Consider the following 57,671-nt stretch of genomic DNA (forward strand, 5'->3'; position numbering starts at 1 on the left):
TTTTCTTTTACCGCAGCTGCCAGTGTCAGGCGGCAATGATTTGACTGAATACCACCAGCTGTAATTAACGTATCTGCACCATTTTCCTGTGCATCTGCAACTAAAAATTCTAATTTTCTCGTCTTATTGCCACCAGCTGTTAAACCAAGTAAATCATCTCGTTTAAAATAAATAGTCGGGCCACCAAGTGCTTCAGAAAAGTTGTTTAACTTTTCAATTGGTGTATATGATTCTGTATATTTTTTTCTCGGGAATTTAGCTAAATTCATTGTAACGCTCCTTTTGTACTTCTTTCACAATATATGTAACGTTACTATTATTACACGTAAAAATGGTGAAGTCACCTTTCTCGGTTAAAAATGTATTAAAATTCGGTACATGAAATTTATATCGGCGGTTTTTCAAATATATCAGCGATTCTCAATTTATATCGGCGATTTTCAAAATATATCAGCGATTCTCAATTTATATCGGCGATTTCTCAAATATATCGACTTACCGACAAAAAGTGACAAAATAAAAAGAGCCCACACATTCAAATGCAGACTCCCTCCAATCACTTATTTACCGAAAAACGAAGTAACTGTGTTAATCCCGGCTCTAAATTCATTTCACCTTTATGGCGTACGTATACGACTTTATCTCCATTAAATTTCGGAGGATTTGCTTTACTATACGTATGCCACTCATTCGTTCCTTCTATAGAATACTCCATATATTCAGTTGCACCGACAATTATATTTTCACTATCATCTGCCGTTACATTTGGTGCCATCTGCGCAATTTTTGAATCACTAATTAATAACTTCTTTATATCCTTATCACGTTTGTAATCGTAAGCTGTCACAATTACATCGTTACCATATGCTTTCACTTGTAACCCTTGTTTAAATGAATAGCCATCTGGAGCAGTTTTCTCTCCTCCATTTGGTCCTGCTGACATCCAGCCTGTTTCAATCCCGCCCGTATTTACAACAGTGAAACCTTTTTCATCTCCACCTTTAATTTTCTTTTTACCAGCCCAGTCAGGTAAGTTTAAATCCCAATGCGTATGACTCGTGAAGAAAACAACTTGCGGATAGTCTTTTAATATATCGTACAATTTATCCACGTTTAAATAATCTTGTAAATATGGTGATTGTCTTGATCCAGATACTGTATCAGGTAAAACGTGATGAGAGAAAATAAAGATTGGTTTATTTTTATCTTTTTGACTATACTCTTCTAAATTTTGTTTTAACCAACCTAATTGCTCATCACTCATATATACTTCGTCCCACATTTTTGAATCGTGGTATTTCATATATTTTTCAGTTCCTAAAAATAAAAGTGGATAGCCATCTAATTCTTTTTTATGATATACCTTTTCTTGTCCACTAAATTGTAAGTAGCGACCAAATAGTGTTTCTTCCGTTACACCATTTGGCCATGTACTTTGAGAGAGTTTCCCATCCGCTGTCCATTTACCAGCATAAAACTCATGATTCCCCACAGTAGACCATACATTTTCCGGATGCTTATTTTTATTTAACACACGCTTTACATCATCATATTGTGACTGTTGTCCAGTCGGCGTTATATCCCCATTCATAATAAGCGCTCTAGAAAGTGGCGTTACTTTATTCATATCTTTTAATACGTGATCAAAATCTCCTAAATCACCTTGAATGTCACTAATAACATTAAAAGTTGTAGCTGATTTTCGAACTTGCTCTTTCCCTTCCGCATGTGCTGAAAATGTCGGTAATAATGCCGCCATAACTGCTAACGAAGCAACTGTCTTTTTCATACAAATTCTCCCCCTAATAATAGAATGTACAAACTGACATATTCTGCTTTCTCTTAGGTGCTTGTCCAATTCACATTATAGGGGGAGATTGTAAAGATTAATGGAATAAAAAATTAAGTGTTTTTTAAGAGATTTTGTCTTTTTTCACACTCCACAATTAGCAATTCGCGCCAATATAGCTTTCTAGTCTTTTACATTACATAAATGTAAATGAATATGATGAATCTCTTAGTTTAATATGTTGTCTTTTTAATCTCTGTTATATAACCGCCACAAAATATGCTATCTTTTCAAGTTCTCTTTCTTTAATAAACGTTACTCCTCTTTTAATTAGCCTTAAAATTGTAAAGTGGCTTAATAATATGTTTAATATCAATTGTTTCTTTTGTATTCTCAATAATTTCATCCATTGGCTTATATACCATTGGTGCTTCATCTAAAGTACTTTCTGCAACAGATGTAGTCCAAACCTCTGTCATTGTATTTTGAAAATCCTCTAAGTTAAGTACTTCTTTCGCCTTCTTGCGACTCATAATACGCCCTGCTCCATGAGGGCCAGAAAAGTTCCAATCTGGATTTCCTTTACCAAATGCAATGATTGAACCATCTCTCATATTGATTGGAATGATTACTCGTTCATCTTTCTGAGCTGAAATAGCACCTTTTCTTAGAATCATATTGTCCATATCGATGTAGTTATGGATTGTAGTGAATTGATCTGTTACTTTCCAATCCATTTTAGTGACGATTTCATCAATCATTGCTTTACGATTTAACTCCGCATATTTTTGTGCAATTTTCATATCATTCATGTAATCTTTAAATCCTTGTCCTTCTAAATAAGCTAATTCTTTACGAATCACCGGTTTCTTAATTTCACGTAAAGCTTCATGTATTTCTTGTTGTCTGCCTTCTTTCGTTAAACGCTCAATCATTTCTTCTTTAATAGATTTAACGTTTATAAGTTGCTCGTAAGCAAAGTTTTGATAGTACTCTGCTACTTGTTTCCCTAAATTACGCGAACCACTATGAATAACAATGTATACATTTCCTTCATCATCCTCATTCAGTTCGACAAAATGATTGCCCCCGCCAAGTGTACCAATACTTTTTTGAGCACGTTGCAATGTAAACGGGGCTCTTACACTATTAAAATCAATCATTTTTGAAAATCTATGTTCCTTATCTCGAATACGAAAACCACTTGGGACAAATTTACGTATCGTTTCGTCTAAGTAATCGAAGTTGATTTCCTCTTTTTTCTTATTAATTATAACAACCTCCATGCCACAACCAATATCGTACTTACCTCCCAGTTTCCTGAAAGTGTGGACTATACCTTCTCTACAGTCATCGAGATATGCAGTCTCTACTGTAGGCTCACCGTATTAATTATTCCTCTTCAACTCAAAATGGATGAAGAATAATTCTGTACCTTAGTCTGCTAACATGGTACAAGTCTCTGAACCATTCGATTATGTCACCATAACCACTGGCTGCTGATTGCCCTCGCCTTTTATCGTTAGGGTTCCCAGTCAATTGAGTGAGTAGTTTAAAGTCTGAGCCGATTAGTTAACCCCGACTAAATTAGGAACAATCTTATCTTGAATTGTCATTGTTGTCCCAATCGTGCAACCTGCACCCGCATGTGTATCTGGCATAATACGAATCTTGCTATCCTTTACGAATTCTTGGTTACAAAGATCAATAATTTGACCTGCTGCCGTTTCTTCTACATTCGTAGTATATACTTTTGCTTCATTGTATTTTCCTCGTAATTTCAACATCTTCTATTTCCCCTTCCCTTTAGTTTCTACAAAACATTAATTTATACATATTTATAATTATATTTTCCACCACTACAGCTCATTTCCTTTTTATAAAAAAAGACACAGAGATTCCTCCCCATGCCTACTAATTTCCTACCTTTTCACCGCATGCACATAATGCACTGTCTCAAAAGCTTTCAAATAATCGTTTCGTCCTTCAAAATATAATTTATTTATGTCTTCTGGCGATAAATGTTCATAAATGAGTAAGCCCGCCTTCTCTAACAGTGCTTCCATTTCGGCATAAGAAAAACATGATTTCATCGGTTCTCCGCCTACCGCAGCCATTTTTACCATATTTTCAACTCGATTGGACAGTCCCTTTTCCGTAAACAAGTTTTCATCGGGATAATCGAAAACGATAGAACTTCCTGCCGGAACCACCTCAAATAAACATTCTATTAAACTAGAAAGTTCCTCTTTCGTTAAATAGTACGTTACACCTAATAGACTAAAGAACGTCTTTTTATTTTCAAATCCTTCATTCCGTAACTGCTCATAGAAAAATCCTTTCGTGAAATCCATCGAAACAAAATGAAGGTTATTTGGAACTTCAAGTTCTACTTCTTTTATTCTTTCCTTCTTAAACGCCTGCGTAGAAGGATGATCCACTTCAAATATTTCTATTTTATTCTCTAACTCTCGGTTTCTAAAACTGAACGTATCTAAGCCTGCACCGAGTATGACGTATTGTTTCGCTCCTAATGTAATTTCATGTAGTAATACTCTTTCACAATATGCGGCACGTGCTAAAGGTGTTGGTGATAACTGAACTTGTGTAATCCATTTTAATATTTCTTTTGGATTGTCTTGAAACTGCTCTGCAATGTCTGTATTGAAAAAGTGAATCCCTTGAACCATGTTCGTTTCAATATTGTTACGTTCTTTTTGTGAAATGAAATCTTTAGCTACATAATCATTAAAGATTTTAGGACTATCAAATTCACTATGATACGCCCTTCCGAATGCTGATACTAACGACGTTACACTTGCTTCACCTTGTTTCACGCACATACACTCTCCTTCATTTTCACAACAAAAATAGGGTTCCCCTGGCCAGGAGAACCCTATTATACACCTTATTTTTATATCGGTAAATTATAGCATAAATAAGTTTTTTTGTCAAGTTTTCAGCCTACTAACGCTCCAATAATTTGTGTAATCTCTAGCAGGAAGATTTCGATCTACACCGAACATTCCAGTTCATAACAATACAAATGGAGGGCGTCATGAAAAGATTAGTCATCATTACAGTTGGAAAAACACACAGTGGAAAAACTACATTTGCAAGAGCATTAGAAAAAGAGTTACCCCACTCTTTCGTTATGGATCAAGATAATCAAGCTGAATTTATTAACACGCATTACGAAAAATTACAGCCGGCTAAAGGCCCTAATACATTTAAGCACGGTCTTTCAAAATTCATTGTTGATTATGCGAAAGAACATTCAAATTTACACCTTATCATTAGTAACTCCAATCGCAGTAAAAATGGAAGGTTATATTTACTAAACGAATTATTTCCACAGAATGAATATGTACGCATACTCGTTCATTTTGACATTCCAGATGATGTACTTTACGAAAGAGTGGCTCGAAGCACGCGAAGTACCAATATTTTTAGAGGTGGATATTCTAGTTTCAAAGAAGTATTTGATCGACAACAAACTGAATCACTTCACGATGATGTGGTAGATCCTATAGAAAATGAGGCTGATTATTTGTTTGTTATTCGCAATAATAAAGATGTAAGCTTTACTATTGAAGAAATTGTTCATCTAGCTAAAGATTTATCCCCTACTCCAAAATAAGAGATTATAAAAATTACATAATCATAGATTATTATGCAAATACTTCCTCTAGACGGCGCAGATGGTATATAATGATGGAAGAATCTACTTCTATATGCTCATTTTTACACAAAACAGTTCATGCATATGAAAGAAAAGAGGTACAAAAATATGAAAACAAAACAAACAATTGCTGCGTCTACACTAGCTTTAGCAATGATTGCTAGCGCGAACTCTGCTCATGCTGAAGTAAATGATGCTACTCCTCAGCAAAGTACGGGAGATCGATTAGCTGAAATTAAGCAACATAAACAAGAGTTAGATGCAAAATTGCAGCAACACAAAGAAAACGTGGATCAAACATTAAATGAACTTAACAAGGTTAAGGAAAATGTTGATACGAAGGTGAATGAACTACATGAACGTAAACAAGTTGCTGATGAAAAAATTAACGAAGTTAAACAGCATAAACAAGAACTAGATGCAAAACTGCAGCAAGACAAACAAATCGCCGAAGATAAAATCGCTGAAATTAAAGAGCATAAAAAACAAGTAGAAGATAAAGTTGCTGAAGTAAAAGAACATAAGCAAAATATCGATAACAAAGTGAATGAGATTAAAGAACATAAACAAACTGTCGATGAAAAAGTGAATGAAATGAAGCAACATAAAGAGAACATTGATCAAAAGGTTAATGAACTTAAGGAAGTTAAAAAACAAGTAGATGAAAAATTAGCTGAGTTAAAGAAAGCGAAACAAACTGCTGAGGACAAACTCGCTGAACTAAAAGAAAACAAGCCGAATACCGGTAACACGTTAGAGGAACTTAAGAAAATTAAAGGCAATTTAGACAGTCTTTCCGCTAACTTAGAATTAGCTAAACAAGATGTAAAAAACAAACTAGCTGTTTTACAAGAAGCTAGACAAGATTTAATTAATAAAATTAACGAAATTAAACAATCGAAACAAACTGTTTCAGATGATTTATCAAAGAAAAAACAAGACTTAGATATTAAAATCAACGACTTTAAGCATACTGAGAAAAAAATTGACGACAAATTAGCTGAGTTACATACAACGAAGCAAAATGTTGATAACAAGATTAATGAAGTATCACAGTCTAAACAAACGCAAGCAGATAATGGTACTAAAAACAATAACGCTAAAGAACTTCCTAACGCTGGTAGCGAGCAATCAAACAATATGGCTCTAGGAATGCTATCTGTATTAGGCGGTGTTTTATTACTTACTCGTAATAAAATTAAAACGTTATTCTCTAAATAAGTCCATAAAAAAAGGAAAACCGCACATACATGTACGGTTTTCCTTTTTTTATATTAACTGTCCATCTCGAAGCGTCAATATACGATCACATACATCAAGCATTCTTTCATCATGTGTAATCATAATTGCTGCTTTTTGGCTCTCTTTCACTTCGCGTTTCATCATTTCAACAACTTCACGTGCGCGTTTTGAGTCTAAGCTTGCCGTTGGCTCATCCGCTAATATTAAATCTGGGTTGTTCATGAACGCACGAGCGATTGCTACCCTTTGTTTTTCCCCGCCAGATAGTTGATTTGGATAATGATTCTTTCTTTCTCCTAATCCAAATGCCGCTAATAAATGATCTGCACGCTTTTCGGATTCTTGTTTACTTTCTTTTTTTAGCTTTGCAATGTAAAGTAACTGTTCTTTCACATTTAAATATGGAACAAGGTTTGCAAACTGGAAAATGAAGCCGATTTTTTTCAAACGAATGTCTGTCATTTCCTTTTCTGATAACTGTGTAATATTTTGCTCACGAATGTAAATATCCCCTTTTGATGGTGATAATAATGCACCCGCGATTGATAATAACGTACTTTTCCCTGATCCAGAAGGACCGACGATTCCGATAAATTCTCCGGCTTTCACATCAAGCGATATCGGATGAAGGGCTGTTACTTCCGTATTCCCTTCTCCGTACACTTTACTTACTTTGTCTAATTTTAATAATGAAGTCATTACATCCCGCCTCCAATTGCTTCTAATGCATCAACTTTTAATACTTGGTATAACGAAATAAGTGTTCCTAAAATACTAATTACGATAAAGATTGCTGCATATTGCGCAATCATCGGTGTTGTTAATAAGAACGGCATACCTGCTGGTAAAATTTGTTCTAACCCTTGTACAAGAACGATACTGATTACCATCGCAACGACTGATAAGAATAACGCCTGCACGACTAAGCTATTTGCTAAATACGAGTTCTTTGTACCGATTGCTTTTAATACACCTAATTGCTGTGTTTTTTGCAGTGTAATAACGTAGAAGAATACACCGATTAATAACGCAGCGATAACAAGTAAGAACGCAATAATCATCGTTAATGTTCCTTGCTCTTCTTTAAATCCTGGAATACTTTGCAGTACTTCTTTTTTATCGATAACATGAGCATTTTTAATCTCTTTATCTGCGTTAAGTGCAATTGCACTATAATCTTTTTGGTTTGGTTGTGAAATGGATCCCCATACGTCTTCATTTACATAAACGACTGGTGTATGGCTAAACATTTGATCTTTCGTAAATCCGACGATTTTAAATTCTTTCTTTGAAACAGGATCGATAATTGTATCTCCAAGATCGATTCCCTTCTCTTTAATCGATTCGTCAGCAACCATCTCGTTGTTTGCTGTACCTAATTTCTCCCCTTTTACAATTTTCGGTTCTAAAAATGAATCCCGTTCACTTGAGAAAATAGCGATATCAACCTTTTTCGAACTATCTTTCTTTTCATATGTTGAAACTTTCACACGAAACGGAACGGCTTCTTTCTCGCCTACTTGATTTACTACGTTATCTACATCGTCTTTCTTAATTTGTGAACGAAGTAATTTATTTTCCGCATCATCTGCTAAAACGAACTTATTCGCCTCCATATTTTGAATCGATGAAGCATTATCATATGATAGTCCATTTGCTAATCCTGAAATAACAAGAACTAAAAATGATAATAACACCATAATCAGTCCGATTAATCCGTATCTTAATTTTGATTGTTTCAATTCACGCAGAGCTAAAAACATTTCGCTCGCTCCTTCCTCTTTCTTTCTATGCACTAATCATAAAAAAGAAATATGAACGGAATATGAACAGAAGATTACAGAGAGTAAGATTTAATTTTCAGAAAGTATTAAAAAAAATTAAAATCCTTGATACAATTCAGTCAAATAATATTGACCGAGTAATTTAATTCAAGGAGTTGATCATGTTGAAGCCCGTATTAACACTAACTACTTATAGTCAACTAAAAGCATTAAGCGATCCACTACGTGCCGAAATGATGATGCGTCTATGCGAACGTCCTTATACAGGACAATTACTATCTGAGAAATTCGGCATTTCAAGGGCGAAAATTCATTATCATTTAAAAGAATTAGAAAAGAATAGTCTTATAGAAATTGTTTATACAGAAGAAAAGAATGGAATCATTCAAAAGTTTTATCAATCTGTCGCTAGAGGCTTTACCCCTGCCGCAGACCTATTACCTCATTTAGAAATATTAAGCAAATCAGGTCGCCAAATCTTTTTAAAAATGATAGAAAGAACAAAAAACCAAATCTTCGCTGCGCCAGAAGAAGCTTTTACATTACGAAATGCAAGTGAAGATCCAGCTGAGTGGAATTACGTTTCATCCTGCTGGGAGTTTGATGCTACGCCAGAACAATTTCAAGTTTGGGTGAAAAAGTTTCATGAATTGATGGCTGAATTAAACGAAATTACAAAAGGTGCAGATAAAGATCCGAATAGTAAACCTTATTATATTTCTACTACTGCACTTCAAATCGCTGAGAGAACAATGCAGCAATTTGTTAAAGAAGAAGAAAAATCGTAATACGATTTTTTTTACCAAGACGGTCAATTTTATTTTACCGAATAAAATTATTATAAAGGAGTAGATAAAGTGGACATATTAAAAAACCGAAATTTCGTCTTATTATTTTTAGGGAGAATTTTTACAAACATAGGAGATAGCTTGTATTATGTAGCAGCGATGTGGCTCGTATATAAGCTAAGTGACAATCCCTTTTATTCTGGATTAGCTGGTTTCCTTACGTTATTACCTTCTGCACTTCAATTTCTTACTGGTCCATTCGTTGATAGATGGTCAATTAAAAACACCCTCGTCATCACACAAGTTTTGCAATGCATTCTTATTTTAATCATTCCTATTACACACTACTTCGACCTATTAACAGTCCAACTACTACTCATCATCATGCCAATCGTAGCCTTTATCGAACAATTCGCCTATCCCGCACAATCGAAAGCTTTACCACTTCTACTGCATAAAACACAATTATTAAAAGGAAATTCACTCTTTTCATTTGCATATCAAGGCATTGATTTAATTTGTACGACGCTTTCTGGAATATTAGTAGCACTACTTGGCGCAATCACTTTATATGTAATCGACTCTTTTACATTCGCGATTACTGCCCTTTTGTTCGTTTCATTGAAAATGCCACAGCAAACGGAATCAGACACAACACTTTCAACTAAACAATATTTCTCTGATTTAAAAGAAGGTTTTTCAATCGTATTTCGTTCATTAATGGGCGTCTTCTTAATCGGTTCCGTTGTCGCTAATTTTTCAATCGGTATGATGATGGCAATACTCCCTTCTTTCACTGATTCCTTAGGCGGGGTGAAATTATACGGTTTCTTTTTAGCCGCTATATCCGCCGGTAGTTTAATTGGAGCACTATTCAGTTCATGGGTTGGTAAACATAGTGTTGGCCGTGTCTCCATTATTAGCTTTGCGACTAGCGCTTTCTTTTGGTTTCTCTCTACGATTGTACCGTTTCAATGGTTATCTATTCTCTTATTTGGCTTAGCTTGGATACCAATTGGGGCGACCAACATATTATTTGCGACAATTGGTCAAATTGTAATTCCAAACCAGTATCTTGGGCGCATCAATTCAGTTACACGAAGTATGGGCACAATTGCTATGCCGTTCGGTTCTTTAATTGGCGGATACACTGCTAATGTATATAGTAGCCAACTTATTTTCGCGCTCGCTAGCATTGGAATTTTATTCATTTCTCTCGTATGGCTGCTTCATCCGAAATTACGGGCTTTGCCGAAAGCAGATGAAATTACGGCGGATACTTTTGAGCTTCAGTTTAAGGAAGAACGGGTAAAAGGTACTGCTTTGTAACAGGAATACAGTACGTGAAATTTATATCAGCGATTTTTCAAATATATCAGCGCAAATAGAATTATATCGGCGATTTTCAAAATATATCGGCGCAACTCAAATTATATCAGCGATTTTCCGATTATATCGACTTACCGACATAAAACGACAAAAAAAGAGGCCGTTCCGAAACAGCCTCTTTCTTTCCATCTATTTCGGAAGCTCCACCCGAACGGTCGTTCCTTCCCCCTTCGTACTATACACCGAAACGTTTCCATGATGCAGTTCAACAATCTTCTGCACAATCGACAACCCTAAACCGCTACCTTCTACGTTTCTCGTCCTTGCTGTATCTACTTTGTAAAAACGGTCAAAAATACGATCCATTTCTTCTTTTTCCATACCGATTCCGTTGTCTGATATAGAAATAATGACACTAGACTCTAACTCTTCGACGAAAAACTCAATCGTTCCACCATCGTTTGAAAACTTAATGCTATTCGTGAAAATGTTACTCCATACTTGGTGAAGTAAGTTTTCATCACCTTTTATAGTGATATCTGGCACATTAAATTCAACGGCGATATCTTTTTCCCGCCATTTCCACTCAAGCATAAAAATGACGTCTTTAATTTGCTTCTGCAGATTGAATTCTCTTATTTGTAGAACCTTTTCCTCTTTATCTAATGAAGCGAGCGTAAGTAACTGTTTACATAAACTAGACATTCGCTTACTTTCACCCTCAATAATTTGTAAGTAATGATTTCTTTCTTCCTCACTCATCTTTTCTGTTTGCAACGTCTTTGAAAAACCTTGTATGGAAGAAAGCGGCGACTGAAATTCATGTGAAACGTTCGAAACGAATTCTTGTCTCATTTCATCTAGTTCTTTTATATTTTTCGTCATCTTTTGGAAGCTTGTAGATAACGTTCCTATTTCATCTTTTCGTTTTACATCTAATTCAATTTCATATTCCCCACTCGCAATTTTTTGCGTAGCCTTCGTAAATTTACGGATTGGGCGAACGATATAACCTGCTGCAATCGCTATAAAAATAATACTTAATAGTACGATAAACCCTAGTAATACCGCTAGAAAAATTCTCATCTCGCCGAATTGTTGTTGAACGTCAGGGCGAATGAATAAAGCGTACTGTTTATCACCGTGTTGTACTGGGACACCGACGCTATTAATTAATTCATTATCGAAAAACCCTGTAATAAAGAGACGCGTTGGATATGTAGAAACACCATTAAACGTTTCTCCTTGCAATACTTTATGAACAGTAGCATCGCTAATAGACGTCTTACGAAACGCATTACCGATACGCTTTCCATTCTTTTGATCATCGACAATATAAATTTCATACCCTAACTTTGCGATAGAATGTAAGTACGCCTCTTGATTTTCTTCACTTTGCTTTTCATATAACGATTTAACTTCTTCAGCATACTTTAAAATCTTTTCACTGTTATACGGTTTTAACTTCACTTGATAATATACGTTCGTTAATAAAAAGCCGATAATACTACTAAGTAGCATAATGCCGACCGTCATAAATACAAATCTAGAATATAGTGATTTCATCTTAGTTCAACTCCAACTTATACCCGAGGCCGCGCACTGTCGTAATTTGAAAATCATCCGTTCGTTTTGAGAAACGATCTCGCAGCCTTTTCACATGAACATCAACTGTTCGTTCATCTCCTTCAAAATCCATTCCCCATACTAATTCAATTAGCTCTTCTCTTGAAAATGTTCTTCCAGGATAACTAGCAAGTTGTGATAATAACTCAAATTCCTTTAAAGGAAGCAAAATTGTTTGACCGTTACACTTTACTTCTACACCTTTTCGATCAATTGTCGTTCCGTGCAACGTAATAATATCTGCACTCAGCATTTGATAACGTCGTAATAAAGCTTTCATACGGAAAATCACTTCAGCTGGTTCAAATGGTTTTACGATATAATCGTCCGTACCAGAAATGAATCCTTTTTCTTTATCAACTAACTGATCTTTCGCCGTTAATAAAATAACCGGTATATCATGATACTTCCGGATTTCTTCACATAACGTATAGCCATCAACGAACGGCATCATAATGTCTACGATCGCAAGATGAATATTTTCCTTCTCTAAAACATCTTGCGCTACCTTTCCATCTTCTGCTTCAAAAACTTTAAACCCCTCTTTTTGTAAATGGTAATGCAACAACTCTCTAATATGCTTATCATCATCAGCTAATAAAATATGTATCATCTTCATTAAACCCTCTCTTGTTCATCCTTCTACATCCTTACCTTAAGAAACAATTGAATTTTTTGCAAGAAAAAGAATCTATTTTGAAAAAAGACTATTCAAAATAGATTCTCACGTTTTAGTATTAAAATTATTTTAATCAAAAACAATTTCTAAGCCTTCGAAATATCAACAAATCCTTCTCCGAACACATCACGAACATCGTGTATAGCGATGAACGCCGCCGGATCCGTAGTTTGAACAATCCGTTTTAGCTTCACTACTTCTTGCTTATTAATAACAACATAAAGAATATCCTTCGGCGTTTTCGTGTAATAGCCATGACCTGAATACACGGTAACCCCTCTCCCCATTAAGGTTGTCACCTTCCCGGCAATTTCATCTGGATTATCAGAAATAATCGTAATAGCCTTCTTCGGATTTAACCCTTCAATTACAAATTCCATCACTTTCGTTGCTACATATAGCATAATAATTGTTATCATCAGTTTTTCTGCACCAATGATGAAATAAGATGAAAACGCAACGATTAAATCGAAGAACAGTAGACCGTAGCTAATACTCCAGCCTAAATACTTATGCGTCATTCTTGCTAAGATCGTAGTACCTGCTGTCGTTCCACCAACGCGAATGATAAGACCAATACCACACCCGATAAATATTCCTCCGAAAATGGCATTTACAAGCATTTCATCCGAAGCAATTGTCCAGCCTTCTGTTAAATGAAGAAATAGCGAGTTAGTCACTACAGCGATAATCGTATAAATTGTTGTAATCTTATTTAAAAATTTATAACCAGCTATTAACAAAATCGCATTTAAAATTAAGTTAACTAAGCCTGGTGACCATTCAAATAAATAGTACGTAATAATCGTGATACCTGTTACCCCACCCTCACCAAACTCGTTCGGGATAACAAACAAATTGACACCTAATGCAAAAAGAAATGCACCAATAATAATAAAAATAATGTCTGTCGTTCTTTTTTTCATACAGTACCTCACTTCTTATGTAAATATTTATTCTGTCATAAACTCTCACCATTATATCGTGGAATATTCAAATCGAACAGTGGTTTGTTTTTATTTTAATATAAGATAAAAAATCAACATTATTTATTATGTACTGCAAATAAAGTTTTGATTTCAACCGTAATTTACTCTTAAAAAGAAATGCTGAACATTGACTTGCGCAAATTTCAAATAAAAAAGTACCCATCTAATTGTCATACGCAATGAGATGGGTACTGCATGATACATTTAGTTTTTACATGTATTGTTTGGAGAAAATTGCAAATAACGACCTATACTCGCCTTATTAAGACCAAATCCATACATCATCATTATTTTCAGCGTTCGTCTTTGCTTCATGAACTTTTTCAATATGATCAACTGTGTTCCAGTTAATAGAAATACCACCCCAGCCTACATACTTCATATCAATTTTCACTTTCTCACCCGCATTAAATACTTGTCCCTTTGTTAAGAAAACATCAATAATAGCTTTCTTTCCATTTAGCGATGGATACTCAACTACAACATATTTAGTAGCACCGTCTCCCTCATCTTCCATCGTTCCTACTTTTGATACTTCTCCAATTACATAATTAGGTGAGCCATCTTCTTTCATGTGCATACCTAACTTGTTTGTTGTATTTTCAACTGCAGTTGCAACCATATATTCTGTAAAATTACGCATCATAGATCCAGTAGCTTTTACTTCATCTCCTACTTTCACATTTGAAAGTGAATCAATATACACACTAACCGGTTCCTCATATTGCTTAGATTTTACAACAATTACACCGTTATCTACTTCTACTACTCGTCCTTCTAACGTCGAGAAATTCGATTCAATAGAAGCTGCACTCGCTTTTGTTACTTCTAGTCCTGGTAAATTTGTTCCTGATAATGCTGCGATCCCTAAAGCACCTGCTAAAATTAATTTTTTCATACCCATTATGAAACATCTCCATTCATGATGATTTTATTTTTTTGATTGGTATCGACCAACCTGTAATCATTATAGTTACAGGTAGTGAAAATAACAACCGTTTTCCTCATGCAATGTTGCATACTGTAATTTTCAAATATAAATCGGTTATTCCTATATTCAACACTAAGACTGAATTCTTGAATCCCAGCAGGTAAACGGATTGATGATGAAGAAACTAATGTCATACATCATGTTTTTCAATGATACAGTTTGTATAATCGTAGTCCATTACATTATGTAGGAGCGGAGTTAGCATGTTAAAAAAACCAAAGAGATTACAGCCAGGAGATACCGTGGCAACAGTAAGTCCTTCGTGGGGAGGAGCAGATAACGATATGACAGGACTCAAATAAATAAAAAACACTCCTATAAGATATGACTGTGAATTGGTACTTTTCAAATGATATGAAGATTACTTATCTAATGATAAAGGGGGATTTACGTGTATGGAAGTAACATTTACAGTAAGTAAATGGGATGAAAAACTAATTGATGATACTAGAAAAGATTTCCCTATTAATATTGCCCATGTTGAATATGATATTGATGGAGAATTAAAAGGAAAAGCTTTTGTTGAATACTTATTATATTATGTAGACTCAAATATAAATGATGGTCACTTGGCTACGGCTAAAATTTCTGGATTTTTACACTTTGAAGGAATTTATAAGGGGCAACAAGGGACATTCACAGCTATAGAGCAAGGAATATTTGATAAAGGAAATTTAGATTCCCCAGGAACAATTATTAAAGCTACCGGTAACTTAGAAAATCTGAGAGGGTCCTATAATTATCAGTTTACAGGTCAAACTAGTAAACTGATTTTAGAGTTTGAATTTTAGCAAAATACCTTACATTTTAGCAGAAAGGACATTTCTTGTAATACTCGGAATGTCCTTTTTGTTGACGAGCTTATTCAACTATTTTCTAATAGTTAAGAAAAGAACAGAATATACGTTATGGGGGAATTAAAACGCTAAGCCTGAGAGGCATGGAGAACCCACTTATTCATTACTTCTCCTATTAAAGAATAATCCCCGAAAAACTTCCCTTCATAACTTCTTTTCCAACTTGATTCACACATGTAAACATCGCAATTATCTTTGTACGTTTTTTTCATCAGGTTCTAATTGTTCAATTGTTACGTCACAACGAATCGTTACTATTAATTGGTGACTTTCGATCAAATGAAAATCGCCTCTTATAGAGAGCAGTTTTACTTATATTTATTCTTATGCAAATTCTGAAGCATATTCTTCGTATGTCTTTAATGTATTAAGCAATCGAGCTGATTCAATCATGATTTCGTTCGAAGAATCAGTTACACAAATGACAATAAATCGATTATCATCTCTATCTCCAAACAATCCTTCTGATTCAAGTTCCATTAACACATTTAACGTTTCTTTCAACAGTGTATTTACTCGTATATTAAAGTCATCTTCGACAATATTATGATATTTCTTAATAATTTTTTTCACTTCATCAAACATTCCAAAATCGTCCCATTCGCTCCACTCAACAGCTCCGTATCTATAATAATTGTATAAAGGGTCCGATTTATTAACTTTGATTAGTCTTTCTTCATTAGCCACTGGTCCAATGCTATTGACACAATCGTCTGTTAATATGGAGTACCCATATATTGTGTCAACACCGCACCTAGTTAAAAGTTCGTTATAATGACAACGAATTGCATTTTTCAATTCAACATAAAAACTTTTTTGAAGATGCATTTTCATCGTATTTCCTCCATTTTTTTGTAGCGACCTGCTGTTACATATTTCAATCTTAACATGAAAATCAACATTAAACGTTAACTGAGCCAAAATAAGAAAAACCGAAACTCAAATCATTTCGGTTTTTCAAAACTATAGAAGTCAATATTTACTTTAAAGAATGAACAAACAACCCACTACGCAGTTTCGGTTCAAACCACGTTGATTTCGGCGGCATGACTTCTCCGGCATCTGCGATTGCTAATAAATCTTCCATAGATGTCGGATATAATGCGAATGCTGCTTTGTATTCGCCGCTGTTCACAAGGCGTTCTAGTTCTTCTAGCCCCCGTATTCCGCCAACAAAATCAATGCGTGAATCAGAACGCGGATCATGTATTTCAAGTACTTGGCTTAATAAATGATCTTGCAGGATAGATACATCTAAACCTCTAACAAGATCATTCGCATCAAATGTTTCTTCTTTCACAGTAAGCTTATACCACTTCTCATTTACATACATTCCAAATGTTTTTGGTTCATTTGGTTTATACGGAGAAACAGGTGCCTCTTCTACATAGAAGTATTGCTTGATTTGTTTTAAAAACTGTTCTTCTGATAAACCGTTTAAATCTTTCACAACTCGGTTATAGTCCCAAATCGATAATTCATCATGAGGGAATAGAACGGATAAGAAGAAGTTAAATTCCTCTTCTCCTGTGTAATTTGGATATTGTTCTCTTCGCATAAGTCCTACTTTTGCAGCTGATGCAGAACGGTGATGCCCATCTGCAATATAAAGATTAGGAATATCTTCAAATGCGTTTACTAAAGTCGTAATTACATCTTCATCTGCAATCTTCCACGCAACATGCTTAACACCGTCTTCTGCTGTAAATGTATAAATTGGCGCATGCTCTTCTTTCCAGCTTCTAATTAAATGCTTTACTTCATCTTTTGTACGGTACGTTAAAAAGATCGGACCTGTATTTGCGTCACACACATCTACGTGGCGAATACGATCTAACTCTTTTTCATGACGTGTTCTTTCATGTTTTTTAATTGTATCATCTTCATACTCATCAATAGATGTACAAACGACAAGGCCTGACTGCGTTCTTCCTTGCATCGTCAGTTCATAAATATATAGCGCTGGCTCTTCATCTTGTATGAACACTTCTTCTCGTATAAATTGCTTTAAATTGTCGCCCGCTTTTTCATACACGCGATCATCATACGGTGACAGTGCAGGGTCTAAATCAATTTCTGCTTTATCAACATGCAAGAAAGAATATGGATTCCCTTTTACAACTTCCCTTGCCTCTTCACTATTTAATACGTCATACGGTAAAGCTGCAACTTGTGCTGCTTTTTCCTCTACTGGACGAATGGCCCGAAACGGTCGGATTTTTGCCACATTCCTCTCTCCTTTACACAATCATTCGAACGGCTACAACACCTGTAATTTTGCTTATATTTTCCACAATATTCTCTTTTATTATATCATCAATTCCGTTATCGATATCAATCATTGTGTATGCCCAAGAATGTTTACTACGATTAATCATATCGGCAATATTAATATGATGTTCCGCTAAGCATCCTGTAATTTGCCCTACCATATTCGGGACGTTTTGATGCATAATTGTAATTCGTTTCTTTCCGATATACGGCAATTCTACGTTTGGATAGTTTACTGAATTACGAATATTTCCTGTCTCTAAATATTCACGTAATTGACGCGCCGCCATTACTGCACAATTTTCTTCCGATTCAGACGTTGATGCGCCAAGGTGAGGCGTCGCTGTTACATTTTTCATCTTTATTACATTTTCATTCGGGAAATCCGTTACGTAATGTGTAATAATATCTTCTTCTAATGCTGTTTGAAGAACCTTTTCATCTACAAGTTCTCCTCTAGAGAAATTAAATAGACGCATCCCTCTTTTCATCTTCTCTACAGCGTGTTCCCCAATGATCCCCTTCGTTTGATTCGTAAGAGGAATATGCAGTGTAATATAATCACACGTTGCAAAAATTTCATCAAGGCTAAATGCTCTTTGCACATGTGTAGAAAGACGCCAAGCTGTTTCAACTGAAATATAAGGATCATATCCGATAACATCCATGCCTAACGCTAACGCATCGTTCGCAACTAAAGCACCGATTGCGCCAAGTCCGATAACACCTAGACGTTTCCCTGCAATTTCTGATCCAACAAATTGTTTTTTTCCTGATTCAACAAGCTGTGGTACTTCTTCACCCTCTAAGTTTTTCGTCCAACTTACACCATTAATAATGTTGCGTGAAGACATAATAAGACTGGCAATAATGAGTTCCTTTACAGCGTTTGCATTTGCCCCCGGCGTGTTAAATACTACAATTCCTTTTTCTGTACATCTCTCGACAGGAATATTATTTACACCAGCGCCAGCTCTTGCAATCGCCTTTAAGTCTTTTGAAAACTCTTCTTGATGTAAAGAGTAGCTACGAAGCAAAATTCCATCTGGATGATTGATTCTATCTCCTACTTCATAACGTTCTTCAGTAAAAACTTGCAAGCCTTTTTCTGCAATTTGATTTAACGTTTGAACACGAAACATATCCCCATCTCCCTATCTATTCTCAAGCTCAAATTCCTTCATATAATCTACTAATCGTTTTACGCCGTGTGCTGGCATCGCATTGTAAATACTGGCACGCATACCGCCAACTGAGCGATGTCCTTTTAACGTAACAAGGCCGCGTTCCTTCGCTTTTTGTAAAAACTCATTGTTAAGTTCTTCTGACGGTGTTGTAAATGGAATGTTCATAAGTGATCGATACGCAGGATCAACTGGTGAAGTAAACAATTTAGATTCATCTAAAAAATGATAAATAAGTGAAGATTTCATTCTATTTTGTTCTTCAATCGCAGATACTCCGCCTTGCTCTTTCAACCACTCTAGTACAAGTTTTGTTACGTAAATACTAAAGGATGGCGGTGTATTATATAAGGAGTTATTTTTACTGTAAGTTTCATAATTTAACATTGTCGGACAAGAGCGATCTGCTCCCCCAATTAAATCTCTTTTTATAATAGCAATCGTTAAGCCCGCTGGTCCTAAATTTTTTTGTGCTCCCGCGTATATAAGACCAAACTTCGAAACATCATATTGTTCTGACAAAATATTTGAAGATATATCCGCAACGAGCGGCACTCTTTCTATATGTGGAATATCCACATATTTTGTCCCCTCAATTGTATTATTCGTTGTAATATGTACATAATCTAGTTTTTCATCGCTTAGTAAACCGTCCAGTTTAGGAATCGTAGTAAACTTCTCTTGCTCGGAAGAAGCAATCACTTGTACTTCCCCAACTTTTTCGGCTTCTTGCAGTGCCTTTTTAGACCATGAGCCAGTTAGTACGTATCCAGCTTTTTTATACGTATTCATTAAGTTCAGTGGTATCATAGAAAATTGTAATGACGCACCGCCTTGTAAAAATAAAACATCATACTCATCAGGGATGCTCATTAATTCACGAAGTAAGTTACTCGCTTCCTCTATAATACTTTGAAAATAAGAAGATCGATGACTCATTTCCATAATAGACATGCCTGTCCCGTTATAATTTACAAGCTCCTTTTGCACTTTCTCTAAAACTGGCAAAGGGAGTATTGATGGTCCTGCTGAAAAATTATAGACTCTCTCCATTACCCTCATAACCTCCCTATTTCTTATTTTTATTAATTTTTAAACTTTCTGAATTATAACCCAAAATATAATACGTGGTCAATTTGTTTTCTATTATTACGGCGCAAGACGCAATGGAATCGCTTGCATGTGCAAACTATTTTTATAAACATACAAAAAAGTGTTAAGTACATAATCGTACTTAACACTCTAGTAATAAAGTATAATTGCTAATTGTCCGTGAAGAACCGATCAAAAATTTGATAAATAGCAGAAAGACCAATGAGCCAATAAATAGTGTCCACAAGCGCCGGCATAGAACCAAACCATTTCTCAACTACATTGTAATCTAACGCTACAAACAACCAATTCAAACCGCCGAGAATCACCAAAATTACTGTAAGGTAAGACAAAAATTTCATTATGATTGCCCCCTAGGTGATAAGATGGTGAAAGGCCTTTCACTAGAAATATATGTAGTAAACTTCAAAACTTACCTATTTTATAAAAATTATTTTCGGTACCAGCCGTTAATAACTGCCTCTGCTTCTTTACTATGTATTTGATACGGATGTGTACTATCATTAGAGCCAATAAACCAAATTGAAAAACCTTTAAAATATGGTTTCGGTTCTAATACATCGCGGTAAGCACGCCATCCATTTAATTGTACATCTTTCGAAAACACATTTGAAACATCTGGATTCCATGGATTTTGTAATCCAAGTTCACGTGCTGGAACGTTAAATCCACCGAAGTAAACTGGCTTTCCTGTTGCATTATGTAATTGTTCCAATTGCTGAACAACATTTTGCCCACGATTATATACTGTCGTCGCAAATAAACTTTGCTTCACTTCTTCATATGACGGATTTCTTTTTCCAGAAACTTCAAACCAACTGTCTATGCTAACAATATCTACCTTCTTTAAATACGGACGGTTTATTTTCTCTATAAACTTCTCTTCATAAGAAGAGTCCCAGCTTGCTGTTAACCACCAGTTCATTTGATACAAAATATTTCCTTTATACTGATTACGAACAAAATCAATTGTATCGCTCCAGTATCCTTCTGCATACTCCATATTCACGAAATTAGAAGCAATCTTTAGTCCATACACATTGTATTTACTTGTAATGGAATTAAAAATATCTTGCAGAATAACCGTCTTCCAATTCCAGAAGAAATCATTAATGTTACTTGGGTTCCATTCTGTCTCTCCAACATTCCCCTGCTGAATATATGGGAACGGTTCCACTATAACTTGAATATTACGCTTTAATAATTCTTGAATTAAAATAATAGCTTGTTGCTTTTGCGCTTGATTAATTACCATGTTAGTAGAAGTCACATTTGGGATATCTACTTGAATCGGTACATTTACTGTATTTAAATTTAAGCGCTCCACATCCGCTAATACTTTCGCTACATTTCCAACTTCCCATACTGTTACGTTTCCTGATTTGATTTTTCCAGATTGAACAGTATTTACATCTGCCTGTACATTTCCTTGAAAACAAAAAGAAAACAACATAATAAACACTCCTAAAAAACTTATTAAACTCTTATTTTTCTTCACAACTTTCCCCCTATAATTTTTGACTTTCTTGATTATTTTATACAACGTTTCACATTTATTCCAGAAAAAAATGAAGTTCCGTTCAACTATATTCATATAAATCTTCTAAAAATAGTAGGAAAAATAAAAAAGGAGCAGATTTCCGCTCCTTTTTATCCTTTTACAATTGAAATTATTGAATCCCTTCTGGTAACTTAATTGGATCAAACTTTTCATATGAATCAATCTTTATACTCACAACTGCATCCAATTTTTCCTTATCTGTACCAGCTTTTTTATCAGAGTTACTTTCACTCACTTTTATAGTTGTTCGCATCTCTTCAAATTTATAATCTTTTGTTATTATATATTCAATGTTAAACGCATCCATATTAAATCCTTCCGTTAATTTTTTCATATCTCCATTAATTTTTTGTAACGTATCTACCGCTTCTTTTCCCTTTAATTCAAGTGTAAGTTTATATGTGTCTCCATCTTTCTTTGCTTTCATTTTCTTAGCCAAAGCTTCCGGTAAATCTAACTCATTAAGTAAATTTTTACTGACCATTACATCATTTACATTAAATTGATCATTAGGTATCGTAACTAACTCTCCTGTATCAGGGTTTTTCACTTGAGCAGCGACCTTTCCATCTACTTCATACGTTACAATATCTGTACCACTTATTTTCATTTCAGCTCTAGAATTCTTCAGTTTCGGCTCCATTTGTATTTTCATTTTAATTTCTTCTGATTGGCCGCTCCCCTTCATTGACATAAGAGATGTCAATGTAAGATATTCCTCTTGTTTTAATCCGTCAGCTGCTTTTTTAAAAATATCTTTCGCTACTAACTCTTTTTCTTTTTTTACAGATACTGTTTTAGGTCCACTTGTTTTTTCACTGCTACAACCAGTTGTTAAACCTACTATTAGCGCCAAACTAGATATTACAACCATTTTCTTCATACTGATTCTCCCCATTTCCCACTTAAAAATATTTTCATCCCATGTATAGTAAATCAATTGAAATAAATAAATAAATAAATAAATATATATACAATAATTATTTAACCTCTAAACGAAACCAGTTATTCAATCCGTATACTAATGTAACTAAAGCTCCTATCACACCAAAAACAACAATATTTACACCAATTGACGAACCAAATAAAACAGCCATCATTGACACCATCAGTAATAGCATAGCAATACTATTTATCTTAATTTCTACTACATCGCCATCCTTTACTTTCTTTTCTTTACTTCCAAAAAAGAATTGTTTTACTTTAATATTCGCTTCATCTAATTCAAAAGGAAGCGTATATTCTTCGTTATTCTCAAGTTTCATTACTACTTCGTTATCTACCTTTACAGCAACTCTTGCTGCTCCTCCCATTACCCCTGTTGCTCTTATTACTTTAATACTCATGCTAAATCTCCTCTCCCCCTATGACTTCTCCATGTCATTCATTTTTGTAATTCTTCTCTTATGAAATCCTTGAATGTAAAACAAAAAATGTATTTGTATGACATCGAAATCTTTTACGCTATACACCCATTTCTCATTAAACAAAATATTCCAACAGAAATTATAACAAGTTCCTGCAAATTTTTTTGTCAAATTTTGTCGCGTTTACAAAAAAAGAGACTCTTACATATAGTAAAAGTCTTTTCTATCATTACCGTGGCTGTAACGTTAACATTTTCCCTTCTATTCCCGCTGTATTCAGTGTAGTCGTATGATACTCTCCATTTACCCAATCATCTATTTGATCATGATACCAATCCCTTCTAAAAGGATAAAAATCCTCTTCCCCCTAATTCGCTTTTATTATGAAAGAACCTTTTGAAACATTGAAAAACCCCCTTCATTTTCCTACCAATGAAGGGGGTTTTCTTATCGTTCGCTACGCCAACTTTCATTATGCCCAAGATTTGAATCTGTCGCTACTTGCACATCATATAACATTTCACTAAAGAAGCGTTTATCTACTTCTTTTGGTACAATGCGTCTTTCATCATCAATCTCATCGTATTCATATGAACCACGATTCACTGTACCTGCTTTATAAAATTGAATGTCAAATACACATACATCTTCTTCATCTTCATAACCAATCGGCGCTCCGCTAAATGACAATTGCACGCCTAATCCGGTACGAGTATCTTCTTTGTAAAATGTATAATATACACCGCCATCTTGAACAGACCCACGGATCCATCCAAGCTTCGTCATCTTACCGAATAACGAACGACCATTTAGTAAAATACCGCCAAATCTCTCAATAGCACTCCCATCATTCTCTTCTACTACAAACACTGGACGCTCAATTTGTAGGAACGGCTGAACAATTCCCGCACTTTCTAATTGCTCTTTCCATAATTCCTTCTCCGCCTCAGGCAATTCTAATGGATGAACGAAACCAATAACAGTGCCAGATGAAAGTTCATAACTCTTCCCGTCAATTGTACAGAACACGCCACCTTCTGCATAACGGAATGCCTTTAGCAACTTCCCTTTCTTATACTCACCCCAAATGAGTGAAATAGAAAATTGCTTCATAATTGGATTATCCATAAATACAGACTTCCATGCATTATGTGACCAATAACGCTTTAATGAAAGTGCCGTTTCCAATCGTTGTTTTTGCATGGAAAGAGTATTTCGGAGTTCCTTCTTTAAAGAGGCTAATTCTTTTTTAGCCTCTTCAGCCTTTTCTACATCATCTTTTGCATTCGGCTTTGGAAGTGACTTCATACGTTTTCCTTCTTCTGTCTCTAATTCAATTTTTAACTCTGTAGTTAAGATAGCAGTAAAACTTCGATTCCCGAAATCAATTATTTTTTCACCATGTATAGTAAAGCCAAGGTCCGGCACCAATTGATCTTCCAGCTCTTCCTCTGTTATACCACGTGTTTTCGCAGCAAGACTTAGCGCTTCTTTTGCTGCATTACGTACTTGCTTATGTTTATATTTAAATGCTATTGCATGAATAGACATAAGTGCAAGCTTAGATGAAGACAAACCTAAAGCACGAACGGCATCCGCTGCTATCTTTCCTCTCATTTGAAGCACCCATTCATCAATTTGCTTTATAAGTATGTCGACCATTTTGTCGTCACTATACATTCCGTATAACGAAAGAATTCCACGTTTCTTCACATCTGCGTCTTGAGAAATCCATATTTGATATATTGTTTGCACATATTCTTTTAAGTCCTCTTCATTTAAAGCTCTACCAATTACTTCTGCTGTTTCTTTCTTCTCAATAACAGCATCTGAAATATACTGTTGTAAATAGGCTAACGGAATTGCAGCATCAGCAATTTCATCAGAGTCACGTAAACGGATTTGTGGCTCATCCCCAATCAATTGCAGAAGTGAATTTCTTGTTTGTTCAGTTAAAATACGTGCACATAGTTCTTCTATCTTTTTTTCCTCCGTTTGAAATAAAAACGAGAATTTTCCTGCGAAAGATTCATTTTTACTTTCTTGCAAAGCTTCCTGTACAAGTTTCGTATATTTTTCAAGCTTATACTCTATAAGTATTTTCATCACATTTTCACGAACAATTTTCTTTTTATTATGAAGTTCAACTGCTACATCTGCTGCAGCTTCTACATCTTTTGAAAGCAGTTTAACTACAGACTCACGCATTTTTTTAGATGAATCTCCTAAGCTTTTAATTAAAATTGGACGCATTTTAATCATGTTATCCTTTGCTAACTCTTCTAAAATATATGCTTTGGCCACAGCAGAATACTCATCAAATCGTTCAATGATGTACGCTTGTTCTTTTACAATTACACAAACAAGCGCTTCCTTCGCCTTATTTCGCTCTTCACTGTAGCATGCAGCTTCTTCAACTGCATAAGCGATAAGCTTTTCCTTACTTAATCCATACGAAAGCAGATCTTCTAATACTTGTTTCGGTTCTACTCCCCTGATAGAACATTCGTAAAGAAGTTCGTATAAATTAACACTATCTTCATCTCCAAACTGTAGTGTAAGTACAGCTTCCCTCTTCGCTACATCATCTATATCCCAAAGAAGCGCAACCTCTAACACCGGCATGCCCCAATACATACTTCTATATTTCGGATTTTTAAGTATTTGCTCCATATCCTCAAGTGACAATTTCCCTAGTAAATAATCACGATATGTATCCCGCACTGTAGACAATTTTATTTGCAAAGCAGCAACAAAAAATTCTTCTCGCATTTTCCCTATATTTAGCTCATATCCTTTTTCAGCTAACGTGCGTGCGATGATGAGATAATTCATTTTACTTACATATTGCAAAGTACATTGAATAAATTCAGGATCTTCCTCCAACATAAAGCATAGCAATTCATATTCATACGTCTTACAAAAATCCTCACTATTCAAATCATGTTGCCTTAGACGATGCGCAAAAAATCGTTCCTTAGAAATCCAAAACTGTGTACAAAAACTTTGAATTTCTTCATATGTTTCTCTATTTACACTACCAGTTTTTTTGTAGTTTTGAGACTGACCGAGAGTGTGACACATATAACGTGTTGCATAGTTTATAAAACCCCAAACATTTTTCTTCGCCAATATTTCAATATATCGCCTCGCAACATTCGAATATTTATGAACACAAAATAATAGCCGCCAAATATGTTCCGGTAAATTCCCACCTATAAATACTTCACTATCATCTTTACCTTTTAAATACCGTTTAACTGCTTCAACCTTTTCCTCTTCCCCTAGCAGTTTCAATATAAATTCTGTATGTTCTTCTAACCTCTCATTCAATAAAGAACTATATGTACGAAACTTTTCATAATCTACATCAAACATTACAAGAAGTAATGTTACTTGCTGATTAGTTGGTAAAGTATGTAATTGTCCCTCTATATAGTTCGGATTCTCTCTTGTTAACTCTCTAAGAAAAACATCTGCTTCATTCACATAACTTGAAATACTGGATAAATATTTGCATGCGATTGCTACAAGTTTGTCCAAAGGAAGTGCACTTTTTTCTAAATAAATCTTCATTTTAGAAAAACTGACATGCGCAAAACGGACTACAAGAACATTTAATAATTGCTCCTCGAGTATATGGTAAAATAATCGAAAAAAATCCGGATCTTGTTTATGCACTTTCCTAAAATCGTTTATAAATCGCTCCGCAAAATCGCTTCTTTTTTGATCACGAATTGTCGTTAGTTGAATATCTTTTAAAATCTCTTCTTCTTTTGTCTGTAAATATCGTTGTGATAATTGTTTCTGTTCTTCTGTCATATTAATATATTGAAACAACTCAGATGTACTAGTAGTCAAACTTTGTACCCCCCGCATCTTTTTATCTATTATAAAAATACCCTTATTTAATGGTAGTATAGCATAAATCTCACAAAAACGAACATACATTCTATGTTAAGTTAATGTAAATTAAAATACACTACTCAAAATACATTTCCTTCTCTCTAAACTTCCCATTACGCACTTCTCCCCACTAAAATCCTTTAATTTTTCACTACACCAATTCCTCAAAATCCCCTTCACATAAGCTAACGTTTTCTTATTATTTTCAAACGCAATTTTAAGTACCTCTAACACTTTCTCTCCAAAAAGTCTTTGTATCCAATTCTTCAATTCCTTCACAATATATGGGGATAAACTACTAATATTTTGTTCATAAAACTTATAAACTTCACTATTTGGAACGTCCTCTTCTATGGTTTCCACCTCTATCTCTTCCGCTTCTTCTTTCTCTTCAATAACTACTTGTGAACTACTATTATCCTCTTCTTTTGGCATACCAAAATGCTGCAATAATAATGGAATCTTGTATTCTTCTTCAAGGCATTTACGTAAAAATATATGTATGAACTCATTACTTTTTATAGTCTTTAACTCACGTAATACGCACTTCTCCACATTCGTATTTGAAATAGGGTTATATTGTAACCAATTTATTATGAATACCTCTTTCGTTTCCGTATCATATAAAATCTTTCCATACTCAACAAACCTGTTTAGCAACTTCTCAACAGTCTCCATACTATAACCTGTTTCAAGCTCTGCCACACGCTTCGGTAATATGTAAATACCACATTGCTTTGTTTTCGTACCAGTTAACAAATATATGTAAAAATAACGCTCCTCTGGCGTTAAATCTAATATGAATTCATCTTGCCAAAAGTTCACCTGCACATTACGGTATACCGCCATATGTTTCCCTCCACTCTTTGCTAGTAAATAGGAAAATTTTAATCCTTCATTATAAAGATAGGCATACGGGAATGGTTTTGGCATTCGAATTACAATTTTTTTACTACTACAACGCCGGTTTCATTTTTTCGTGCTTGTTTTGTTCTTGTAGTTGTTTTTGTTTTTGTTTTTTCTTAGTGATTTATTACTTGGTAGGGGCTTATGAGGGGCTTGGAAGGGCATTCTACATTACAATCTATCAAATCCAATTTGTTCTTCCTACTAAATAGGAGCTATTCCAAATTATTATTTTGGATAGCTCCTTTCAAACTCTTCTTATTTTTTACTTCTACCAATGTCAGCTTCTACATACAATTTCTTCTGCTATTTGCGGGCAGTAACACTCTCATTTCAAAATTCGGTGAATAAACTGCTCGATTGCAATGCGAGTGACCCTCACTGATTAAAGTTTCATTTTATTTTTGCATTGAATCTAACATCTTCACAATAAAGGCAGCTGCCTGACCACGAGTTGCTGTGCCTCGAGGATCAAACTCATTATTTCCAATACCATTAACTACCTTTAGACTGTATAATCGTTGAACCGATTCTTTGTATGTTATTAAATGCTTATCTGTAAATGGTAATGCTACTAACTCACCTGTAATTCCTTTATATCGTAATGCTTTGTCAATCATAATAGATACTTCTTCACGAGTAATTGGTGAGTTAGGATCAAAAATCCCTTCACCACGACCATTAATAATTCCTGCACTTGCACAACGTTTAATACCGTCATGAAGTGATGGATGTGCCTCATTAATATCTACAAATGACTTATTTCCCTCTGGTAGTTTAAGAGCATTCGAGATTAATTTCGCAAACTCCGCTCTCGTTACATTTCGATATGGCGCAAATACACCATTACCTTCGCCTTGCATAATACCTAGACTGTTTAATTTACGAATATGCCCTTCAAACCAGCCACCTGTAATATCATCTTTTGGTTTTTGTACTTCTTCCTTTGGTACATTGTAGTTAATTTTAATCCAACTTGGGTCATAGAAAATCCATTCTCCATTACCTACTTTATACCAACCATTTTTAACCGCTAATACTTTGTAACGATCTCCGTTTGAAGCTTTACGTACAACACGATGTTCAATACCCGCATCACTACGTACATTGATGCCACTACCATTTACCACTAGTTCCATGCTAGGTTCAGCTGGATTATTTTCATTTGGATTAAATGAGTCATTTTTATCTTGTAAAGGCGTATCAATCTGCGCATTTATATTTGCATACCACTGAATTCCTTGTACGAAACCAGCCCAATTACCACGTGAAATTAAAATGTCAGGACATTTTTTCCCGCTCCATTGTTGATGCTTGTAAATATGATCTGCACCAATTCCTTCTTTGTTCATTAAATAACCTGCAAGTCGTTTTGCATTTTCTAACGCTTTATTGTAATCACCGTCTTGGTTAACCGCAATCTCGATACCGATAGACTCCCTGTTTCCTGAACCATCTCCATCTCCTGCATGCCAACCATTTTCGTTTGTTGGTAAGTGTTGATAAATTTGTTTATCATCTACAGTAAAATGCCATGAAGCTGTTCGGAAAGTGCCTTCAGTTGCTTGCTTGTATAAATATTTCGCATGATTTTCAGCATTAGCACCAGCGGCTGTATTTGCGGTCTCATGAATTGTAATGTAACGTGCTTTCATCGGATTTGCAGGACGAATATCAGGATTTCCTGCTGGAACAATCCATTCCACAAATGGAACTCCTGCAAGTGTTCCATATTTCTTCGTACTCTGTGCACTATATTGAATACCTCTTGGCTTTGCAACAGGTTTCATTTGACGATCAGACCCATCATTTCGACCATCTACAGATTCAAATGCCTTTTCAATGTTTGAAATAGCTTCCTTTTCTGCTACTTGTCCCTTCTTAGCATCTTGCATTTTGTTTAATTCTTCTGTTTCATCATGTTTATGCTTATATTCTTCTAAAAGCATTTTTTCATTTTCAGATACTTCTGCTTCGTTAATTTGTACATGATCAGGAACTTCCAACTTGAAATTAGAATAATTTAATCCGCTCGTTCCATGTTCTCCCTGGGCAATATTAAGTTGATCAGTTTGAGATTTGTTTATCTCTTCTGCTGATGCTGATAAAGGTACACTCCCTAAAATCACTAGACTTGTTGATAGTGCGATTACTTGTTGTTTGATTGTCTTATTCATTATTATAATAAATACATACACACTCCCACCGTGTATGTATCTCAACCTCCCTTTATTGTCACATTAATTTTTAAAAATATGAATCTACTATGTACTTCTATTATATTTTCTTTTTATTTACATATTTTAATTATTTCATTTTATACTCATTAAGAAAATATTTATATGTCATCCCTACAGATGAATTTCATCTAACATACTTTTTATAAAATTCGTCAACAAACATTATTTTACAACTAATTACAAATACCGTCAAAATAATCAATTTAAACTTAGACAAATAACTGGTATACAATTTCATAATAAGAGATCCTATACTATCGAAATACATCTATTACAAATTCCCTTTAACGTTTTCAACAATCTCATTTATCGTATTCCGATCAAACTTATCACTAATTTCATATGACTCACGATCTCCTACGAATTGCACGCCTACGATATCATTGCGATCCTTACCGTATTGCACTTCAATAATAGATCCTCGCTCTATTTGCTTCCAAATGAGACCTGCTTCATCTTTATTATCTAAAATAATGCAGTCTTCAATATTTTCGTCAATCCCAATTAACTTATTATCATCCATATATCCAATCTCGTATTGTTGCCGTTCTTTCGCTTTGCCACTTACTAATATACCTTTGCTACCATATGAGTAATCCATATAGTCCTTTTTCTCCGTTTGTACCGCTTTCGGCTTTTGTGCTTCAGTTTTTTCAGCAGCCCCACAACCTGTAATAAGACTGATTGGGATAACCACTATTAATACTAATCTAGTAAATTTCTTTATCATTTGTAACCAACCTCATATATTTAATGCAAAACTCCATTTATTACTCTATTAAAGAATAACATGATACTAAGTAAACAGAACGAAAGATAACATATTATTTACATACTCGCAATTTAATGAAGGACCAGGCCATTTAAACCTAGTCCTACATAACTTTAACTTTGCTTCACATACTTAATTGTATTAAATGACGTCTCATTAAATAATCGCAAGTTTTCCCCATCATAATCTTGAACTTTATATGCTATTTTCTTTTTTTGAATTGTATCTTCTACACCGTCTACTAAACGTTTATTGAGATGTAAATAGATTGTAAAAGCTTCCTTATCATATTCCCAAGTTCCTTCAATATAATTCTTTTTATTTGGATACTCACCTTTACCATACGTTTCAAATGTCTTATCACCTTTTAAAATGAGTGACATATTGAAACCGTCTGTTCCTTGGAATCCCCAATTACCGATTAATTCCGTACCATCTTTCACATTCTTCATAACGTTATCTGTATTAATTCCAGCTTTCTTATCTAACTCTTTCAAATCTTTCATTGATACTGTACCGTCACCGATTTTAATATCTCCTTCAAGATCTTTGAATGCCTTAAGCCAGTAAATATCTCCTTCTTTCACTAGCTTTTCAGATTTCTCTATTAACTCTTTATCAGTCTTATCACCTTTTTCTCTTTTTTCTTTTCTGGTAAATACTTCATTTATTAAAGAAAAAGACTCTCTAAAATAACTAATTGCTTTTTCAAAATCTTTTTGTTGGTTTACATACTCTGCAGGGGGATCTATCGACTCAAATTTATCTAACACTTTATTTAATTCTTTCACACTATCTACTATATCTAATTTCTTTTTCTTACCGTCAAAAACCTCTCTTGTAATATTGTTATGCTCCGCAAACAACTTATCAAACTCTACTCCTAATTTATACACTTTATTAGGATAGTCTTCCTTTGAAACTTTTTCTTTCTTACTATTAGACTTCGATTCTTTTACTTTAGACTCTTCCGTTTTCTCCTGTTTAGAAGTGTTCGTTTTCTCAGAAACTCCACAACCAAATAACAACATGACCGGAACTGCTACCCCTAGTAGTTTCTTTGCATTCATGACTGATTTCTCCTTCTACTTGAATAGATTACTCTTGCTATACCCATCCTCTTTTTTTATCTTGTAATTAAAGTTACAATCGCAATAACTCCTAGAATCGGTCCCCAATATTCCATTTTTATAAAAAATAATGAGTGCTTTTTGTTAAACATAACTTTTTCACCAGTTTCGGTATCTATATAAACTTTCCCATCTGGCTTATTAATATATTTACCTAAATACCAAGACATAACCCCTGATATAATAAACATTACCGCCATTGGCCAACTATGGTCTTGAAAATATGTAGCATCCCCCGTTATAGATCCAAAGATAGCCTTACCCAAAAGAGTATTAATAATTACAATAATTGCGACTAAAAAACCCCAACCAGACCAAATAATCATCTATTTCTCCTCCTAAAGCGTACAACTTTGTACTTTATGTTAATTTGAACTGCAAACGAAAATGTTTAAAAAACCGAATATTCAGACGTTAATAATTATATTTAGCTTACATTCGATTCTAACTTTAATGTCCTAAATGCAAATGAACCAGATATAATTTGTAAAATTGTCGGAATAAGTAAAAAGAATAATGACATAAACAACATAACTATAGGAATCACAATCATACAAACCCCATAAACTTTATTATTAACCTTGTTTACTAAACACGATAAAATGAACAATCCTATTTGAACCGTTAAAATAATAGAGTAATAAGCTAAAAGTTCGTAATCAACACCTTCCATAATATTAAACGCTACAACTATTAATATTATGGAAATAATAATTCCCAAAATGCCACCAATTAAACCTAATACGAATTCAGGTGTTCTTTTCAATTCAATCCCCCTTTTATGAACCACTAACAACTTGTATATTTTTCCCACTCACCATCATACCAAATATTCACTGGAAAAACTATACAAATGTATTTTTTATTCTACTATACTTTGCTTCTAACTATAGATAGCTTGTAGCAGTCACAAAATCAAAAGCTTCAAAATTACTAACCGGTTTCGATACTTTTAGAAAGTAGACATACCTCTTGAATACAATTAGTATTAACATATGAAATATGAAAAGCTTAAAAAGGCTTTTACATGATGAAAGGAAGTTGCACAACTATGGATTTTAAAACAGTTATGCAAGAACTTGAAGCTCTAGGTAAGGAACGAACGAAAAAAATATACATATCTAACGGTGCGCATGAGCCAGTATTCGGAGTAGCTACAGGTGCTATGAAACCAATCGCTAAAAAAATAAAATTAAATCAAGAGTTAGCTGAAGAGCTTTATGCCACAGGTAACTACGATGCTATGTACTTTGCAGGCATTATTGCCGATCCAAAAGCTATGAGTGAGTCTGATTTTGATCGCTGGATAGACGGGGCATATTTTTATATGCTATCTGATTATGTAGTGGCAGTAACTTTATCGGAGTCAAATATCGCACAAGATGTTGCTGATAAATGGATTGCAAGTGGGGACGAGCTTAAAATGTCTGCCGGCTGGAGTTGCTACTGTTGGCTTTTAGGAAATCGCAAAGACAATGAGTTTTCCGAAAGTAAAATTTCCGATATGCTTGAAATGGTGAAAGATACAATTCATCATTCTCCAGAACGAACAAAATCCGCTATGAATAATTTCCTAAACACCGCGGCAATTTCATATGTACCACTACATGAAAAAGCAGTCGAGATTGCAAAAGAAGTTGGTATAGTTGAAGTCAAACGTGATAATAAAAAAAGCAGTTTGTTAAATGCTTCTGAAAGTATTTAGAAAGAACTTGATAGAGGAAGACTTGGTTTTAAGCGTAAGTATGTAAGGTGTTAAAAGTATGAAGGTGTCAATGTAGGAGAGATTGACACCTTTTTTGTGGACATTACTAGACTAACGGAGCTGCAAGTTAAAGGGAACCAATCATTCATCTCCCACTATACATCTCAAACTTCTTCTTTCAATTTATATACCCTATCTCTTTTCTCATCATCTTTGATAAAAATAAGTTTTCCTTCTGTAACAAAACCTTCTAATAGTAAACATACTTGTCCATATGCTTTAGGCTTATTCGTAGTGAATCTTTCATCGGGTATTTTACCAGATCGTATTAATCGTTCACATAGCTCAAGCGCACTTATTTCTTCAGAATCAATTAATTCTAAAATATCTTTTTGTAATGGTGATAAAGAGGCTGGTACCTTACATACCTCAGCTACCTCCACCTTTTCTTTTTCTTCTTCAAATAAATCTTCAAATGAAATTTGATTCATTACACCTGTTCCTTTCTAACAATTGATTTATATAACATGAATTGAATTCTATAGGTACGAAAACTTTAAATATTAGTCATTGTTATGTAGCGCTTACCTCGTTACATGAATTTCAAACTCATGTACATCATTTCATATAGTATATTTTGATTATACCAAATATACGTTCTGTCTTCTATTGTAGAATTTTTATAACAGAAATGAAAGTAATAGTGAACATTTTTCTTCTCTTTAGTTGTATAGAAAACTATGTAAAAAGTTTACATAATAAAATTATAGTGATCTGTTAAATTTCTACGCAAAAAAGCACTTGTTGCCTCAAGTAGACAATCAAGTGCTTTAACTTCATATGTTCTATAAGTAACATTAATCCGTCACTATTCTTTTTTCAATAGTCCAACTAAAGCTAGTTAATTTGGATATTTTACATATTTACTCGCTAATAATACATTCCTTAATTTAACAAAAAAATATTTTAAGATTTATTTTTCTCTTCATATTCTTTCATCTCTTCGAATTTTCTTCGCTCATTTTCATTACTAGGTTTCTTCCCTAAATATTTATATTCAAAATAATCCACTCGGTCATTCGATCCAAAAGTAGATTGATACCATTTAGTATACCCATAATAAATTTTTACTTTCCCCTCAGATGTCACAATCATATCAAAAGAATACCAAGGTTCCTGATTATTTTTTATAAATATTTCCTGTAACTCTACACTTAAATGAAATAATTCATCATATGTCTTATCATATTCTTTTTCACTCACATTAAATACATCTGGTATATCATGGGAATATATATATTCATCCGATCTATCTGGGGTATTGAAAAAGAATAATACCCCACCCTCTTGGTTATAAATCTCTGCATTAAAATAAAAGATATCCCATTCTACGGGAATTGTATCATTTATTTTTTGCGCTATATTTTGATAGATTTTATTTAATTCTAATTCGAACACTTTTACATCAACCTCCTGTTTTATTAAGTATTTCACGTATTACCTTACGTTGGCCTTCAATTTGGTATTTATTTTAAATGAGTTTGGTCTTAGTGATGAACCTAAGTATACTGGTTCAATTTTTACTGATACTTTTTTAGGAGGCTTCCCACCTAATGCATTAACCCATTCTTTCTCCATATTATACCATTCTCCACCCGAACGATTAATCTGTTTATTTTGAGCGACTAAATTATCAATGTCACCGGATCCATGGAATTGCGTCCCTATCAAATGCCCACCATCATCATCCGGCAATCTATCTTCTCTTCCTGCAGCCACTTGCATTCCTGTGTTTCGTTTTCCTTTTTGAAGTATTAATTCTCCTGCCTCAACATCTACTATTCTACCAAGCTCATCTGTTGTATATTTATAACCATTCTCAGTAATATAACGCACGTTTGGCGCAAGTTCTTTCCTTCCATTTTTCCCTTTAATAATGTGCTTCCCAAGATCTTTCTCTTTTATCTCAGTTATCTTAGGAGTCTCACCCGTACCCTTAACCCCTCCACTCTCCAAATTCGAGATCCTATTCTGAATACTCGCCTTTGAGGCATCATGGGCTTCTTGGAATTTCCCGCTATAGTTCGTTCCAGTTCTAACGACACTTCCATCTGGCAGTATTTCTACATCTTTAAAGATTGGGGATATGGAGTCCGCACCTTTTGCTAATGTATTTTCAATTATATAATACTAGGAATTTATGTTAGCCTTAATTCATAAAAAATTACTTTTTATAAATTTAACCCAAGTTTCTCGTTACCACATTTCTATATTATAACATTAACTCAATCGTATCTTTTAAAGCTTCATTTACATTAATAGCCTTTTAAATAAAAAAACTGAAAGAGGATTAATCCACCTTCCAGTTTCTTCTTTCATTATTCTATCGGCCCCATAAATTGAGTAATTAAATAAACATGCTCGATAAGTTTGACTTTTTGTAAGTTTTCTACTTTTTCTGGTCCACCTAGTGCAAGTAAAGGTGTGTAACCAAAACATTCATCTATTTCAAGCTTTCCGTATTTATTTAATGCCTGCTGATAATGCTTCCAATCCAATCCTTTCTCTAAAAAATAATCATCTTTCGTATTTTTAAAGAAAAACTTGAATTTTCCAGCTACTACATCTACCGTACCTTTTCGATACTTAAGTAATAATAAATAGTTATTTTCCCACACAAGAATATCTCCCATACCTGTTGTAAAAATTGGGATAGCTTCTTCATAACGGATATAACTTTCCTTTAATATATCTAAATATTTTTCTGGGTTTATTGCTCTTAAGTATCCATTTAACATACTCCCAAACCCATAACATTTCCATAAATCTATTATTTGATCTGGAACTTTCCCTGTATACTTTTCAATAACCTCTGTTGATGGTTTTTCGAAAGATATAAAATCATTTATATTTTCCATAGTATCCCCCTACTCCGATTTCAATCTAACATTAAGATATGTCAAATTTTTTTCTTCCTCTGATAAGGTGTCAGCAACTCGTCTAATTTCCTTATCCACATTACCAATCCTGCTTTTCCACTGCGAACCTATTGATGAATTAATTCTAGAATCACCCATGCCAGTTATTTTTAATGGATTTCCACCCGCAATTTGATCTGGGTCATGTAATGTAGCTTTATCCTTTATCCACTTTAAAGCTTGCTCTTCTGCTTCCCTAAATGAAAAACCTTCTTCCATAAATTCATCAATTTTATCTTGCACAGCTTGTTTTCGTGTTAATCTTTGAGCTGAATTTGCTTGTTTTGATCTCCCATATTTTAAAAATTAGTTCCGATTCTAAATAAACTCATAAACTGTCAATTTTCCCAGTCCATCTTCTTGGTTTTTTAATTGTCATATAAACTCATCTTCATTATGTTTCCGATTACGTTTAAATTTGATTCCAATTTCGTCAGTACGCGAGCTATTATTACCCACTCCGCTAGTTTTATTACTTCCTTCTAATTTACTATGCCCATGAGCAAGTTGATAAACGTCATCCTTAGTTACCGTACTTGCCTTTGAAAACTTTCCAGTTACTTCTCCAACAGTTGAAGGAAGCTTCACTCCTATTCCAGTATCCACCATCCTAACCGCTACTGGAATAGGAGTATTTTTCATAGCATCTAGTGCATTCTTTAAAGTCTTATTTTCCCTAGGCGATTGTACCACATTATTTCTACTCTAAAACACAAAAAAGCACTTGTTGCCTCAAATAGACAATCAAGTGCTTTAAGTTCATATGTTTTTAAGTAGCATAAATTTGTAAGATTTATAAGATCTGTAAGTTTTGTATTAACAGTACGACACCTTTTACATGCCATGACAACTACTACGTTAAAACTTACGAGTTTTTACGAGTTCGTTAGTTTAATGTACATTCCATGTGTTTATATTCATCGCCATGTAAAATGTCATCTCGCCTAAGCTCGTACTTCGTTTTCTATTCTATCATTGCACACAGTACTCCATGATGGTATTACCTTCATGGAGTCTCTATTTTCAAATATATCGTTTTTCTTTTTTCTAATTCAATACTTTAATTATCTTTAGTTCGCTTGCCTTATGTGTTAGTGATATATAACACCTTTCTTATAGATAGCTTTGGCACTATAGAGTGCTCCTAAAAACATTATCTTTCCTCTCTACACAAATGAATATAATGACCAAATTCAGGAAATACATCCCAGTTTCTTTCAAGGGTATCGCTAATCTCACGCTCCTCGACTAAGCCGGTCTTTAAATCCCTTTTTTCCATTGCTATATAGCCATTTTCTCGGAATCCCAAAATCAAGCTACTTACTTCTGTATCAGTTTCATCATCATATTCCCAATACGTAGCTGTTCTTAAAAATATCTTACTGTCACTCACAACTTCAAAATCATAATTTAAATACTTACGAATCAAGTCATCATAAAATCCCACCAAAACCCATTCATTTGTAACATTTACAATATACTTAAGGTTTTCATCTTCAGTTAATACCGCCGTATATGGTTCATGTTTTTGATGGTATGTGTATGCATCACGGTCATCTAAAATATTCCAAGGCTTCTTTTTAATGTCCGACCATTCGTCACAATAATAAATTTTCATAGTCAATTATACACCTTCCCTTTAATATCCCTAATAATAATCCTATTTTTTGTTGCTTCATCAAGAATCGTTTGCGGAATTGGTTTATTTTGAACTGGTACTTCTAATATTAACTCACCTTTAAGCCGCCCCCCTTTGAGAGCGTTAGGATTAAAAGGACCATTTGATATTTTAGAACCTGAAGGATATTTTTTTGTAATTTCATTTAAATAACTCTTAGCTGTCTTTTCTTGCACTTCACTAAGTTGAGTGAATTTTCTAGATACTATTTCCTTATTGTGCGCATATGAGTCAACTACGTATTTTTTACCCCCTACTTCTTTTGCTTCCAACTCTACCTCATTATAAGGGTAACGAGGACGATTTTCCTTATTAAAATTATTCCCTGCTTCCCATCGCTCTTTAAGCCAATCCGGTACACTTTTCTTTTTAGGTGTAGCTTCACCCGTACCCTTAGCCACACTACCTTCCTTACTAACTCCTGAACCTCCACTACCCTTAGCAAGTTGATAAGCGTCATCCTACCACATTATTTCTACGCTAAAACGCAAAAAAGCACTTGTTGCCTTTAATTGACAATCAAGTGCTTTCAGTTCATATGTTTTTTTAGTAGCATAAATTTTGTAGGTCTTCGCTTGATTTTATATTACATCTTTCTATAAAAAACTGCAGTCCAATTATATCTAACACTTGGGCTACACTTCATATCAGACATTTTTTCATATAAATGTTCTTAGTATATTATTTTTGTAACTTTAAACTAGCAATTAACTCATCTAAACTATCCGAAATCTCTTCAAATGAACCTCGTTCAAAATCCTCCAATTCAACCTTACCACTTACATTATCTAAAACAACTATCAAACCGTTCCCCTCTACACCTATTGGAGTCTTATCAACCTTATTATGATTGTTTTTATACCCTTCTAAATTACTTTCGAAGGAATCCAATTCAATATTTGGTAATACAGGTTCTAGCCTAATATAATGATTACCAATAAATCCATCTAAATCAGCAAACCAATAAGAATTAAAATAATCATCAATTGAAGTGTGCAGTTTAATTTCAAATCTTTCCTCAATCTTCGTTAAATCATTCTTATTATTTTTTTCAATAGGTTTCCATGAAATTTCTTCTTCATCATCCATTTCACCCTGATATATAAATGAATCAACTTCTTCGTTATATGGCGTTTTAAATAAAAAATCTAACCCTTTATCAAAATATTCTTTTCTTAAATTAAAATATTTGCTCATAGCATCCTTCATTACCAAAATAATCACCCTTACTTTTCTAAGAATTTTTCTAATAGTTCAGCATATTTTTGGTCATTTCCCCAAACTCCTGCGCTTTTCTCAGCATTATGAATCCCTCCTAAACCTGGATGTAGCTTTGAGGGTACAGCCACAGCTTGACCACCACCACCAATGTGATGATGTATTAAAGTGTCATTATATAATTCTTTTAAATCATATTGGGGAAAATGTTTTCTAAACGTTGGATTGTTTATAGGTGCGAATCCTAATTCTATTTTTTGTCTATTTGACCTATTAAACGCTTCTGGGTACTTCTCTAACATCTCTTTCCAATAAAAATCTTTATCGCGTAACCAACCCTCTGCATTGGTGTTTTTTTGCCCTTTACCAACATAGGGCATCTCAACAGTTAAGCGAGGATCCGCAGTATATTTAGCCTCTAGCTTACCTAAATCAGCACCACGATATGTTCTAATAGGATCATTAATATCACCTATCTTCTTAACCGTTTCACCCGTACCCTTAACCCCACCACTCTCCAAATTCGAGATCCTACTCTGAATACTCGCCTTTGAGGCATCATGGGCTTCTTGGAATTTCCCGCTATAGTTCGTTCCAGATCTAACGACACTTCCATCTGGCATGATTTCTACACCTTTAGCGAATGGGGTTACGGAGTCCACACCTTTTGCCACTAGACCTTTAATGAAGTAGTCCGCATCATTAATCTTATCTACGGTTTTCCAACCTTGTATTTTTAAATTTTTTAATAGATTATTTTCCTTAAGCGATTGTACCACATTTCCACCCAAATTTGGATTAAAACCAGGCACTCCGTCTTTGAATTTTAATATTTTGGCTAAATCAGCTAATTCACTCGTGCCTTTGAATGCTTTTACTCCTTTTCCTACTGCTCCAACAACTGGGATTGCATCTAATCCGCCAAAAATGATGTTTGCTGTGCGTTCTTCTTGGCTCAATTTCCGGTGTGTTCCCCAGTCTTCTCCGTCGATACCGCTTTTTATTTGTACACCTCCGTATACTACTGCGGCAGCGGCCCCGAGTGGTGGGCAAAGGATTGTTGTGATGATGATTCCTAGGCCTATTCCTATGTCTCGCACCATTTCTAGTTTTTTCTGTTCATCTTCTATCGATTTGTATTCAAATCCTCGTGTGGATGGGACTACTTTCTTGTATTCTTCATAATTTAATTTTGCATCTGGGTTTTGTTTTTTTAGTTCTTTGTATTCCTCTCTCAGTACGTTATCAAATGCAGGTGAATCTTTAAAAATATCTTCTACTGTTATTTTATCTTTTTTCGTCTGTATTGTTTGCGGTACACTTCCGTATCCCGCGTGCGCATCTGGTAATACTGTCGTTGTTGTAGAGCCAATTCGGTTATCTGTTTCGAAACTGAGAATAGATGTATCTCTCATTTTTTGAGCGAATTTATCCATTTCTACTAAAAAAGGTTTATCTATATGTTCAGAGACCAATCGCCCTGCTTCTCCGCAATATTTTTGTAATGTCGAATAGCTATCAAGTAATTCCCCGATTTTTTGCGATTGATCTTTAGGATTAAAATGGATACTACCATCCGAGTCTAAATCTCGTATTCTTCCATCAATTCTTTTTAATGATTCATTTGCTTCCCGTAATTTCATGAGTGCATCTTTTGTAATTCGATTCATACCATCCCCCATGTTTTGCCATGGTTCAGGTCCATATTTCACATCCATCTCGTTTTCATCCCCCCAGCCGTATGGTGATTTCTACAACTTACTTAATATTTCACGTAATTGTTCGTCCTTTTCAAGCATTTCTACACATACATTTCCTACAACTGTCGCTGACCTAGAATAGTGTTCAGCCAATTCTAGTGTTTTGTGTAATATATCAGGATATTTTTCAATTACTCTCATCGCTTCACCTTTTTGATAAAAATCACAGCTTAATAAACTCTCAATATTCGTTCCAATGACGTCTACATGGATTTTATATATATTTTCTAACTTCATTACTATATCAAGTAGTTCTTGAAAATTAACTAATACTTCTTCTCCACCACCAGAACCACTATCTCCCATTGATACTTGCATTATTGAATACCTCCTAACGAGAATTGTCTCGGGTCAATTAACTTTTTATATGGCATTTTTAACACGTCATACAATTTCTTATTAATCGCATAGAGGCTCACCCAGTCATATTGATTACGATCTACATCGATTTGAACGAAATCTTCTCCTTCAGTAAAATATAAGAAACATTCCCATTTTCCTCCTCTATTACTTCGAGGCCTCGTATACGTTTCTATCGCTATAACGTCTTTATTTGATAAATCTTTTTCCTCAAATGTTTTTTGTTCTGCCTCTGTCATTCTCTTTGAGAAAAATGTATCTTCTATTTCCCTCGGTTCTCTCAATAAGAAAGGAATGCGTGTTAATAATGAAAAATATACGTCCGGCTTTGGTATGTAGTCGATCTCGTATTTTTTATTTGGTTCTATTTCTGTTAATACAGCCACTCGGTCTTTATCCTCTTTTAAAAAGCCAATTAATACATTATTCATTCTCGTGTATTCATGACAATTTTCATATTCCTTTAATAGTTCAATTATTTGAAAAGCTGCAGGGGTAATTCCATTTTCACTTGTAAGTAGGCCTTTTTCTTTTAAACTCGTAGTTGCTTTCGTGACACATTCTGCATCAAGTAAAATAATTGCGTCACGGTTTGGCAATCCAAATATATCGGTAACCCCAGCTGCACCTGCGAGAACATATAATTCAGCAGGTGCAAAACTCATTTCTTTCCCCATTCTTTTATCCCTCGTTTCTCCATCACAGTTGTTTTATCGCCCTTACTTCCGATTTATCTCCGTACGTTTGAATGCTTTTATCTAACTCTTTCAAAGCTTTCGTATGTCCTTCAAATGCCTCTACCATTTCTGAATTATATTGAATGATCAAATCAAGATAACTTAAAAATGCATCTCTCGTTTTTCCATTCCATTTCGCACCTGTGACATATGCTTTTAAGTCTTTCGCTTGGTTTAAAGAATCCTTCATACCATTTTCAATGTTTTGTGCGTAAGAAATGGCACTTGCAGTGTTACTTCCTATAATTTCAACCTCTTTACCACTCATGTTCGTTCCCTCCATTCTTTGTATGCTTAATGGATAAGTTTTTCAAATTCCTTTTTCTTTTCTTCAAAAGCCTTGGTCGCTGCAGCGTATGCTGACGCTTTCTCTGATTCTGCTTTCGCTTTATATTCCAAATACTTTGCATAAGCTGTACTTTTTGCAGATCCAACATCGCTTAATGCACTTTTAAAATAGGATACTAATGTATGTAATTCTTCATCCTTTTCATGACGTTTTTGTTCAAATTCAACTGCCGGAATTTTATTAGCTTCTAAACCATTACTTTTACTCTCATAATCTCTCTTCGCTGATTCAGCATCTTGAATGAATTGCTTTAACTCTCTTTCTTTATCTTTTAAATAATCATGTAAATCATCATACCGATCTCGTTTCCTCGCACTTTCTGTAAAACCAGACGCATTTAAAAAAGCATTGTACAATTCATCTAACATCTTTCTCCCCCTTTAGCGTAATAACTATGTAGTTAAATTCGTATATTTAAACATGAATATTCATTACATTAAGAATTAACAAATAATTATTTTTACATATTGCTATTTTATCAAAGGGATTTTAACATTTCCATATTTTATGAATGGCTTTCGCATTTTTCTTCAATAAAGTGAAACTTTAATCAATATGACTATGTATTTATTATTACCTTTTATCCAATTCATTCGTATTAAATCCTTGCTTGAGAGTAAGACCAGTTCTTTCTTATTTCATAAACAACTATTTCTGGATAATCCCAATGAAGCGTACGAGTAGGCTCCCGGACTCGTTTTACTATTCCTTGGGCTGTTTTGTTTCTATATTCATTCCAATATTTTGGCTCAGTCGCTCTTAAAAGAACGATAGAAAAAGGATCTGATATGAATATCAGATCCTTAACTTTAATTTCTTAATACATACATCTTTTTACACGATAACTGGTTCGTACGTGCTCAAATTATCATACTCAGTTTTTACAATACTAGGTGGAAGGTTAACACATCCTTAGATTCACCTTTTCTTGTAGCAGTGCATAATGTTTAATAAAATTAAAGCATATTTTTACTTACCAGACTTAATTTTTTCGTTATATTCTTCTAAAGTTAACCCTTTTTCTTTTAGATAAACGGCAACTTCTTTTCCTACATAACGATAGTGCCATGGCTCATACTTAATGCCAGTAATATTCTCTTTATCTTTTGGATAGCGGAGAGTAAACCCATATTCTGCAGCATTCTTATCTAACCATTTGAATGCATCGGTAGTTTCAAATTTTGCATTTAAATCTTCTACAGTATTTTGCCATTCAACTGAAATAATGTCTAACGCTAATCCAGTATGATGTTCACTTGCACCAGGATACTGAAGATATTCCAATGCCTTAGCACTAGCCTCTTTATCCGACAAACCTTGAGATTTATAGCTTTTAACTGAAGCATCATAATAAGTTTGTTGTAATTTTATAGCTCGATAACCTGATCTTAAATAAAGATTGATTCCCTCTTTTTTTGCAGCTGCTACCATATCCTGATAGGAAGTTGCAATTCTACTATCTATTTTCATATTTGGCTTCGCATTTTGAGTGATACTTGTTAATTCAATTCCTAGTTCCTTTGATAACATATGCTCTCTATTTACAAGGATAATTCTCCAATCATTAACATCAGAGATAGGTAAAACATCTTTTTTCTTCGCATGTATTTCATTTTTATTTTTATCGTTATTATTAGTAGTTTCCTGAGATGTTTGCTTTCCACTACAAGCAGCAAGACTCCATCCCATTGCTAATACCAATGCTAAAATTATAAATTTTTTAATTGTATCTCATTCCCTTTTTGTTTATTAGTCTTTATACCAATTTCCCAACACGTCTCTAGGAATCTCCTTGAAATCCTTCAAAGAAACCGGGCCGACAAATTTTTTAATTCCATGTTTTTTAGAATTTTCATCCGAATAATCTTTTAAAAATTGAATTTTAAATTGTTTCTTACCATCAGCATAGTCGGTTACTGTCGGTACGATTGCCGCTTGTCGTATACCAAAAGTTTTATCTTCATACTTAACAAATTGTACATAAGATAATCCTCCAACCAATGTTTCTAATTTTTCTTGCGCAGAAATAAGATTTCCAAGAGAATAATAGATTAGCGTTTCATGTCCATCTTTATTTTGTTTCCACTCAATTGGTTGAATTACATGTGGATGATTTCCAATTACTACATCTACACCTAAATCTGTTAAATATTGAGCAACTTCTTTTTGTTGCTTTGAAGGTGTTGAGGTATATTCTACTCCCCAATGCACCATAACAATCACCATATCAGAGCTACTCTTTGCCTTTTCCACATCATTTTGTATCGCTTTTTTATCAATTAAATTTAAAGCCCAAGACTTATCAGCTGGAATTTTAATTCCATTCGTACCATATGTATAATTTAGTAACGCAAAACGAATACCATTTTTTGTAATCGTTTTTATTTCATTACGCTCGTTTTTACTCTCATTAATACCTACTGGGATAACATCCGGATATTTTTCCCAGTATTCTCTTGTATTCGCAACACCTTTAATACCCATATCCATAGCGTGATTTGTCGCTTGCGTCACTATATTGAATCCAGTGTCCACTAAAGATTGGCCTACTTCTTCAGGTGTATTGAAAGTCGGATATCCTTGTACTTTTAAATTATTTCCGGCAATCGGAGTCTCCTGGTTCACTATAGCAAGATCACTTGATTTAACAGCCTTTTTGATATTTTCATAAATATAATTATAATCATATGAACCGTCTTTTTGTTTGCCATCTTTAATTACTGCGTCATGATATAAATTATCACCCGTAGCTATTAAATTCACAACCGATTGTACTTTTTTATCTTCCGTAAAATTAGGAGACTGTTGGATAGGACTTTTATCTACCCAATTCGGTGCTTTTAATGATGTATCTATATTGGATTCAGCCGGTGGTAACGAAGCTTTAGATGTCTTAACATCAGTATTACCACAAGCGGTTAAAAGCACTAAAAAAATAAGACATACTAAAAAAAACTTTTTACTTCTCTGTAAAGTATCTAACATGTGATCCTCTTTTCTGTTTTATTCCTTATAACCTGTTCTAACAAATCATTCTTTAAAAAAACGTATTTTGGTTTTACCCTTAATTATGGAAGGACACTCTGTTACACCTGCTTCGGAATATACTAATAATTGTTTTCCGCTTTCTAGCAATCTATCGATTCCATCAGAAGTAATAGATTACTAGAAAAACATAATCCATCAGGATGTCGACTAGTTTGATATACCTATTCCAATTGCAATAACTCGTTTAATATTTAAACAAGATAGGAGAATCGTTCATATAGCCTCTTCTCTCGCTTTATGTTTAAGGTGCCTCCAAAAAAGGGATCGTTGCTGTACCCCTTTACATAGTGCGAAATTTTTGCAACTAATTTCTTTCATTCAAGCGACAAACATTATACCGATAACAATAAGTAAGACCCAAGAACTTATTTTACCAATATACGAAAAAAGTAGCAATCTTTTGTCCCATATAAAGAAGCCCATTAGGAGAAATGAACGAGAGATTCATTCTATTCAATTCCTTCATTGATTAATAAAAAAACAAGCCATCCAACTATTGGATGGCTCTATACTATAAAGAAAATTTGTTATTGGATTACTTCAATTTCCCTTCAAAAACAATCTTCCTACCGCACGGCTCAACTACTGTTTTGCCGTCTTTCTTTACTTCATGAAAGATTGGCTCTTCCATACGACGAGACGGAGCGTAGCCTTCTTGTTCCATACGTGCTAAGCAGTCTGTAATTGTTTCATTTTCAAGTACTTCAAATTTCTTTTTATTAGGTTGTTTTGTCATGCCCTAACCTACTTTCTATTTTTCTTGATGCAAATTGATTTTTCATGTAGACCATATATAACATTGCGAGAATTCCCATTATAATCATAACCGCAATAAAAAAGCTTGTATACTGTATTTTTTCTATAAATACGCCGCCTAATACAGGTCCCATAATACTTCCTAAACTAAAAGCGATTCCGGATAATATATTACCTGCCGGTAGTAAATGTCTCGGTAATAAATCAGTCATAAATCCAAGCCCTAAAGAGAAGCACGATCCAATAACCATACCCGCTAAAAGCATGCAGGCAAAGACGATCCAGTAATATTGATCAAATACGGCGGCAAGTAGAAAAATGCCCGTACTTATGCTAAACGTCCACGTTAATATACGGTCCCTTCCGTATTTATCACTCAATATACCGAGCGGAATTTGTGTAATAATACCCCCAACTGCAAATGCTGGTAATAAGAAGGATACATCTGAAACAGACCACCCTTTACGAAGTGCATATACTGGTAAGTTACTGTTTAGCATTGCTTCAAGTACGCCATATGCAAGTGGTCCTAGCAGTGCAATCCATCCTAATCCAACAACTTGTTTATAACGAGAAAATGATGATTCACTCTTCGCTTCTCTTTCATCTTGCGCTGGGAATGCATTTTTTGTTGGAAGTAGTAAAAGCCAACCTATTAAACAAAGTACAGTAGATATAATAAATGGCGTTGCAAGACCGTACTGCACAGTGCTTGCTAAATACGGGCCAACGGCAAAACCAATTCCAAAGAATACACCGTATATCGATACTTGTCTCCCTATTTTACTTGGGTCTGATGTTGTCGTGATCCACGTTTGTGTTCCGACATGAAGCATATGATCTCCGACTCCAACTAGAAATCTAAGGATAAACCATACCCAAAACGAAAATGTTTGTGTAAAAAAGAATAATGAAATAATAACGAGAAACCCACCTATAACAATAATCGGCTTCATTCCAAACCTTTGCATCGGTTTTTCAAGAAACGGCGAAATGACTAATATCCCAATGTACAATGCCGTCGCATGAATACCATTAATACTTGAACTAACCCCTTCTTGTTCAAAAATCATTGCAATGGCAGGTAAGAGCATTCCTTGTGATAAACCTGAGATTGCTACAATCCCAACCATAATCCAAAAAGTAAAACGCATTGACATCCCTTTCCCTCTCCTTCTCACGCTTCCACTTTTCATTATAAACTGTTTCTGCAAATGCGTGTACGGATATTCACAATAAAAAACAAGCTAAAAGAATGAACCTTTTAGCTTGTTATCTTATCCTTCCCAAACTTGCGCTTTCACATTGTTATGAAATTGCTTAAAGTATGGATGTTTATAAAAAGCAGTTTCATATAAGTATTGCTGTGCGTTAGCGATTGGTGGCTGCGGATATTGCATTTGTAAAGGAACTACAGCTGGCGAAACTTGCATATACAGCGGGTTTATCATCATTTTTGTATATGCGTAATGATTATATGGCGAATAAGCGATGAAAAATGGTTGATGCATTGATAATCTCCCCTTTTACCTACAATGTTATAGTATATGCAATACCTTTCATTTCGGGGATTATTTCTGTTCTAACCAATTCTCTACATGTTTTATAAATACATCTAAACAATCAATAAACGGCGAGTGTCCGCAATCTTCTAATACCTTCAACTCTGCATTTGGCAAATGTTTCGCTAATTCCTCACCGACTACTTGGGGTACGACATAATCTCTATCGCCTTGTATGACGAGTGTTGGCGCTTTAATACGATGAATTTGCTTACTTCCCTCTACAACCCCATTATGTTCATCTGAAATATTAAATGTAATGAGCGCATAATTCACATCTACGAAATTACGTTGCGTTAACATATCATCTAAATACTTTTCATAACGGTCCGGTTCAGGTTGGTTATGCGTATATATTAATAGATTCCATACTGTACGGTAATATAGTTTGTTCATATTTTTTATCGCGTCTAATACTGGAGCGATTTGTACTGGATCTTGTGCAATTTCTTCTTTCGTCTTTACTAAACTTGATACAATCGGCTGCCCATTCGTATCTTTTTTAAAGATTGGGTAACCTTTCATTCCTACTGATTCTACTAAAATTAACTTTTCTACAAAAGTTGGGTGATTCGCTGTAAATTGCATCGCAACGCCACCGCCCATTGACCAGCCCATTAATGAGAATTTCTCTAGCTTTAACTCGTCGATAAATAATTTTACATCTTCTGCAAAGTCTTGTAATGAATCTATCGATTGATTATACGTTGATTGTCCAAATCCTCTTAAATCAAGAGCGTAAATATGGTATTGATCTTGCAACTTTTCAATAACTAAATCCCAATGTTGTGACGATGTCATGTTCCCGTGAATGAGTACAAGAATATCTTTATTTCGCCTTCCAACTTCCTGATATGCAATCGTTTCTCCGTTCGATAGTGAAACAAACTCCATTGTTGCAGGCTTAATCATCACAAGTTCCCCCATTCTATTTAATAGAAAGAAAATTCTTTACTTAATTAAAGAATAGCACGTAGAATGTACGTTCGCAACATAAAACCTATAAGAATTTTTTACATAAATCAACATGTCTATTACTAGACAATTATTATAAAAAAGTATATAGTTAGCTAGGTAACTAATTTGAAAGGATCAAAATACATGGACGAAAAACAACATTTTTTTCACATCGTCAGCCAGACTTCTCGAAAGTTTACGAAGAAATTTAATGAACGTGTATCTCCAACAGGGTTATTTAGTGCGCAATGGGCTGTTATTTTCCGCATTAATCAAACTGGTTCTTGTACGCAAACAGAATTGTGCCAGTATTTAAATGTTGAATCACCAACGATGACTCGTACATTAACACGTATGGAAACGATGGGATGGATTATTCGTACAGAAGGTAAAGATCGCCGTGAGAAGCTCATTTCTTTATCCGAAACAGCGATAAAGATGATTCCAATATGGCAAGAAGAAGTTGATACTTTCGAAGAAAAAACGCTAGAAGGTATTAATGAAGATGATTTACATCAAGCATTTCAAGTTTTACAACAAATTATTAAAAATTTAGATTAAATTGGAGGGATGACGATGCAAAGTGAGAAACTTTGGACGAAGGATTTCCTCGGAACTTGTTTTAGTAGTCTATTTCTCTTCTTAACATTTTACATGCTTATGACTACTCTGCCTGTCTATGTAATAGACGGCCTAAAAGGAAAACCTGAGGAAATTGGTTTAGTTGCAACTGTGTTTCTTATTTCTTCTGTTTTATGTAGACCATTCACAGGAAAATGGCTCGATGATTTAGGAAGAAAGAAAATATTATTTATTTCACTTTCATTATTTTTAGCCGCTACTGTTATGTATTTCGGTGCGCAAAGTTTATTCTTATTACTTGCCCTTCGCTTCTTACACGGTATTGGGTTCGGGATGGCAACGACAGCTACTGGTACGATCGTAACTGATGTTGCGCCAGCTCATCGACGAGGCGAAGCACTTGCATATTTCGGCGTATTTATGAGTCTGCCGATGGTAATTGGTCCTTTTTTAGGTTTAACAATTATTTCTCATTTTTCGTTTACTGTGTTATTTATCGTTTGTTCCGTATTTTCATTACTTGCATTTTTATTAGGACTACTTGTAGATATTCCACACGAAGCACCTGTTAGCAAACAAAAACGTGAAAAAATGAAATGGAAAGACTTAATCGAACCATCTTCTATTCCAATTGCACTTACAGGATTTGTTTTAGCCTTTTCTTATAGTGGTATTTTATCCTTTATTCCTATTTATGCGAAAGAACTCGGTTTAAGTGAAATTGCAAGTTACTTCTTTATTTTATACGCACTTGTTGTTGTCATTTCTCGTCCATTTACAGGAAAGATTTTTGATCGCTTCGGTGAAAATGTACTCGTTTACCCTGCTATCATTATTTTCACAATCGGAATGTTCATATTAAGCCAAGCACAAACTTCATTTTGGTTCCTTGGCGCAGGTATGCTAATTGGTTTAGGTTACGGAACATTAATTCCGAGTTTCCAAACGATTGCGATTTCTGCCGCTCCAAACCATAGACGTGGTTCTGCGACAGCTACGTATTTCTCATTCTTTGATAGTGGTATTGGCTTTGGTTCTTTCATTTTAGGTATTGTCGCAGCGAAATCCAGTTATCATAATATGTATTTTATCGCAGCTATTATCGTTGCGTTCACTTTACTTTTATATTATGGATTACACGGACGAAAACAAAAATTCAAGAAACAACCTACAGACGGAAAAATTTCCGCTTAACGTTAATAAGGAAAGTAAACTTCCCCGTTTACTTTCCTTATTTTGTATTTCTTTCAAGACGAGCGTATACTTATAGTAGAAATAAAAAGGAGGGCCATATATGAAACTAAAAAAATCTCCCCTACTCTTACTTATACTAACATTCATATTTGTAATTACAGGGCTTGGGTTTACTTACTTCAAACAAAATAAAACGACCCCATCAAAACATAATGTGACAAAAGAAAACTGGTTAAATGACCCTTACTTACGTTGGTCATATACCCATATGAAAGAATTCACTTTAGTTAATAACGTAAAAAACAATCCTGACCAAATTGCTCACTTCCCTTCCGCATTGCAAAACTTAGACGATTTTGCTGTGGAGCGTAGATTCGGAAATACAACTCCTCTAAAAAAACTTTTAGACGATAACAAAACAGATGCTTTTGTCGTTGTACATAATGGACAACTTGTTTACGAACGATATTTCAATGGGTATAAACAGAATGAACCTCATGGTATGGCATCATTAGCAAAAGTCTTTACCGGGGCAATTATACAATCTCTCGCTGAAGAGAATCGTATTGACTTAGAAAAAACAGCTGACACTTACATAAAAGAATTAAAAAACACACCGTTCGGTAATGCCACACTTCAGCAATTAATGGACATGCAAGTTTCAGCAGAATACCCGACCCACGGATATGAGCAGCCTGGGCTAGAAAATCAAGATGCACAATTATATTTAGCTAGCAATATTTTACCCCGCGGCAAAAATTACGACGGTCCGATGAAAATTTATGATATGTTACGAGAAGCCGAAGAAACTGCACCGCCTGGTTCTTCCTTTTCTTACAATAACGGATCAACAGAAACGCTCGCTTGGATTATTAGAACTATTACTGGTAAATCACTAGCTGAAAATGTAAGTGAACGAATTTGGTCTCAAATTGGTATGGGAGAAAACGCGTATTACGTTACAGATGAAACAAAAGTAGAACAAGCTAGTGCTGGATTAAATGCAACTGCTAGAGATATGGCGAGATTTGGGCAATTACTATTAAACAATGGAGAATATAACGGAAAACAAATTCTCCCTTCTTCTATTACAGAAAGTGTAAAAAATGTCCAAGAAGGTGAACTTGCAATTGGCCCTGGAGCTTCCATTTCTTATCATAATCAATGGTGGATTCCGCACAATGAACAAGGTGCTTTTGAAGTGTTAGGTAGTTACGGACAAACACTTTACATCGATCCGAAAGCAAATATGGTAATCGTTCATTTCTCTTCTAACGCAACGCCAAGTAATGAAATACATTCGACTTACTCAAATATGTATGTTGATATTGCCCATCATTTAGAAAAGCTTCCACAGTAGTGGAAGCTTTTCTAAATGATGGGATATTTTATTTATACTCCTACATATTAGAAGATGCTGAAAGAATAACTGCTTATAACACGCCTATCAAAATTTATATAAGCAGTTTACATGTTTAATTAAGTGTTTAACTAATACATCCACACCTTTTGGAGAATTCGTTAAAACACTTCCCTTACAAAGATTGTCTGTTCATATTGGTCGAAAATTTCTTCTATAGATGAAAATAAAGTTTCTTCCGGGATGATGAACTTTATTTTTTGACCATTTTTTAACATAAAGGAAATTGTTCCATTATCATTAAAACCTGTATGAAACGTTCCTCGTTTATTTAATAGTACCTCTTCAATTGTATTTATTTCAATTGAAAAGTTATTCTTTAATTGCAAGAGTTCATGTATATTGCCAGTATGTATTTTTGTATCTATTTCAGTTTCTAAGTTTAATTGTTTTTTCTCAATTTTTTTGAACCAAAACAAAAACAATAGCTCTCAAATACCAGGTAATTGTTTTTTATAAGCATGTCGACTATGAAACTGTCCGCCAATCTTTATAAAATATATACAGTCACCTGTAACAAAAACTTTATAATACATATCTGCCGTAAACATTTTAGGCTTTAAAAGATAAAAACTTTTGATCATAATTCCCCCATCAATTTTAAGTGTATTTGTATAAACATTTTTAGCTAGGTTTGTGCTTAAACATATTTCTCATGTAATGCAACACTATTGTATTGAATCTCCTCTCCCTTTGCAACAGTTGCTTTGAAGCCAGCTAGTAACCTTTCTCTATACTATCCCTATAAGTGCTACCCCATTTCCAACCGTTTTCTTCTAGTATATTAAAAGCAGAATCTGATACAAGGCTCTATATCAACCTATCAATAAATTACCACCCTACAAATATCTGAATTTTCTTTATGTTGGAGGTTATCTCCTAAACAACCTCGAATAATTGTAATACATATACATAAGGAGGGTGATCTATTTTGTTTCGTTCCTTTACAAATGGTTGCGTCGCCTTAGTGCAACGCTTCTTGCCAGAACCGTTTATTTTATCATGTTTACTAACTGTTTTTGTTATCTTCTTTGGTATGTTTGCGACTCACCAAACCCCTGTAGAAATGATTAATCACTGGGGTAATGGAATTTGGGGACTCCTCGCCTTTTCTATGCAAATGGCACTTGTACTCGTGACTGGATCTGCTTTAGCAAATGCTCCTCTTATTAAAAAGGGATTAACGAAAGCTGCCAGACTACCAAAAACGAATGGACAAGGCATTATTGCCATTTCAATTGTAAGTTTACTTGGTGCATACATAAACTGGGGCTTTGGAATTGTTGTATCTGTTTTATACGCAAAAGAAGTGGCAAGGCAGCTGGACGGATTAGATTATAGACTAGCAATCGCCTCTTCTTACTCTGGATTTCTCATTTGGCATGCGGGTCTTTCTGCCTCTATCCCTCTTACGTTAGCAACAGGCGGTGAAACGTTAATTAAAACGACTGCTGGAAGTATTAAAGAGGCGATTCCAATAACAGAAACGTTATTCTCACCATACGCTCTCGTTCCAGTTATTATTTTTCTCATTACGATGCCTCTCATTAATAAGGCGATGCATCCAGATGAAAAACATACGATAACTGTAGATCCTAGCGTGTTCCATGAAGAAGCCGCTGCTCAAGAAGTAGAAAAAAATACATTCGCTGAAAAGATGGAAAATAGCATTATTATTACACTTTGCGTTGGATTGTTAGGTCTCATTTATATTTTCAATTACTTTTATACGAAAGGTTTTAACCTTACTCTCGATATCGTGATTTTTATGTTATTAATTGCAGGTCTTATTTTCCACCGTACTCCGATTCAGTATATTCGCGCTTTTTCAGAATCTACGAAAAGTGCTTCTGGCATTTTACTTCAATTTCCGTTTTACGCAGGAATTATGGGCATGATGATTGGAGCAAATAGTGAAGGACTTTCACTTGGAGGAGCTATTTCTAATTTCTTTATTAGCATTTCAAATGAAACGACTTTTCCGCTCTTTACATTTTTAAGTGCTGGCATTGTTAACATTTTCGTTCCATCTGGCGGCGGTCAATGGGCTGTGCAAGCACCAATTATGATTCCAGCTGGCGCTGAACTTGGTGTACCTGCTGCAAAAACAGCAATGGCAATTGCATGGGGCGATGCTTGGACGAATTTAATTCAACCTTTCTGGGCATTACCAGCATTAGCGATAGCTGGTTTAGGTGCTCGTGACATTATGGGATTTTGTGTTGTGAACTTACTATATGCGGGTTTTATCATTAGTCTATGCTTCTTATTTATTTAAACAAAAAGCTAGTTTTATACTAGCTTTTTTACATAATAAATCACTTATTTCCCACGCAATTTATAACCTTCTCCCACTCTATCTCCGTAAGATGTAATGACTCAAATGCAAAAAAATCTTCACACACTTTTTCAATTAGATGTGGATTTTCCCTCAAAAAATTCCACTGTAACGCTTTAGGAAGAAAATGCATTTCATATTCTTTACTTCCCCGTACTACCTCATCAACTTCTCTTTCACAAATTCCTCTTATCAAGTAGTCATTTCTTAACTCTATTTGAATTTGCTGAAATGTTTTACTACATTTTTTCAATTGAAGTAAACACGTAACATACTTCCGAAAAAGTTCGCCGTCATACTGAACACAGTTTATAATACGGTCGACTTCATTCATAATGTACGAGCCTTTTCTTCTATTTGTAATAACCATTTTTCACGCTTTGATACTTTACTCGTTTTCACAGATTGAAACACTGAACGTTTTATATCGCGAATGCCACAAAAACGTAAAACACCTCTCTTCATCATAATCCAATCTGCTGATCGATATAATAGTGCGACGTACCATAACGGTGAATCTAGCGTATTAATCACCCACGCCTTCTTACCTTTCAATAAGCCTTTCGGCAGAGCCCCTTCATATTTATAAGCAAATCCAGCTACGAAAATACGATCGATAAATCCTTTTAAAATTGCTGGCATCCCCCACCACCATATTGGATAGATGAATAGAAGTGTATCTGCTTCTTCTACTAACGTTCTGTACCGAGCTGTTTCTTCTTCATTTACTAAATCACGTCTTTTCTTCTCTTCATTAAATACGAGGACTGGATCAAATTGTTCTTTGTATAAATCAAGCAGCGTAACTGAATGATTTGTTTCCGGTAGTCCTTTTTGCACATGATTTAAAATCGCCGCGTTAAAACTTGAAGGATTAGGATGAGCGTATACAATTAGTACGTTCACTACATAACAACTCCCTCTATACGTTAAAGTTTCCCCTTCTTTAATAACTTCTCTAAAATTTGTACGTTTTTCGAACTTTGCAATAATCGATTCAATAATATAAGTAATTCTTCTTTTTCTAAATCTTTCAGTTTCTCTTTAACTGCACTCTCACCAGCACCTTGAATATCATAAACAACTGCCGCCATATGCTTACAAAGATTCTCATATGGACATTCGCAGCTACTTTCTGAAAAATCTTCGAGATTGATAACTACTTCATAATTTCCTGCATTTCCAGTAACGAAAGCAAACACTTTTTTATCATGTATTTCAACATCTTCTACATGTCCATCTTCATAATATTCATATCCCTTATCTACAATGTACTTTGGGATCCATTTCGTTATATCTTCTAATAAGTAAGCGTACATAATTGTACGCCTTCCTTTAATTCCCTTTTGACTTCAAAAATCCTGTATGTTATTCTAATAACTGTCAAATAGCAAGTCTATATGACAAAACGACTGACACCTATTCGGCGAAGGTGTCTCTTTTCATTTGCAGCCGATATGAATTGCCTCTTTCAGGCACATTCAATTTTTGACACTACACACTCAACACCATTCCCTGTATCAGGCTGCTTTAGCAGTCTTTTACTCTACATACTCCGTTATTTTAAGAAAAAAAGAGAGCTTAGCTCCCTTTTCTCGCCTTATACAATACCCCTTTTTCAGCATAGAGATATTCATCAGCTAATGTAATTTTCCCATCCAGTTTTAGTTCGTCTAATAATCTTGATAAATAAAATTGATGCAACATCTTTTTCGTGAATTTTCCTTCATGATGCGAAACGATATGTTCTTGAATATCTAACAATGATATCGGCTTATCTTGCTCTATCATATATTCATAAACTGTACTACGCAGTTTTACGTATTTTTCGAGTGTCACAGTAATGCGCAACCCCTTTCTTCTTAATATAAATTTTCGTAATCGGTTTTTTTGCAATAAAAAAACCTCTCCGATAAGAAGAAGTTACGTATATATCTTCGTCTTATCTCCCAGAACAAATATGTTCTGCTGGAATTAGCACCTGCATCGCGGTTGCTGGGTTTCATCGGGCCAGTCCCTCCACCTCTCTGGATAAGAAAATATTCACTTAATTCTTACTATACGTAATTCCACTTTAATTGTCAAATAAATATAACAAATTATATTTTCTTCCTTACTGTTCATACTACCCATATACGAACACGCAAGGAGGATTATGAAATGCATCAAAATGCTCGCGGATATGTACAAGATTCTTTTCAATCATTACAAGAAGCTAAAAATTGTTTAGAAGAAGCGCTCGAAACAGTTGAAAAAGATTTTAATCGCGCTCGTATTGAACAATCACTTTATGCTGTTGAACAAGCTATTCAACGTTGCGAGTACACCGTTCATATTTTAGAAAAAGATTAAAAACTTCCCATCAATTGATGGGAAGTTTTTTCAAATGGCATACTTCATAATTATTGCCGTTATGATTAAAAAATATACAGAATTAGCAATTTCTAAAATTCCTACTTTTATAATAGAAATTTTTTTGCCATACAACATAATCGCTCGAATGACACTTGGTATAAAAATAAGAGAACACCACGGATTAATCACAAATATGATTATCGTTAATACGATATGATATCCCCAAGATATAAGACGATACTTCGGGTTATTTTTTTCACGAATCATCGTTTTCACATAGAACGTACTACCTAAAAAGTATAAAAATGAAATAAGTGCAATGAATATAGCTGTATGATCGATTTGCTTCATTGAAAAGTAATAACTAATTAACCCACCGATACAAAACACAATGATTGCACAAATATCATTTAGCAATGCTCTTTCATTTTTTTGACGGGCGTAATACATATTCACTATAAATAATGG

The 57,671-nt window shown here is 34.5% G+C and carries 61 protein-coding genes, 2 pseudogenes and 1 riboswitch (2 of these 64 cut by a window edge); of the genes and pseudogenes, 11 read left to right on the top strand and 52 right to left on the bottom strand.

Annotated elements, in window-relative coordinates; genetic code table 11:
* From cuyA to EBQ15_RS11105, 5 genes are all read right to left on the bottom strand, one after another.
* On the bottom strand, positions 1-269 hold the 5' end (the start) of the coding sequence (gene cuyA, locus EBQ15_RS11085; protein ID WP_001046613.1) for a D-cysteate sulfo-lyase. Its footprint begins 727 nt before the window's first position; the window shows 269 of its 996 coding nt (coding positions 1-269); the start codon lies at positions 267-269; its stop codon lies beyond the left edge, outside the window.
* Positions 270-556: 287 nt separating this feature from the next.
* A complete protein-coding gene (locus tag EBQ15_RS11090; protein WP_000754270.1) occupies positions 557-1,789 on the bottom strand; it encodes a DUF4073 domain-containing protein in 1,233 nt (410 codons plus the stop codon).
* Positions 1,790-2,115: 326 nt separating this feature from the next.
* Positions 2,116-3,075: an RtcB family protein gene (locus EBQ15_RS11095; protein WP_000454308.1), complete on the bottom strand. Its 960-nt coding sequence runs from the start codon at positions 3,073-3,075 to the stop codon at positions 2,116-2,118.
* 282 nt (positions 3,076-3,357) lie between these two features.
* The gene (locus tag EBQ15_RS11100; RefSeq protein ID WP_000916247.1) at positions 3,358-3,576 is read right to left on the bottom strand and encodes an RtcB family protein; all 219 of its coding nucleotides are present in this window, start codon (positions 3,574-3,576) and stop codon (positions 3,358-3,360) included.
* A 135-nt stretch (positions 3,577-3,711) separates the two neighbouring features.
* On the bottom strand, positions 3,712-4,632 hold the full coding sequence (locus tag EBQ15_RS11105) for a class I SAM-dependent methyltransferase (RefSeq protein WP_002164096.1): 921 nt from the start codon (positions 4,630-4,632) through the stop codon (positions 3,712-3,714).
* A 215-nt stretch (positions 4,633-4,847) separates the two neighbouring features.
* Between EBQ15_RS11105 and EBQ15_RS11110 the strand changes: the two genes are divergently transcribed.
* The gene (locus EBQ15_RS11110; RefSeq protein WP_000826987.1) at positions 4,848-5,429 is read left to right on the top strand and encodes an ATP-binding protein; all 582 of its coding nucleotides are present in this window, start codon (positions 4,848-4,850) and stop codon (positions 5,427-5,429) included.
* Positions 5,430-5,579: 150 nt separating this feature from the next.
* The gene (locus EBQ15_RS11115) at positions 5,580-6,692 is read left to right on the top strand and encodes an LPXTG cell wall anchor domain-containing protein (RefSeq protein WP_033693033.1); all 1,113 of its coding nucleotides are present in this window, start codon (positions 5,580-5,582) and stop codon (positions 6,690-6,692) included.
* A 48-nt stretch (positions 6,693-6,740) separates the two neighbouring features.
* On the opposite strand, the gene EBQ15_RS11120 is transcribed toward EBQ15_RS11115, so the two are convergent.
* Positions 6,741-7,412 carry an ABC transporter ATP-binding protein gene (locus tag EBQ15_RS11120; RefSeq protein ID WP_000202597.1) on the bottom strand — a complete coding sequence of 224 codons (672 nt, stop codon included), beginning with the start codon at positions 7,410-7,412 and terminating at the stop codon, positions 6,741-6,743.
* Positions 7,412-8,476, bottom strand: a complete 1,065-nt coding sequence (locus EBQ15_RS11125) for an ABC transporter permease (RefSeq protein WP_000477751.1) — start codon at positions 8,474-8,476, stop codon at positions 7,412-7,414. Before EBQ15_RS11125 ends, EBQ15_RS11120 begins: the two co-directional genes overlap by 1 nt.
* A gap of 185 nt (positions 8,477-8,661) precedes the next feature.
* Between EBQ15_RS11125 and EBQ15_RS11130 the strand changes: the two genes are divergently transcribed.
* Both EBQ15_RS11130 and EBQ15_RS11135 read left to right on the top strand, forming a co-directional pair.
* Positions 8,662-9,285, top strand: a complete 624-nt coding sequence (locus EBQ15_RS11130; protein ID WP_033683910.1) for an ArsR/SmtB family transcription factor — start codon at positions 8,662-8,664, stop codon at positions 9,283-9,285.
* A gap of 69 nt (positions 9,286-9,354) precedes the next feature.
* On the top strand, positions 9,355-10,614 hold the full coding sequence (locus EBQ15_RS11135) for an MFS transporter (RefSeq protein WP_000353379.1): 1,260 nt from the start codon (positions 9,355-9,357) through the stop codon (positions 10,612-10,614).
* Between the two features lie 189 nt (positions 10,615-10,803).
* On the opposite strand, the gene EBQ15_RS11140 is transcribed toward EBQ15_RS11135, so the two are convergent.
* From EBQ15_RS11140 to EBQ15_RS11155, 4 genes are all read right to left on the bottom strand, one after another.
* Positions 10,804-12,180: a sensor histidine kinase gene (locus tag EBQ15_RS11140; protein ID WP_000839490.1), complete on the bottom strand. Its 1,377-nt coding sequence runs from the start codon at positions 12,178-12,180 to the stop codon at positions 10,804-10,806.
* A 1-nt stretch (position 12,181) separates the two neighbouring features.
* On the bottom strand, positions 12,182-12,859 hold the full coding sequence (locus EBQ15_RS11145; protein ID WP_000781962.1) for a response regulator transcription factor: 678 nt from the start codon (positions 12,857-12,859) through the stop codon (positions 12,182-12,184).
* Between the two features lie 146 nt (positions 12,860-13,005).
* The gene (locus EBQ15_RS11150; RefSeq protein WP_000747484.1) at positions 13,006-13,845 is read right to left on the bottom strand and encodes a YitT family protein; all 840 of its coding nucleotides are present in this window, start codon (positions 13,843-13,845) and stop codon (positions 13,006-13,008) included.
* A gap of 325 nt (positions 13,846-14,170) precedes the next feature.
* The gene (locus EBQ15_RS11155) at positions 14,171-14,812 is read right to left on the bottom strand and encodes a F0F1 ATP synthase subunit alpha (protein ID WP_000525524.1); all 642 of its coding nucleotides are present in this window, start codon (positions 14,810-14,812) and stop codon (positions 14,171-14,173) included.
* Between the two features lie 482 nt (positions 14,813-15,294).
* Here EBQ15_RS11155 and EBQ15_RS11160 point away from each other — a divergent pair, with 482 nt between their 5' ends.
* Positions 15,295-15,690 carry a DUF3224 domain-containing protein gene (locus EBQ15_RS11160; RefSeq protein ID WP_000454083.1) on the top strand — a complete coding sequence of 132 codons (396 nt, stop codon included), beginning with the start codon at positions 15,295-15,297 and terminating at the stop codon, positions 15,688-15,690.
* 390 nt (positions 15,691-16,080) lie between these two features.
* On the opposite strand, the gene EBQ15_RS11165 is transcribed toward EBQ15_RS11160, so the two are convergent.
* The 15 genes from EBQ15_RS11165 to EBQ15_RS11240 all read right to left on the bottom strand — a co-directional run bounded on the left by EBQ15_RS11165 (position 16,081) and on the right by EBQ15_RS11240 (position 32,972).
* The gene (locus EBQ15_RS11165) at positions 16,081-16,590 is read right to left on the bottom strand and encodes a DUF4303 domain-containing protein (RefSeq protein WP_000781769.1); all 510 of its coding nucleotides are present in this window, start codon (positions 16,588-16,590) and stop codon (positions 16,081-16,083) included.
* 145 nt (positions 16,591-16,735) lie between these two features.
* Positions 16,736-17,983, bottom strand: a complete 1,248-nt coding sequence (locus EBQ15_RS11170) for a DUF1015 domain-containing protein (RefSeq protein WP_001063054.1) — start codon at positions 17,981-17,983, stop codon at positions 16,736-16,738.
* Between the two features lie 13 nt (positions 17,984-17,996).
* Positions 17,997-19,169 (bottom strand): 3-phosphoglycerate dehydrogenase family protein, encoded by a 1,173-nt coding sequence (locus tag EBQ15_RS11175; protein ID WP_000490230.1) that lies wholly within the window; start codon positions 19,167-19,169, stop codon positions 17,997-17,999.
* Between the two features lie 12 nt (positions 19,170-19,181).
* Positions 19,182-20,264 carry a 3-phosphoserine/phosphohydroxythreonine transaminase gene (serC, locus tag EBQ15_RS11180; protein WP_000442935.1) on the bottom strand — a complete coding sequence of 361 codons (1,083 nt, stop codon included), beginning with the start codon at positions 20,262-20,264 and terminating at the stop codon, positions 19,182-19,184.
* 209 nt (positions 20,265-20,473) lie between these two features.
* The gene (locus EBQ15_RS11185; protein WP_000670803.1) at positions 20,474-20,665 is read right to left on the bottom strand and encodes a DUF378 domain-containing protein; all 192 of its coding nucleotides are present in this window, start codon (positions 20,663-20,665) and stop codon (positions 20,474-20,476) included.
* An 89-nt stretch (positions 20,666-20,754) separates the two neighbouring features.
* The gene (locus EBQ15_RS11190; RefSeq protein WP_000739761.1) at positions 20,755-21,822 is read right to left on the bottom strand and encodes a glycoside hydrolase family 113; all 1,068 of its coding nucleotides are present in this window, start codon (positions 21,820-21,822) and stop codon (positions 20,755-20,757) included.
* A 172-nt stretch (positions 21,823-21,994) separates the two neighbouring features.
* The gene (locus EBQ15_RS11195; protein ID WP_000738990.1) at positions 21,995-22,768 is read right to left on the bottom strand and encodes a DUF6612 family protein; all 774 of its coding nucleotides are present in this window, start codon (positions 22,766-22,768) and stop codon (positions 21,995-21,997) included.
* A 97-nt stretch (positions 22,769-22,865) separates the two neighbouring features.
* Positions 22,866-23,231, bottom strand: a complete 366-nt coding sequence (locus tag EBQ15_RS11200) for a hypothetical protein (protein ID WP_000025027.1) — start codon at positions 23,229-23,231, stop codon at positions 22,866-22,868.
* A gap of 468 nt (positions 23,232-23,699) precedes the next feature.
* The gene (locus EBQ15_RS11205; protein ID WP_000213792.1) at positions 23,700-27,113 is read right to left on the bottom strand and encodes a DUF4132 domain-containing protein; all 3,414 of its coding nucleotides are present in this window, start codon (positions 27,111-27,113) and stop codon (positions 23,700-23,702) included.
* A 111-nt stretch (positions 27,114-27,224) separates the two neighbouring features.
* Positions 27,225-28,007, bottom strand: a complete 783-nt coding sequence (locus tag EBQ15_RS11210) for a DnaD domain-containing protein (RefSeq protein ID WP_000312101.1) — start codon at positions 28,005-28,007, stop codon at positions 27,225-27,227.
* A 455-nt stretch (positions 28,008-28,462) separates the two neighbouring features.
* On the bottom strand, positions 28,463-30,241 hold the full coding sequence (locus EBQ15_RS11220; protein ID WP_002000187.1) for an S-layer homology domain-containing protein: 1,779 nt from the start codon (positions 30,239-30,241) through the stop codon (positions 28,463-28,465).
* A 334-nt stretch (positions 30,242-30,575) separates the two neighbouring features.
* The gene (locus EBQ15_RS11225; RefSeq protein WP_000591634.1) at positions 30,576-31,034 is read right to left on the bottom strand and encodes a hypothetical protein; all 459 of its coding nucleotides are present in this window, start codon (positions 31,032-31,034) and stop codon (positions 30,576-30,578) included.
* A 155-nt stretch (positions 31,035-31,189) separates the two neighbouring features.
* The gene (locus tag EBQ15_RS11230) at positions 31,190-32,146 is read right to left on the bottom strand and encodes a DUF3994 domain-containing protein (protein ID WP_000992200.1); all 957 of its coding nucleotides are present in this window, start codon (positions 32,144-32,146) and stop codon (positions 31,190-31,192) included.
* A 56-nt stretch (positions 32,147-32,202) separates the two neighbouring features.
* A complete protein-coding gene (locus EBQ15_RS11235) occupies positions 32,203-32,532 on the bottom strand; it encodes a hypothetical protein (RefSeq protein WP_000587855.1) in 330 nt (109 codons plus the stop codon).
* Positions 32,533-32,633: 101 nt separating this feature from the next.
* Positions 32,634-32,972: a DUF4064 domain-containing protein gene (locus EBQ15_RS11240; protein ID WP_000831724.1), complete on the bottom strand. Its 339-nt coding sequence runs from the start codon at positions 32,970-32,972 to the stop codon at positions 32,634-32,636.
* Positions 32,973-33,257: 285 nt separating this feature from the next.
* On the opposite strand from EBQ15_RS11240, the gene EBQ15_RS11245 reads away from it, so the two are divergent.
* Positions 33,258-33,911 (top strand): DNA alkylation repair protein, encoded by a 654-nt coding sequence (locus EBQ15_RS11245; protein WP_000346315.1) that lies wholly within the window; start codon positions 33,258-33,260, stop codon positions 33,909-33,911.
* 164 nt (positions 33,912-34,075) lie between these two features.
* Here the strand turns inward: EBQ15_RS11245 and EBQ15_RS11250 are convergent, their stop codons facing one another.
* The 20 genes and pseudogenes from EBQ15_RS11250 to phaZ all read right to left on the bottom strand — a co-directional run bounded on the left by EBQ15_RS11250 (position 34,076) and on the right by phaZ (position 49,269).
* On the bottom strand, positions 34,076-34,402 hold the full coding sequence (locus EBQ15_RS11250) for a DUF3895 domain-containing protein (RefSeq protein WP_001071910.1): 327 nt from the start codon (positions 34,400-34,402) through the stop codon (positions 34,076-34,078).
* 475 nt (positions 34,403-34,877) lie between these two features.
* Positions 34,878-35,369: an immunity protein YezG family protein gene (locus EBQ15_RS11255; protein WP_000462361.1), complete on the bottom strand. Its 492-nt coding sequence runs from the start codon at positions 35,367-35,369 to the stop codon at positions 34,878-34,880.
* A 7-nt stretch (positions 35,370-35,376) separates the two neighbouring features.
* Positions 35,377-36,029 (bottom strand): annotated as a pseudogene (locus tag EBQ15_RS11260) (DNA/RNA non-specific endonuclease).
* Positions 36,030-36,289: 260 nt separating this feature from the next.
* Complete coding sequence (locus EBQ15_RS11265; RefSeq protein WP_000427865.1) at positions 36,290-36,829, bottom strand: T6SS immunity protein Tdi1 domain-containing protein; 540 nt, start codon at positions 36,827-36,829, stop codon at positions 36,290-36,292.
* Between the two features lie 9 nt (positions 36,830-36,838).
* A pseudogene (locus tag EBQ15_RS31595) lies at positions 36,839-37,171 on the bottom strand (polymorphic toxin type 15 domain-containing protein); the annotation flags it as partial.
* Positions 37,172-37,264: 93 nt separating this feature from the next.
* On the bottom strand, positions 37,265-37,582 hold the full coding sequence (locus EBQ15_RS31600) for a hypothetical protein (protein WP_000250842.1): 318 nt from the start codon (positions 37,580-37,582) through the stop codon (positions 37,265-37,267).
* Between the two features lie 460 nt (positions 37,583-38,042).
* Positions 38,043-38,507 carry a hypothetical protein gene (locus EBQ15_RS11280; protein WP_000708799.1) on the bottom strand — a complete coding sequence of 155 codons (465 nt, stop codon included), beginning with the start codon at positions 38,505-38,507 and terminating at the stop codon, positions 38,043-38,045.
* Positions 38,508-38,509: 2 nt separating this feature from the next.
* Positions 38,510-38,968 carry a hypothetical protein gene (locus tag EBQ15_RS11285; RefSeq protein ID WP_001051895.1) on the bottom strand — a complete coding sequence of 153 codons (459 nt, stop codon included), beginning with the start codon at positions 38,966-38,968 and terminating at the stop codon, positions 38,510-38,512.
* 280 nt (positions 38,969-39,248) lie between these two features.
* The gene (locus EBQ15_RS11290; protein WP_002101116.1) at positions 39,249-39,764 is read right to left on the bottom strand and encodes a SecY-interacting protein Syd; all 516 of its coding nucleotides are present in this window, start codon (positions 39,762-39,764) and stop codon (positions 39,249-39,251) included.
* A gap of 29 nt (positions 39,765-39,793) precedes the next feature.
* On the bottom strand, positions 39,794-41,503 hold the full coding sequence (locus EBQ15_RS11295; RefSeq protein WP_000382710.1) for a hypothetical protein: 1,710 nt from the start codon (positions 41,501-41,503) through the stop codon (positions 39,794-39,796).
* 33 nt (positions 41,504-41,536) lie between these two features.
* Positions 41,537-41,863: a hypothetical protein gene (locus tag EBQ15_RS11300; RefSeq protein ID WP_001198201.1), complete on the bottom strand. Its 327-nt coding sequence runs from the start codon at positions 41,861-41,863 to the stop codon at positions 41,537-41,539.
* On the bottom strand, positions 41,863-42,582 hold the full coding sequence (locus EBQ15_RS11305; protein WP_000514119.1) for a DUF5081 family protein: 720 nt from the start codon (positions 42,580-42,582) through the stop codon (positions 41,863-41,865). The genes EBQ15_RS11300 and EBQ15_RS11305 overlap by 1 nt, the downstream gene beginning before the upstream one ends.
* Positions 42,583-42,604: 22 nt before the next feature.
* The gene (locus EBQ15_RS11310) at positions 42,605-42,910 is read right to left on the bottom strand and encodes a WXG100 family type VII secretion target (RefSeq protein ID WP_000014535.1); all 306 of its coding nucleotides are present in this window, start codon (positions 42,908-42,910) and stop codon (positions 42,605-42,607) included.
* 26 nt (positions 42,911-42,936) lie between these two features.
* Entirely contained in the window at positions 42,937-43,359 is a 423-nt protein-coding gene (locus tag EBQ15_RS11315; protein WP_000883455.1) for a hypothetical protein, read from the bottom strand.
* A 601-nt stretch (positions 43,360-43,960) separates the two neighbouring features.
* Positions 43,961-44,692, bottom strand: a complete 732-nt coding sequence (locus EBQ15_RS11320) for a M15 family metallopeptidase (RefSeq protein ID WP_000241995.1) — start codon at positions 44,690-44,692, stop codon at positions 43,961-43,963.
* 48 nt (positions 44,693-44,740) lie between these two features.
* Positions 44,741-45,976, bottom strand: a complete 1,236-nt coding sequence (locus tag EBQ15_RS11325) for a CapA family protein (RefSeq protein WP_000887598.1) — start codon at positions 45,974-45,976, stop codon at positions 44,741-44,743.
* Between the two features lie 598 nt (positions 45,977-46,574).
* On the bottom strand, positions 46,575-46,775 hold the full coding sequence (locus tag EBQ15_RS11330) for an NETI motif-containing protein (protein WP_000166303.1): 201 nt from the start codon (positions 46,773-46,775) through the stop codon (positions 46,575-46,577).
* Positions 46,759-47,955 carry an MFS transporter gene (locus tag EBQ15_RS11335; protein WP_000062803.1) on the bottom strand — a complete coding sequence of 399 codons (1,197 nt, stop codon included), beginning with the start codon at positions 47,953-47,955 and terminating at the stop codon, positions 46,759-46,761. The genes EBQ15_RS11330 and EBQ15_RS11335 overlap by 17 nt, the downstream gene beginning before the upstream one ends.
* Positions 47,956-48,072: 117 nt before the next feature.
* Positions 48,073-48,306: a hypothetical protein gene (locus EBQ15_RS11340; RefSeq protein ID WP_000554161.1), complete on the bottom strand. Its 234-nt coding sequence runs from the start codon at positions 48,304-48,306 to the stop codon at positions 48,073-48,075.
* Between the two features lie 60 nt (positions 48,307-48,366).
* Positions 48,367-49,269, bottom strand: coding sequence for an intracellular short-chain-length polyhydroxyalkanoate depolymerase (phaZ, locus tag EBQ15_RS11345; RefSeq protein ID WP_000594870.1), 903 nt, complete (start codon positions 49,267-49,269; stop codon positions 48,367-48,369).
* 189 nt (positions 49,270-49,458) lie between these two features.
* Here phaZ and EBQ15_RS11350 point away from each other — a divergent pair, with 189 nt between their 5' ends.
* The 3 genes from EBQ15_RS11350 to EBQ15_RS11360 all read left to right on the top strand — a co-directional run bounded on the left by EBQ15_RS11350 (position 49,459) and on the right by EBQ15_RS11360 (position 52,450).
* On the top strand, positions 49,459-49,875 hold the full coding sequence (locus tag EBQ15_RS11350) for a MarR family winged helix-turn-helix transcriptional regulator (protein WP_000343675.1): 417 nt from the start codon (positions 49,459-49,461) through the stop codon (positions 49,873-49,875).
* A gap of 15 nt (positions 49,876-49,890) precedes the next feature.
* Positions 49,891-51,090, top strand: a complete 1,200-nt coding sequence (locus EBQ15_RS11355; RefSeq protein WP_001190318.1) for an MFS transporter — start codon at positions 49,891-49,893, stop codon at positions 51,088-51,090.
* A 100-nt stretch (positions 51,091-51,190) separates the two neighbouring features.
* Entirely contained in the window at positions 51,191-52,450 is a 1,260-nt protein-coding gene (locus EBQ15_RS11360) for a serine hydrolase domain-containing protein (RefSeq protein ID WP_000768755.1), read from the top strand.
* 161 nt (positions 52,451-52,611) lie between these two features.
* Here the strand turns inward: EBQ15_RS11360 and EBQ15_RS11365 are convergent, their stop codons facing one another.
* Positions 52,612-52,929 (bottom strand): hypothetical protein, encoded by a 318-nt coding sequence (locus EBQ15_RS11365; protein WP_000498517.1) that lies wholly within the window; start codon positions 52,927-52,929, stop codon positions 52,612-52,614.
* Positions 52,930-53,441: 512 nt separating this feature from the next.
* On the opposite strand from EBQ15_RS11365, the gene EBQ15_RS11370 reads away from it, so the two are divergent.
* Positions 53,442-54,788, top strand: a complete 1,347-nt coding sequence (locus EBQ15_RS11370; RefSeq protein WP_000490011.1) for a short-chain fatty acid transporter — start codon at positions 53,442-53,444, stop codon at positions 54,786-54,788.
* Between the two features lie 40 nt (positions 54,789-54,828).
* Here EBQ15_RS11370 and EBQ15_RS11375 read toward each other — a convergent pair whose 3' ends face one another.
* The 4 genes from EBQ15_RS11375 to EBQ15_RS11390 form a co-directional block, all read right to left on the bottom strand.
* The gene (locus EBQ15_RS11375) at positions 54,829-55,182 is read right to left on the bottom strand and encodes a hypothetical protein (protein ID WP_001006482.1); all 354 of its coding nucleotides are present in this window, start codon (positions 55,180-55,182) and stop codon (positions 54,829-54,831) included.
* Complete coding sequence (locus tag EBQ15_RS11380) at positions 55,179-55,754, bottom strand: NAD(P)H-dependent oxidoreductase (RefSeq protein ID WP_001101652.1); 576 nt, start codon at positions 55,752-55,754, stop codon at positions 55,179-55,181. The genes EBQ15_RS11375 and EBQ15_RS11380 overlap by 4 nt, the downstream gene beginning before the upstream one ends.
* A 23-nt stretch (positions 55,755-55,777) precedes the next feature.
* The gene (locus EBQ15_RS11385) at positions 55,778-56,167 is read right to left on the bottom strand and encodes an SWIM zinc finger family protein (protein ID WP_000271497.1); all 390 of its coding nucleotides are present in this window, start codon (positions 56,165-56,167) and stop codon (positions 55,778-55,780) included.
* A 262-nt stretch (positions 56,168-56,429) separates the two neighbouring features.
* Entirely contained in the window at positions 56,430-56,687 is a 258-nt protein-coding gene (locus EBQ15_RS11390; protein ID WP_000171476.1) for a hypothetical protein, read from the bottom strand.
* Positions 56,688-56,787: 100 nt separating this feature from the next.
* Positions 56,788-56,886, bottom strand: a riboswitch (SAM riboswitch).
* 122 nt (positions 56,887-57,008) lie between these two features.
* Here EBQ15_RS11390 and EBQ15_RS11395 point away from each other — a divergent pair.
* Positions 57,009-57,200, top strand: a complete 192-nt coding sequence (locus EBQ15_RS11395; RefSeq protein WP_000554032.1) for a hypothetical protein — start codon at positions 57,009-57,011, stop codon at positions 57,198-57,200.
* Between the two features lie 30 nt (positions 57,201-57,230).
* Here the strand turns inward: EBQ15_RS11395 and EBQ15_RS11400 are convergent, their stop codons facing one another.
* On the bottom strand, positions 57,231-57,671 hold the 3' portion of the coding sequence (locus EBQ15_RS11400) for a YwiC-like family protein (RefSeq protein ID WP_000779989.1). Its footprint extends 282 nt past the window's final position; only the last 441 of its 723 coding nucleotides appear in the window; the start codon falls outside the window, past its right edge; the stop codon is at positions 57,231-57,233.

The sequence above is a fragment of the Bacillus sp. 2D03 genome, from assembly GCF_003946765.1.
In the GTDB taxonomy this organism is placed as follows: Bacteria; Bacillota; Bacilli; order Bacillales; family Bacillaceae_G; genus Bacillus_A; species Bacillus_A cereus.

Bases quoted from the DNA above. Each gene is read 5' to 3' on its own strand.
- EBQ15_RS11315 (WP_000883455.1), bottom strand. From the start codon at position 43,359: ATGTTAGATGAATTGTACAATGCTTTTTTAAATGCGTCTGGTTTTACA.
- EBQ15_RS11250 (WP_001071910.1), bottom strand. From the start codon at position 34,402: ATGAATCAAATTTCATTTGAAGATTTATTTGAAGAAGAAAAAGAAAAG.
- EBQ15_RS11300 (WP_001198201.1), bottom strand. From the start codon at position 41,863: ATGCAAGTATCAATGGGAGATAGTGGTTCTGGTGGTGGAGAAGAAGTA.
- EBQ15_RS11195 (WP_000738990.1), bottom strand. From the start codon at position 22,768: ATGAAGAAAATGGTTGTAATATCTAGTTTGGCGCTAATAGTAGGTTTA.
- EBQ15_RS11155 (WP_000525524.1), bottom strand. From the start codon at position 14,812: ATGGGTATGAAAAAATTAATTTTAGCAGGTGCTTTAGGGATCGCAGCA.
- EBQ15_RS11160 (WP_000454083.1), top strand. From the start codon at position 15,295: ATGGAAGTAACATTTACAGTAAGTAAATGGGATGAAAAACTAATTGAT.
- EBQ15_RS11185 (WP_000670803.1), bottom strand. From the start codon at position 20,665: ATGAAATTTTTGTCTTACCTTACAGTAATTTTGGTGATTCTCGGCGGT.
- EBQ15_RS11310 (WP_000014535.1), bottom strand. From the start codon at position 42,910: ATGAGTGGTAAAGAGGTTGAAATTATAGGAAGTAACACTGCAAGTGCC.
- EBQ15_RS11245 (WP_000346315.1), top strand. From the start codon at position 33,258: ATGGATTTTAAAACAGTTATGCAAGAACTTGAAGCTCTAGGTAAGGAA.
- EBQ15_RS11355 (WP_001190318.1), top strand. From the start codon at position 49,891: ATGCAAAGTGAGAAACTTTGGACGAAGGATTTCCTCGGAACTTGTTTT.
- EBQ15_RS11295 (WP_000382710.1), bottom strand. From the start codon at position 41,503: ATGGATGTGAAATATGGACCTGAACCATGGCAAAACATGGGGGATGGT.
- EBQ15_RS11175 (WP_000490230.1), bottom strand. From the start codon at position 19,169: ATGTTTCGTGTTCAAACGTTAAATCAAATTGCAGAAAAAGGCTTGCAA.
- EBQ15_RS11100 (WP_000916247.1), bottom strand. From the start codon at position 3,576: ATGTTGAAATTACGAGGAAAATACAATGAAGCAAAAGTATATACTACG.
- EBQ15_RS11110 (WP_000826987.1), top strand. From the start codon at position 4,848: ATGAAAAGATTAGTCATCATTACAGTTGGAAAAACACACAGTGGAAAA.
- EBQ15_RS11115 (WP_033693033.1), top strand. From the start codon at position 5,580: ATGAAAACAAAACAAACAATTGCTGCGTCTACACTAGCTTTAGCAATG.
- EBQ15_RS11395 (WP_000554032.1), top strand. From the start codon at position 57,009: ATGCATCAAAATGCTCGCGGATATGTACAAGATTCTTTTCAATCATTA.
- EBQ15_RS11210 (WP_000312101.1), bottom strand. From the start codon at position 28,007: ATGGCGGTATACCGTAATGTGCAGGTGAACTTTTGGCAAGATGAATTC.
- serC (WP_000442935.1), bottom strand. From the start codon at position 20,264: ATGGAGAGAGTCTATAATTTTTCAGCAGGACCATCAATACTCCCTTTG.
- EBQ15_RS11290 (WP_002101116.1), bottom strand. From the start codon at position 39,764: ATGAGCAAATATTTTAATTTAAGAAAAGAATATTTTGATAAAGGGTTA.
- EBQ15_RS11360 (WP_000768755.1), top strand. From the start codon at position 51,191: ATGAAACTAAAAAAATCTCCCCTACTCTTACTTATACTAACATTCATA.
- EBQ15_RS11335 (WP_000062803.1), bottom strand. From the start codon at position 47,955: ATGTCAATGCGTTTTACTTTTTGGATTATGGTTGGGATTGTAGCAATC.
- EBQ15_RS11090 (WP_000754270.1), bottom strand. From the start codon at position 1,789: ATGAAAAAGACAGTTGCTTCGTTAGCAGTTATGGCGGCATTATTACCG.
- phaZ (WP_000594870.1), bottom strand. From the start codon at position 49,269: ATGATTAAGCCTGCAACAATGGAGTTTGTTTCACTATCGAACGGAGAA.
- EBQ15_RS11225 (WP_000591634.1), bottom strand. From the start codon at position 31,034: ATGATAAAGAAATTTACTAGATTAGTATTAATAGTGGTTATCCCAATC.
- EBQ15_RS11280 (WP_000708799.1), bottom strand. From the start codon at position 38,507: ATGAAAATTTATTATTGTGACGAATGGTCGGACATTAAAAAGAAGCCT.
- EBQ15_RS11140 (WP_000839490.1), bottom strand. From the start codon at position 12,180: ATGAAATCACTATATTCTAGATTTGTATTTATGACGGTCGGCATTATG.
- EBQ15_RS11095 (WP_000454308.1), bottom strand. From the start codon at position 3,075: ATGGAGGTTGTTATAATTAATAAGAAAAAAGAGGAAATCAACTTCGAT.
- EBQ15_RS11265 (WP_000427865.1), bottom strand. From the start codon at position 36,829: ATGGAAAATATAAATGATTTTATATCTTTCGAAAAACCATCAACAGAG.
- EBQ15_RS11325 (WP_000887598.1), bottom strand. From the start codon at position 45,976: ATGTTAGATACTTTACAGAGAAGTAAAAAGTTTTTTTTAGTATGTCTT.
- EBQ15_RS11220 (WP_002000187.1), bottom strand. From the start codon at position 30,241: ATGAATAAGACAATCAAACAACAAGTAATCGCACTATCAACAAGTCTA.
- EBQ15_RS11235 (WP_000587855.1), bottom strand. From the start codon at position 32,532: ATGATTATTTGGTCTGGTTGGGGTTTTTTAGTCGCAATTATTGTAATT.
- EBQ15_RS11125 (WP_000477751.1), bottom strand. From the start codon at position 8,476: ATGTTTTTAGCTCTGCGTGAATTGAAACAATCAAAATTAAGATACGGA.
- EBQ15_RS11145 (WP_000781962.1), bottom strand. From the start codon at position 12,859: ATGAAGATGATACATATTTTATTAGCTGATGATGATAAGCATATTAGA.
- EBQ15_RS11330 (WP_000166303.1), bottom strand. From the start codon at position 46,775: ATGACAAAACAACCTAATAAAAAGAAATTTGAAGTACTTGAAAATGAA.
- EBQ15_RS11350 (WP_000343675.1), top strand. From the start codon at position 49,459: ATGGACGAAAAACAACATTTTTTTCACATCGTCAGCCAGACTTCTCGA.
- EBQ15_RS11230 (WP_000992200.1), bottom strand. From the start codon at position 32,146: ATGAATGCAAAGAAACTACTAGGGGTAGCAGTTCCGGTCATGTTGTTA.
- EBQ15_RS11340 (WP_000554161.1), bottom strand. From the start codon at position 48,306: ATGCATCAACCATTTTTCATCGCTTATTCGCCATATAATCATTACGCA.
- EBQ15_RS11150 (WP_000747484.1), bottom strand. From the start codon at position 13,845: ATGAAAAAAAGAACGACAGACATTATTTTTATTATTATTGGTGCATTT.
- EBQ15_RS11120 (WP_000202597.1), bottom strand. From the start codon at position 7,412: ATGACTTCATTATTAAAATTAGACAAAGTAAGTAAAGTGTACGGAGAA.
- EBQ15_RS11105 (WP_002164096.1), bottom strand. From the start codon at position 4,632: ATGTGCGTGAAACAAGGTGAAGCAAGTGTAACGTCGTTAGTATCAGCA.
- EBQ15_RS11385 (WP_000271497.1), bottom strand. From the start codon at position 56,167: ATGTACGCTTACTTATTAGAAGATATAACGAAATGGATCCCAAAGTAC.
- EBQ15_RS11305 (WP_000514119.1), bottom strand. From the start codon at position 42,582: ATGGGGAAAGAAATGAGTTTTGCACCTGCTGAATTATATGTTCTCGCA.
- EBQ15_RS11165 (WP_000781769.1), bottom strand. From the start codon at position 16,590: ATGAAAATGCATCTTCAAAAAAGTTTTTATGTTGAATTGAAAAATGCA.
- EBQ15_RS11375 (WP_001006482.1), bottom strand. From the start codon at position 55,182: ATGAATGAAGTCGACCGTATTATAAACTGTGTTCAGTATGACGGCGAA.
- EBQ15_RS11200 (WP_000025027.1), bottom strand. From the start codon at position 23,231: ATGAGTATTAAAGTAATAAGAGCAACAGGGGTAATGGGAGGAGCAGCA.